Genomic DNA, 55,413 nt, shown 5'->3' on the forward strand with positions numbered 1-55,413 from the left:
GTGCGGAATCAGGGACAGAAGGTCAAAGACCCTGTTACTAATGAAGTGCTACAGATGCCGGATAGTCGGGCAGGGATGTTGATGGTGTTTAAGACCTTCGACCGCACCAGTTACGCCTTGGTGCTGAAGGCAGAAAAAACCATTCGGGTTGGGGATAAGGTCGTCGTACCCCAGTCTTAACCTTGGCAGGCCATTACCTACTCAGGAGGTTGTCGGCAAGTAATGGCCTGTTATTGCAGCCAGTGAATCAGGACGGTTTATGGATGCACTTTCCCCGGTGGCGACGGCCACCTATCAGGCCTTGCTACTCTGGCAGGCCCTGCCTGGCTGTGGGCCGAAGCGCTGGCAGCAGGCTGCCCAACGTTGGCCTGATTGGCCGACTCCGTTACTGACCTCTCAACCTGCCTGCTTGCAATGGTTGCCCGCCACTGCGCGGGAGCGATGGTCCAGTATCCAGCAACAAACCGAGCAGCAGTGGCAGCGGCTGCAGGACTGGTTGGCGGCTTCCCCTTTACATAGTGTGTTGAGTCAGGATGACCCGCTCTACCCACCCTTGCTGGCAGAGGTGGAGGGGGCTCCGCTGTTACTCTATGTCAAAGGTCGGGCAGCGGCTTTGGCCTTACCCCAGGTGGCCTTGGTGGGTAGCCGTCATGCCAGTGTGCAGGGATTGCATACTGCGCATAGCTTTGCCCGTGAACTGACTCGGCAGGGATTAAGTGTGACCAGTGGTCTAGCCCTGGGGATTGATACCGCTGCGCACCAGGGCGCTTTAAAAGGGAGTAGCAATCAAGACGCCACCACTATTGCAGTGCTTGGCACCGGCATTGATCGACTCTATCCGGCCCGCAATCAAGCCCTGGCAGAGCAAATACTGGCAGCCGGGGGCGCGCTGGTGTCGGAGTTGCCTCTGGGCACAGGGCCATTGGCCGGTAACTTTCCCAAACGTAACCGCCTGATCAGTGGTTTGAGTGCCGCTGTGATTGTGGTGGAGGCGGCACTGAAGAGTGGCTCTTTATCCACTGCCAGCCATGCGCTGGGACAGAATCGCCCGCTCTTTGCTGTACCTGGTTCTATCCATCAACCACAAAGCCGGGGTTGCCATGCGCTGATTCGTCAGGGGGCGATTTTGCTGGAGGAGATTGAACAGGTTTTGCAGGAATTAGCCCCCTTACTGGGTCACCAGCGCCAGGTGTTGCAACAGCGCCTGCAGCAGCACGGCGCGGATGCCCAGACAGAGGAGGCGGCCACCCAGCCGCTGTGGCGAGTGCTAGATGAGTTACCACGCAGCCCCGATGAGTTGGCGGCCTTGAGTGGCCAACCCTTGCAGGAAATCTTAAGCCAGTTATTGGAGTGGGAGTTGCTGGGGCGAGTGGTGCAGGCACCGGGAGGCTATGTGCGCGACCCTGCTTATGGCGCTGGCAGGGCAAGCTGAGTGGCTAATTGCAGGGCCTGCTGTCTGAGGTGCTGTAAGGCCTGCTTGGCACTGCTCCAGCCATACTCCTGTTGCAATTGAGGCAGCGACCAGCGATAGAGAGCTGCCCGCAGGATGGCATCGTAGTCTGACTGAGCCGGTGCCAATTGAGGCAGTGCCAGTTGGCAGAGGTGATGAAGTGCCAGCTGGCTCTGCGCTAAGCCTGCCTGGCCGTGGCAAAAAATGGCCAGCTCCTGACTGTCCTCGGTTTGCCAGGCACGTTGTGCCAAGGGTGCGGTACGGGCCAGCGCTTTTAGTACCTCCGGCTCCAGGTCGTAGAGGGGGCCGGGCAGCCAGTCCAGGAGTTTGGCCCAAAAGCGCTTAGTCAGGCGTTGGCAAAGTGCCTGGCCGGCGGGGCTAAGCGGCAATCCTACCAGCAGGTTGTATTCGGCACTGCTGGCATCCCGCTCCAACCCCATCCGTAGGGGTAAGTAGCCCTGACTGAGCCAGAAGCTGACCAGCTCGGCACTGGCACCAAAGCTGCTACCCAGTATATCGATCTGCTGTTGTTGGCTGAGGTGGGCCAGTTGCTGCAGCATCGCCCTGCCCCCACCCTGACGCCGTCGCTGGGGCGGCACCGCAATCCGCATAATCCGCCGGTAACGCAGTTGCCCGGCTTCTTTGGCGCCGCCGTGAAAACTCAGGCTCTGTGGCAGTAACTGCCCCGGTGGGCGGCGTTGACCTAACCAGATTGCCTCTTGCAGGTCGGCCGCGAGTGGCCCTTCTTCGAGGGTAACCAGTGCTCCCTGCCCTGTTCCCAGCTGATAACTTTGCAGGCCCGGCTGGCTGAGCAGTTGTTGTAAGTCGGAAGGACGGGTGCGGTAGTGGGCCTGGACCAGCAAACCATAGAACTGCTGTAGCGAGGCTTCATCCTTAGCCAGGGCGCTGGCAGTTAAGGGGTGTAAGTCTGCTGGGGTGGGGGCTGTAGAGGCCGCTGCGACGCTAGCCGCGTTGGTGTCGGCCAACAGCAACCATTGATTGAGCAGCGGCTCCAGTGGGTCCTGACTGGCCCAACGTACCGGCTGTTGCAAGTGCAGTTGTTTACCCTGGGGATAGTGCTGACGTAAAAACTGGCTAAAGCGCAGGGCAAAGCTGCGCCCTGTACCCTCATAGCCTTGCAAGGTGGTGGCAAACAGCAGCTTAGGATAGTGTCGGGTCAGACGCTTCAGCACCGGCAAAGCCAGGCTGGCGGCTTCGTCCACCAGTAACACATCAGCATGAGGCCAGTGCTGCTGCAGTTCACTAAAGCTGAGCAGTTGCAGACTGCCTCCCAGAGGGGCCCGCCAATGCTGTGCAGTAAGGGCTTCCAAGCCGCTACAGGCTGGTTGGAGTAGGCTGGTGGCACTGGCCAGTTGCGGCACCGCCACCACCAGGTGGAGTGGATGGGCGGCTAATAGTTGCTGGCACGCCAGGCCCAGCGCGGTGGATTTACCCCGGCCACGGTCAGCGGTTAACACCAATGGCCGCCGTGGACGTCCTAGCGCATGACGACAGAGTTCGCTAACCGCCTGTGCCTGTTCTTGGCTGGCATAGGGGGGCTGGGCAGGCGCGAGGGTGGCAGAGGGGCTGGGCCAGCTTGGGGCTATCAGCTCCTGAGGGCTCCAGCGAATCAGCCCTGGTTGTTGATAACTGGCCTGTATCAAGCGGGCTAAACGCTGTTGCCAGGGGTTACCCTGCTGCCAGTGGTGCAGTGGCGGAGTGATCAGAATCAGTAAGCCACCTCCTACCAGGGTGCCTGCCAAGGCGGCCAGAGCGTCTGCATCCAGGTGTTCGGTGGCATCCACTACTAGCAACTGGGCTTCCTGTCCCAGGTATTGTTGGGCCTGGCGTAGGTCGTTGACCGGTGTCAGTGGCCACTCCTTGGCGCCGTGCAGGCTGAAGTGTAACCCCTTAAGTTGGGCAAGCAGAGGCGCTAACTGGTTGAGGCAGGCAGAGGCACTGCCTTGCCAGTGAACCAGTAGGCGGATGCCGCGCTCGGCGGCTTGGCGTTGCCAATCAAGTAGTGCAGAGATGGGATTCATGGCGGCGATCATGCCCCACTCGCCTATCCTCGTCTAGCCTCTCTCGACAGTCGGCGAGCAGCCTCTTAACATGAGCGCCCCGCCGTCAGGCTGAGTCGTTTTTGCTACGCGGCGGTGTATGCTTAGGCAGGTTATTTTAACCGTGTACTCTGGGTTGCACGGTTGCTTTGTCAGCACAGGAGAGTAGAACCTTGGCAGCCATTCATGTACGCCTAGCCTGCCATACCTTGCGTGAAGGGGGGGTGATTGCCTATCCCACGGAAGCGGTATGGGGCTTGGGTTGTGATCCCTGGAATCCTCAGGCGTTTCAACGCCTCTTAGCGCTGAAACAGCGCCCTCCCGAAAAAGGGGTGATTTTGGTCGCGGCCTCCATGGCGCAAATTGAGCCACTGTGGCAAGACCTGAGCGCCAGTCAGCAGCAGGCATTAGCGGCCGATTGGCCCGGCCCCTTTACCTGGATTTTGCCGGATCAACAGGACTGGGTTCCCAGCTGGATCAAAGGTAAACACACTAAGGTAGCGGTACGGGTGAGCGCACATCCGCTGGTGCAGGAGCTGTGTCAGGCATTTGGTGGGCCCTTGGTATCCACCTCTGCTAATCCCAGCGGTCGTCCTCCGGCCCGCTCCGCATTACGGGTGCGTCAATACTTTGGCGCTGACCTCGATGGCTTGGTTCCAGGACAACTGGGCGGTCTGGCTCGGCCGACACAGATCCGTGATCTGACGAGCGGCGCCACACTGCGGGCATAAGCTACAGTCTTGCTGGTGTTGATGGGTTACAATGGCGGCTCTCTCAGCTATGGAGCCGCCCATGACTGCCCTGGATACCTCAGCCGTTAAAACCTATCTGCTCGATTTGCAGGATCGTATTTGCCAACAGTTGCAGCACCTGGATGGTCAGGCAAGCTTTAGCGAAGACAGTTGGCAGCGTCAGGAAGGGGGTGGTGGTCGCACCCGGGTGATTAGTCAGGGTGGGGTATTTGAAAAAGGTGGAGTGAACTTTTCCCATGTGATGGGAGCGAGCTTGCCGCCTTCCGCCAGTGCTCATCGTCCTGAGCTGGCAGGACGCAGTTTTGAGGCGATGGGGGTCTCGCTGGTGATGCATCCGCATAACCCCTATGTGCCAACTTCCCACGCTAATGTGCGTTTTTTTATTGCCTCCAAGCCCGGTTGTGATCCGGTGTGGTGGTTTGGCGGTGGCTTTGACCTCACTCCCTACTATGGTTTTGTCGAAGACTGCCAACACTGGCACCGGGTAGCGGCGGAGGCCTGCGCACCCTTTGGTGAGGATCTGTACCCCCGTTTTAAAAAGTGGTGTGACCAGTACTTTTACCTCAAGCACCGGCAAGAAGCCCGAGGAGTCGGGGGGCTGTTTTTTGACGACTTCAATGAGTTGGGGTTCGAGCAAAGCTTTGCCTTTATGCGGGCGGTAGGTGATGCCTATTTAGCGGCCTACAGCCCTATTGTGCAGCGTCGTCAGGGTACGCCCTATGGGGAGCGGGAGAAAACCTTCCAGAAGTTCCGGCGCGGACGTTACGTGGAGTTTAACCTGGTATATGACCGTGGCACCCTGTTCGGTTTGCAGTCCGGTGGCCGCACGGAGTCGATCCTGATGTCCTTACCGCCTGAAGTGAACTGGGGCTATGACTGGCAGCCTGAGCCTGGCTCAGTCGAAGCCAAGCTTTATAGTGATTTCCTACCCGAACGTGACTGGTTGGAGTTGCAACATGACTGAGCCGCTATTAGAGCGCTACGCTGTGGTCGGCAATCCGATTGGCCATAGTAAATCACCTCGTATTCACAGCCAGTTTGCCCAGCAAACCGGACAATTACTGAGTTATGAAACGCTGCTGGCGCCATTAGACAGTTTTGCCGAAGCCATGCAGTTTTTCTTTGCTCAGGGCGGCAAAGGGCTGAATGTCACTCTACCCTTTAAGGAACAGGCTTTTGCACTGTGCCATCGCCTCAGTGAGGGTGCGCGGCGGGCGGGGGCGGTTAACACTCTGTGGCAGCAGGAAGGTGAGCTTTGGGGTGATAACACCGATGGGGTCGGGCTAGTGCGCGACCTTAGCCATAACTTGGGTTGGCAGTTGGATAACCAGCGCATTCTGTTGCTCGGTGCCGGCGGTGCAGTGCGGGGCGTGTTAATGCCATTACTGGCCAGTCAGCCCGCTACCCTGGTGATTGCCAACCGAACCGCCAGTAAGGCACAGGCCCTGGCGGCAGACTTTGATGACATGGGCCCGGTGGTAGGCTGTGGCTTCGCCGACCTGGAAGGCCACTGTTTTGACATCGTGATTAACGGCACCTCTGCCAGTTTGCAGGGCGAGCTGCCGCCCCTGCCCGCCGGTATTTTGGCTCAGGGAGCGAGGGTGTATGACATGATGTATGGCGCCGAACCGACGGTATTTATGCGTTGGGCCCAGGCCCAGGGTGCTGCCCAGGCTCAGGATGGCTTGGGCATGCTGGTGGAACAGGCGGCTCAATCCTTCTTTATTTGGCGCGGGGTACGTCCCCAGACCGCCAAGGTGATTAGCTCTATACGTGAGTCTTTACTTACTTGAATAACTCCATGAATAAACGAAAAAAGACAGATACCAAACAGGAAGATGGCTCGGAAGAGATCACTCTTCCCCCCCAGGCAGAGGAATCGGCGCTGGCAGCTGAGCAAGCTGAAGCGGAAAGTGCTGAGCAGCAGGAAGACGGGGAGCTGCGTGATCTGGCGGATATCAGTAGCTTCGACGAGTTAGGCCTGGAGCCAGCCCTGCTGATGGCGCTGGAGCAACAAGGTTTGCTGGTGCCTACCGAGGTGCAGCGCATTGCGATTCCCCATGGTTTGGATGGCGAAGATGTGCTGATTTGTGCCCACACCGGCACCGGTAAAACCCTGGCCTACCTGCTCCCGCTATTGCAGCAGCTAATGGACAAAGCGCCAGCGCAGCGTGATGAAGAGGGATTGCGCGGCTTGATTCTGGTTCCTACCCGGGAGTTGGCGGCCCAGGTGTTTCGCATTGCCCGGGTATTGGCCGAAGCAGCCGGCATGCATGCCGGGCTGGTACAGGGGGGGGTGTCCTATACAGAACAGATCGAGCGTCTACAGCTGTTACCACAGGTGCTGGTTGCGACCCCTGGACGTTTGCTGGATCTGGTACTGGATGGTCATCTCTCGCTGCACCAACTCCAGGCGCTGGTACTCGATGAGGCCGACCGGATGGTGGAGATGGGCTTTACCCATCAACTCTATGAGCTGATTGAGCGTTTGGGCCCGCGTCCGCAGACCTGGCTATGCTCCGCCACCTTGGATAACCGGGAGTTGGAGGATTTCTGTGAACAGACCCTGCAACAACCGGTTGAGGTGATTCTTAGTCGCAGTGATGCAGCGGCCAGCGTACAACAATGGGCGATTCAGGCGGATAACGAACAGCATAAACTCGACCTGCTGTTAGCGTTACTCAAACGGCCAGAGGTAAAGCAGGCACTGATTTTTGTCAGTACCCGTAAGCAGGTGGAAAGCTTGGCGGCCCATGTGCGCCGTCTGGGTGACCAATGTGAAGGCTTGCATGGTGAAATGTCACAGAAGGGGCGCAGCTTTATTCTTGGCCGTTTCCGCCGTGGTAAAACCCGTTTTCTGGTGGCCACCGATGTAGCCAGCCGGGGCCTGGATATTGGCCGGGTAAGTCATGTACTTAATTACAATCTCCCCTTCGCGGCGGATGATTACGTGCATCGTATTGGTCGTACCGGACGTGCCGGGGAAACGGGCACCGCCTGGAGTTTGATCGATACCAATGACTTCCCCCTGTTGGGGCGCATGGAGCGTTATCAGGATATTGAAATTCCCTGGATGAAGGTTGCAGGCCTTGAGCCCAAGAAGAAGCTCAAACTGAAACCGCGTAAAACCAAGGTAAAAGACAAAAAAGGCAGCAAGGCAGTGGCGAAAAAGAAACCCAAGCCGAGCAAGTTAAAGGCCCGTAAAACCGGTAAAGCCTAAGCCTTAGTGCCAGCACCCAACAACAAGTTAGTAGACAAGGAGTGGTTATGCCCCTAATGGATTGGGCATTGTTGATGCTGGCCAATACTGCCTGGGCCTTTAATTCGGTGGTAGGCAAGTGGGGAGTCAGTCATTTTGATCCCCTGCTCTTCACTGCCTTACGTTTTGCCGCGGTACTCTTGTTGCTGTTCCCCTGGTTACGCTTAGCCCCTGGGCAGTTGCTGCCGGTGCTGCGTATCGCCCTGGTATTGGGGGTGATTCATTTCTCCCTGGTCTTTATTGGTTTGGATAAGGCAGGCGGAGTAGGTGCAGTCGCTGTCATCAGCCAGCTCTATGTCCCCTTCACCACACTGCTGGCCTGGTGGTGGCTGCGAGAGCCCTTGAGCTGGCAGCGCGGCCTGGGCACCCTGCTGGCTTTTCTTGGGGTGATGCTGATTGGCCTGGATCCAGAGGTATTAAGCTATTGGCAGGCGTTGATTTACGTCACCCTGGCGGCATTAGCGATGGCGGTGGCCACCATCATGATGAAGCAACTCCAGGGAGTGGGGGTGATGACCCTGCAAGCCTGGATTGGCCTGGTGGCGACCCCTTGTCTGTTGCTGCTGTCCTGGCTGTTGGAGCAGGATCAATGGCTCAAGCTGAGCAGTGCCAGTTGGCAGCAATGGTTGTTACCCCTCTACTCTGCCCTGGGGGCCAGCTTGGCTGGCCATGCGGTGGTGTATTACTTGCTGCAACGCCATCCCGTAAATTTGGTTACTCCACTGTTGTTGTTATCGCCTTTGCTGGCGGTGCCGATGGGAGTATGGCTATTGGAGGAAAGCTTTGGCTGGCGCTTTATGCTCGGGGCAGCCTGTACCCTGCTGGGTGTGGGGTTAGTGCATGTCCGCCTGGAGTGGATCAGGCGGCGCTTACAGTTTTAGCCTTCCGTTTTAACCTTAGCTGGGCAGTAATTTGAGTCCCACCAGGCTGACCAGCAGCATGAGCAAGCAGAGCCCCCGCAGTAAGCCAAGACTTTCCCCCAGCACTAGGGTGCCAATCAGGACGGTGCCCACAATGCCCAGACCCGTCCAAACCGCATAGGCGGTACTCAGAGGAATCGTACGGATGGCCATCGACAACAACCAGAAGCTGAGGCCACCAAAGGCGATAAAGCCCAGTGTTGGCAGTATCCGGCTCATACCGTCAGAGAGTTTCAGCATGTAGGTGAAGCCGACTTCGGCCAAGCCAGCCATGACTAATAACCACCAGGCGTTCATAGGTTTCACTCCATTTAGCTTGCCAGGAAGGTAAATTCTCAGATTTATTTATCTTTCTGGCAAGCTATATGGCAAAATTTTTTGCATTCTGCGATTGCCTAGTTGTTGAGGTAGAGGTGTTTGACCATGCAAGAACATATCAGCGTTGATGAGCTTTTCGCCCAGATGAAGGCCCATTGGCCGCAGGCCTATGCTGGCTCCCACGCGGCGTTGCTATCGCTGTATCGGGTGCATGATGCTCTTTACCGCCATCATGAGCGTATCTTGGCGCAGGTGGGGCTGCAGGTCGCGGACTTTGAGGCCCTGACTGCCTTACGTAGTCAGGGAGCCCCCTATCGGTTAACCCCGACTGAACTAAGGCGCTATCTGATTATGACCTCGGGGGGCTTAACCAAGGTACTGAAGCGTTTGCAACAGCAAGCCTGGGTGGAGCGCCCCGCCAATCCTGAGGATGGCCGTAGCCAATTGGTGGAGCTAACCGCGGCCGGGCTGGCGATTATTGAGCAGGCCATGCAGGCGGTGATTGAGCAGGAGCATTCGCTGGCGGATTGTTGGAGCAGCAGTGAGAGCGCCCAACTGCAGCAGTGGCTGGAAGCTTTACATGGGCGCCTGTTAGCTGCTGCAGTCGTTGAGCGCGGGGATTAATCAGACAGGTAATATTCCACCGTTGAGACAACCCTTACCTTTTTAATGTGCGGATTATTGCTGTCACGGTCTTCAATACTGAACTGCCCCTGGGAGGCCGTTTTGATTTTACCCAGGCGGCTGGCAGAGTCGGCGGCAAACTTCTCTGCTACTTCACGGGCATTACGGGTGGCAGCTTCGACCATGGCGGGTTTGATGTCATTGAGCTGATTAAATAAAAACTCAGGTCGTGCATCGTAATCTGCCCCATTGATGGCAATCCCGAGTTTGGCCAACTCCAGCATTTTGGCTTGGCTGGCGCGTACGTGCTCAATGCGCTCGCTATAGACGGTTAACGTTGAGCTGGCGGAAAAACGATAATTGGTGGCATTAGGGTCGCCATAATCCTGGGCCTGACGATCACGGATAGCGGGTGTACTTAAAGAGATTTCGGCTTGGTTGAAGCCCTGCTGTAACAGGAATTCCTCCACCTGCTGGTTCTTTTCCTGTAACGAGCGATATAGCTGGTTGAGATCATTATCCACCAGAGTGAACTTGATCGGCCAAATTGCCAGGGTGGCGGTGACTTCCTGCTCTGCCAGTCCTTTCACGGTGACGGTGCGCTCCAACGCCTTGACCGCCAGGAGTGCTTGCGCCCCCTGATAGCCTAAGCCTAACAAGCCGATACTGAGAATCAGGCTGGCACCCAGCCAGCTGAGGGGGGAAATACGTTGCATGCTGGACTCCTTGTCACAGGCGGGGTGAAGGCTTTAGCTTAGAGGAGAGCAATGCCCGTCGCTATAGCAGAGTTGTGCTTTACCCGATTCTTTAGCGTGATACATCGCTTGATCAGCCTGATTAATCAGGGCATCCAAGTGCACCATATCCTTCACTTTGACCGCTCCTACGCTCGCACCAAGTGCAATGCCCGGCGCAAGTTCATCAGCTTGTTGTAGAAATGCCTGGTACCAGTCGCGTAATTGTTGCTCAAAGTCAGCCTGGGCGGGAATAGCGAGTAAAAATTCATCACCGCCATAGCGGCCAATAATAGCTTCGGGAAAGTGCTGTTTGAGTAGTTTGCCGACGCAGGTTAGCAGAGTATCTCCCGCCGCATGACCTGCCTGATCATTAAAGGCTTTGAAGCCGTCTAAATCGAGAAATAATAAGGTGAAGGGGCGCACATTCAGCCACGCTGACTCGACCCAATGTTCAATCCGCCGCATGACTTCGGCACGGTTGAGTAAGCGGGTTAAAGGATCATGCTCGGCGGCCCAGTGCAGTTCTTGCTCGATGCGAAATTTCTCAATGGCGACACTGGCGACACTGGCGGCGGTATCAAGAATTTCCAGCTCAAGCTGACTGGGCATGGCAGGCTGATGGCTATAGATGGCAAAGGTGCCCAGGGTCAGGCCGGTCGAGCTGAGGATAGGCACAGACCAGCAGGCACGAAAGCCTACTTGATCGACTAATTGACGATAGGCTTTCCAGTTGGGGTGCTGATGGACATCATCCGCGATCACCGGTCGTTGCCAGTAGGCGGCGGCGCCACAGCTGCCAACATCTGGGCCAATGGTCAGAGACTCTACTGCCTGATTGTAAAAGTCAGGCAGGCCGGGTGCATGGGCGACTTGCAGATGTAGGCCATCGGCACTGAGCAGTAAGAGGGAAGCGGTACGGCCAGGGAACAGGGTTTCTACCGTGTCGATCAAGCTGACGAAAATAGCCTGAGCATCGCGGCTGAGGGCCAGATCACGCAGAATGCGATTAAATGAGCGGTGAGCCTGGAGCAACAGGTCGGCGCCAGGCGTTAACAGGGTGACAGACTGAGGTGGTGTACTTGAGTGCGCCACGGCCACCTCCTACCTCGACTAGATGAGCGAATAAATCTTTAGCGATTGGCTAAAAAATGTTCAGATCATTGTAAAGAGAGGCCAAGCCGCTTGTACAGGCTCGTTGGCGCCAAACTCAGTCACTATAGAACCGTTGCTGAAATTGCAGCTCGTGGGCACTGGCGTTGACGTCCGGCTGAATCGATAGCTTGAATGTCAGCAGTTCGTCATTGGTGAAGCCAAACTCACTGAGGTAGTAGATGGCGTCCTGCTCGCGCACTTCCTTAAAGCTCAGCTCACGGATCTGACCGATTAAGTTGGTTACCTGGCCGCTGACCAAGGCGGTGCTGGGCTTGCCCTGGTGTTGTACAGCGATATTCAGCAGCCCTCGACTGTTGGAACGGATGATGCCATAGGCCTGGGCAACCTCTGGGGTGAGGAAGGAAGTATTCAGGGCGCTGTAGTGTACGCTGTAGTCGGCAAAGTCTTGTTTCTGCTCAGCCTGGGCCCAGCCTGCCAAGAGGCAGCTGGCCAGGGTCAGGCTGCGAGCCAGAGCGGGAAAGCGTGAAATTAACATGATGCACTCCTTGAACGTGGTTGCCACTCCTGGCGTAGCAAGCCATACAGGGCATGATCGACATAGTGACCGTGCAGGCACTCGGCCCGGCGAATGGTCCCTTCGAGTTGAAAACCTAAGCGTTCGGCCAGGCGGCGGCTGGCAATATTTTCACAAGCAGCGCGAATTTCAAGTTTGGCCAGTTGCCAGTGACTAAAGGCGTAGTCAATCAGAAATGTCAGCGCCTGCCCCATCAGGCCGTGACCACGGTAAGGTGGAGCCAGCCAGTAGCCTAGATAGCCACTTTGCAGGCGCCAGTCTACCCAGTTAATCGAAACGACACCTGCCAGCTGCCCTTGCCAGAGTAGCGCCAGGGCTAAGCCTTCTCGATCAGGTAGTTTATGCAGCTGCTCACGAATGTAGGCAAGGCTGTCCTCGACCCTCTGTACCTGAGGGGGCCAGGGCAACCAGATGGCGAGGTCCTGCCGATGTTGGTCCACTAACTCAAACAGAGCGGGCGCAAATTCGGGCATCAATAGTGCCAGTTGCAGATCATCGTTCAGACGCTGGCTAAACATTTAGCTACCCTTGGCGACGGAGCGCACCAGGAAGCGTTCGACAAAGGGCTCCGGACGCCGCTGTGCCCAGCGGGTCAGCCAGGCCAGTATAGCCAGGGAAAAGGCCAGACGGGTCCAGAGAATAGCGGATAGGTCTGCCCCCAGTGCCAGCATCAACAGGGTATCTTCAATTAGGCTGTGGCACAGGCCGAGCAAACAGATAGCGGCAAATACATCCTGCTTGTTGACCTGTCCTTGTTCTGCCTCACGAATCAATAAACCGCCGCCATAGGCCAGGCCAAGGGTCATACCGATAATGGTCATGCTGGTGGCCTGGGGGCGAATACCCAGCAAGCGGAGTAAGGGCTGCAGCAGCCAGGACATCAGGGCCTCCACTTTCAGCCAGCGCAGTAGCCGTAGCAGGCTGATTAGGGCGGCGATGACCAGGAAGATATACCAGAGGTTGAGTAGCTGCTCCTGCAGCCAGCCCAGCCAACTGCTGTCTTGCGGATGATCTGGTTGCCAGGCCAACACATTGGGTTGTTGTAACCAACCGCCGCTTTGATAGGCCCAGTTCAGTAAGGCTCCTAGCACGAGTGCGCCACCGATGCGCAGACCGAGGGTGAAGCCGAGGTTCACACCAGCGCGTTGGGCAATCCGTCCTTCAATCACCAGGTTGTGGGCCAGTAGCATCATGGTGGCGAGTACGCTCACCTGGGCGACGGTCCAGCCTTCACTGGGGGCTTGGGTAAAGAAGATCACCATGCCGGCATAGAGGTTGGTCAGCATGGTGGTGGCCCAAATCAGGGCGGCGGACTCAGGTAGCCCCACGGCACTCATCACCGGACTGAGTAGCCAGCTGATCCACACGACTACGCCGAGTTCTTCCAGGATTTTAATTACGATCAGGGTGGGAATGAGGATACGGAACAGGGTCAGACTGACCTGCACAATGTCCCTGGCCCAGTGGTAGATCGCCTTGGCCATCACACTCTCCTTATGTTTAACGGGTGACGCGGTAGATGGCGATTTCCCCAAGTAAATTGGGGAAATAACGCATGGCCCAGGTATCCCGGTGTTCCGAGTCCACTACGGTGCGTTCGCAGATTTGAATCTGGCGTTCATGGCAGAGCTGTTCGAAGTCACGAAAGGTGCAGAAGTGGATGTTGGGGGTGTCATACCACTCATAGGGCAAAAATTTGGATACCGGCATCCGCCCCTTGCTGATCAGGTGCATACGGTTACGCCAGTGACCAAAGTTGGGGAAGGTAATAATGCATTGCCGCCCTACCCGTAGCATTTCTTCCAGCACTTTGTCGGGACGATGCATGGTTTGCAGGGCCTGAGTCATGATGACAAAGTCGAAGCTGTTATCGCGGAAGTGCCCCAGCCCTTTATCGAGGTTGTGCTCCAACACGCAGACACCACGGGCAACGCAGGCCCGTACTTTGTCGGGATCGATCTCCAGGCCATAGCCACTGACTCCCTTGTGTTGGCGCAGGTGTGCCAGCAGGGAGCCATCACCACAGGCTAAGTCCAGCACGCGACTGGAAGGAGCGATCCAGTTTTGAATGATGTCCAAATCCGCTCTCAGCATGCCGGGCTCTCCTGTGCAATTTCAGTGGCAACGCGATCAAGGTAGGCGCGCATCAGTTCCATGTAGCGAGGGATGGGAATCAGGAAAGCATCGTGCCCTTGGGGAGCGTCGATTTCGGCATAGCTGACGGATTTACCAGCCTCCACCAGTGCCTCGACAATCTCCCGCGAGCGTTCCGGCGAGAAGCGCCAGTCAGTGGTAAAGGACATCAGCATAAACTCACACTGGGCGCGGCTAAGGGCCTGGGCTAGGTTGTCCTGGTAGTCGCGGGAAGGGTCGAAGTAATCCAGCGCCTTGGTCATTAGCAGGTAAGAGTTGGCATCGAAGGAGGTGGAGAACTGCTCACCCTGATAGTGCAGGTAACTCTCAACCTGGAAATCCACATCGAAGTCGAAGGAAAGTTTGCCCTTTTTTAGCTCCCGGCCGAACTTGGCCCGCATCGCCTCATCGGAGAGATAGGTAATGTGGCCGACCATCCGTGCCAGCATCAGCCCCACTTTGGGGTAGGTGTCAGCATCATAATAGCGTCCCTGCATAAACTGCGGATCTTTACTGATGGCCTGGCGAGCCACTTCGTTAAAGGCAATATTTTGTGCCGAGAGTTTGGGGGCAGAGGCAATGACCATGGCATGGCGCAGGCGTTCAGGGAAATCGATACTCCACTGCAGTGCCTGCATGCCGCCGAGGCTGCCGCCGATAATCACGGCCCACTGTTGAATCCCCAGACGATCCGCGAGTCGCGCCTGGGCCTGTACCCAGTCCTGTACGGTGACGATCGGAAAATCCGGGCCATAGGGTTTGCCGGTGGCGGGGTTAATGCTGGTGGGGCCACTGCTGCCATGGCAGCCCCCCAGGTTATTGAGGCCGACGACAAAGAATTTGTTGGTATCGATGGGTTTGCCAGGGCCAACGGCACTATCCCACCAGCCAGGTTTGCGATCGTCCGGGCTATGGTAACCGGCAACATGGTGGTGACCGGACAAAGCATGGCAAATCAGGATGGCGTTGCTGGCGTTGGCATTCAGCTCGCCATAGGTTTCCACCATCAGCTCATAGCTATCCAGGGTACGGCCACAGCTGAGCTGCAGGGGTTGGTCGAACACTAGGCGCTGGGGGCTGACTAGGCCGACACTGTCGGCGGGGAACTCCGTGTGCATCTGTCTTCACATCCTCTCTATTACGGGCGCCTGAGCGGCACCCGAGCCGACAGGCGCGAGTGTTCAGGCATGCATCATGGCGTCCAGCAGCGCAGGTATGCGGGCTGGCGCCTGAATCCGAATCCGTTTATGGCGGCTGAGCTCACCCTGTTCGATGAGGACAGCCTGTTGTTTGACGCCGAAGGCTTTGGCCAAAAAACGGCACAGATGGGCATTGGCTCTGCCCTCCAACGGCGGTGCGGTGATGCGGATTTTTAGCGCATCACCCTGCAAGCCGACGATTTCATCCTTGCTCGCCTTGGCTTGCAAATGGCAACTGAGGATCAGTGCCTGTTGGTCCCAGCTGAAAAAGCTCATCCCTTTGCTCTCGTTAGAAAGCAAAGGGTTGTAACTGGCCCTGAATGAGCTGAATGGCCAGGAAAATCAAAATGGGCGACAGATCCAATCCACCAATCGGCGGCAATACCTTGCGAGCCAGATTGCAAACCGGTTCGCTGATTTGCCAGATCAACTGGGCCCCCGGATGGCTGGAGTTCGGTGCGACCCAGCTGAGAATCACCATGATCAAGATTGACCAGAAGTAGATATCAAGCAGGGAATAGAGCACCCCCACGCTGGAGAAAATCAGCAGGGAGAGGACATCCGGAATGCCACCATGGCGGTAAAACACCACAAAGACCACCACCAGCTTGACCAGCAGTGCCAGCATGATGGAGGCCAGGTCCATCCCCTTCCAGCCCGGTATGACCCGGCGTAGCGGGATCAGCGCGGGATTGGTGAATTTCACCACCGCCTGGGAAATAGGGTTATAAAAATCGGCTCGCGTTAGCTGGAGCAGAAAGCGCAACAACACGATAAAGACAAACAGACTGCCCAGGGTGCGGACGATCAGAATAATAGGGTCATTTCCCATGCTCTTCCTCACTGGTCGGGATATGGCTGAGCTCGGCGGCCAAGGTTTTGGCGCGGGTGGCGCAGGCGCGCATGGCCTCCAAGGTTAGTTGACGAAGGCCCTGTTGTTCAAATGTTAAGATCGCTTGTTCGGTGGTGCCCTTGGGGGAGGTGACCCGGCGGCGTAATTCGGCGGGGGGTAAACCGCTTTCTTGCACCATGCGGGCGGCGCCCAGGGCGGTTTGGCCAGCCAGATCCAGTGCCTGCTGCTGTGTCAGGCCTAACTTTACCCCCGCTTCCACCATGGCTTCCATAAACAGGAAGAAATAGGCGGGGCCTGAGCCGGAAACGGCAATCACCGCATCAATCAGCTCTTCCTTATCGACCCAGAGGGTGGTGCCCACCGCCTGCATAATGCGTTCTGCCAGGGTTTTTTGCACGGCACTGGCGTGCGGATTGGCATACAGGCCACAGGCCCCGACGCCTAACTGGGAGGGCGTGTTGGGCATGGCCCGGACGATGGGTAAGTCCTCACCCAGCCAATGGTTGAGGGCCTCCAGGCTAATCCCGGCGGCCACTGAGATAATCAGGGGTTTGTGGCTCAGCGCGGCACGCAGGGAGGAGGCAACTTCACGCATGATCTGAGGTTTGACCGACAGCACCACCACCTGAGCTTCACGTGCGGCGCTGAGGTTATCGCTGCCGGTACGGATGCCATACTGCTCCTTTAGCGCATGCAGCTTACCCGGAGTGCGATTGGTGGCAAGAATGAACTCAGCTGGATAATCATTATTGACCAGCCCGGCAATGATGGCCGAGGCCATATTGCCAGCGCCGATAAAAGCAAGAGTAGCTTGACTCACAATCCACCGTCCTATCGTTGTACTTGTTACGGCGACCTTAGGGTCGTCCACTGCCATTCCTGCCAGCTAATGGGCTGGCGGGGTAATCCTTAGGGGCTGGGGTAGGCTCTGGCACCAAAGATGGCCGTGCCGATCCGTACCCAGGTGGCGCCAGCACTGATGGCGGCATCCAGATCCTCACTCATTCCCATCGAGAGGGTATCCAGCCCCGCAGCGGGATGAGCCTGCTGTAACTGCTGCAGCGCTTGCGCCAGTTGCAGAAAAGGCTGGCGCTGCAGCTGCGGATCCTGACAGGGGGCCGGAATACACATCAAACCGCGTAGCTGTAAGCCAGGCAGGTCGAGTACGCGGCTGGCCAGCTCCGGCAGTGCTGCCAGGCTCACCCCCGCCTTGGAGTTTTCACCACTGATATTAACCTGTAAGCAGACTTGTAGAGGTGGAAGGTGCGCGGGCCGCTGGGCGCTTAAACGCTCGGCAATTTTAATGCGTTCAATGCTGTGCACCCAGTCGAAGTGCTCAGCCACCACCCGGGTCTTATTGGACTGCAGGGGGCCGATGAAATGCCAGTGGCATTCACTCAGATCCTGACTGGCCTGAATCTTGTCGACCCCTTCCTGGACGTAGTTTTCACCAAAATGGCGTTGCCCGGCGGCATAGGCCTGATGAATGGCAGCCAAGGGTTTGGTTTTACTTACCGCCAGGAGTTGCACCTCGGCTGGATTACGCCCACAGTTAATAGCGGCGGTCTGAATCTGTTGGCGAACCTTCGCTATATTTTCCGCAATACACATAAGCAGTTGGATCAACCAGGTTGCTGGCGAAGCGGTATTATTGCCTGTGCAACCCCTGAATTAAAGTGATGGTTATGGATATTACCGAACTTCTGTCTTTTGGCGTCAACCAGAAGGCCTCCGATTTGCACTTGTCGGCTGGACAACCACCGCTAATCCGAGTCGATGGGGATGTGCGTCGGATCAAGATGGATCCGTTGGATAACAAGCAGGTATTGGAGCTGGTGTATTCGATCATGAATGATCGCCAGCGTAATACGTTTGAACAGGAACTGGAGGTGGATTTCTCCTTTGAAGTGCCCAACCTGGCCCGCTTCAGGGTCAACGTGTTTAATCAAAATCGTGGCTGTGCGGCCGCCTTTCGTACTATTCCCAGTCAGATTCTGGGGTTTGAAGCGCTTGGATTAGGTGGAATCTTTAAGGACTTGTCCTGTAAGCCCCGTGGCTTGGTACTGGTCACCGGCCCCACCGGTTCGGGTAAGAGTACAACTCTGGCGGCCATGGTGGATTACATCAATGAACATTCCCATCACCATATTCTCACCATTGAGGATCCGGTGGAGTTTGTCCATGAGCCGAAAAAGAGCCTGATTAACCAGCGGGAGCTAGGGCGGGATACCCATAGTTTTGCCAATGCCCTGCGCTCTGCCCTGCGGGAAGACCCGGATGTGATTCTGGTGGGGGAAATGCGGGATCTGGAAACCATTCGTCTGGCGTTGACGGCGGCGGAGACAGGCCACCTGGTATTTGGCACCCTGCATACTAACTCTGCCTCCAAGACCATCGACCGTATTATCGATGTGTTCCCCGCCCAGGAGAAAGCCATTGTCCGCTCCATGCTGTCGGAGTCGTTGGAAGGGGTGATCAGTCAGACCCTGTTAAAGCGCAAGAATGGTGGCCGGGTAGCGGCCCATGAGATTCTGGTGGGCACGGCAGCGGTACGTAACCTGATCCGTGAAGATAAGATTGCCCAGATGTACTCGGTGATCCAGGCCGGTGCCAGCCATGGCATGAAGACCATGGATCAGAGCCTGTTGGAGCTGGTGGAGAAAGGTGTGATCGCCCGTGAAGTGGCAAAAACCAAGGCGAAGGCACCGACGTTGTTTGACCTGCCGGAGTAACCCTAGGGTATCTGTGGCTCAGTGGGGGTGCTGAGCCAGCGTTGTAATTGCAGTACCCCCATGCGGCGAATGCCCTGGGCATCCAGCTTAGGCAGCTCCTGCTCCAGTACCCTAAGGGTGCTGGAGTAAGGGTGGCCAATGACAATCGCATAGCCTTGGCGCTTGGCCAGATCAATTGCCAGCTGTAATTGCTGGCGAATATGCCTTTCATCTTCTTCATTATCGAGAAAAACATCACGGCGTAACCAGGGCAGGCCCTGGCGCTCGGCACTGGCCGCCGCCACGGTGGCTGCCGTCGTGCGGCTATCGAGAAATAACAGCCGTCGCTCCGCCAGCACTTCCATCACCCACTGCATCGGTTGAGGCTGCGCAGTGAGTAAACTGCCCATGTGATTATTGACGCCATCCACGGCCGGCAAACTATCCAACGCACGGCGTAAACGCTGCTGCAGTTCAGCCTTTGACAGTTCTGGGGTCAAGGCGCCTGGACCCAGGGGATAAGCATGTTGATTGGCCATCGGGGCATGCAGGAGTACCCCATGCCCCTGTTGTCGAGCTTGTTGCGCCAAGCGGGGGGCATGGGGAGTGTGGGGTAAAAAAGCCAGGGTGATGGGAGGGCTAAGCGCCAGGGCCCGCTCACCGGCACGGCCATCATAGCCCACATCATCCAGCACGATAGCCAGAACGGGCTGGGGTTCTTCCTCTAAGGGTACGGCCAGTGGCCAGGATTCGGCCAGGCTGGTGTGGCTGAGTAACAGCCCCCACACCAGCAGTAGTCGCGCCCACACTGGTGGCATTAGTTGCCTTTGACCAGGGAGAGCGCTTTAAGCAGGTTGAAGGCTTCAAACAGCTGGTAATCGCTTTCCATCAGCGTCTGGATAGACTCTCCCGCTTTATGGGTATTGCCACCGCCGTTGCCCAGGTGGCCGCGGAGATCGGCTTCACGGATACTGGGCCCGCTGTTTTCCAGACGGGTGACACTGGCATTGGCAACGGGAATGTCCGGTTCAATGCCTTCGGCCTGAATAGAGCGGCCATTGGGGGTGAAGTAGAGCGCGGTAGTGATCTTCAAGGCCCCTTCGGCCCCCAGCGGCATAATGCTCTGTACCGAGCCCTTGCCGAAGCTGGGTTCACCCAGCAGTACTGCTCGTTTACGATCCTGCAGGGCGCCTGCGACGATCTCCGAAGCAGAGGCGGAGCCACCATTAATCAGCACCACTAGCGGCAGGTTGTTGCTTAGATCTGCCTGGGTAGCTTCAAAATCGATACGATCCTGTTTATCCCGACCCTGGGTGTAGACCACCAAACCAGGGGGTAGGAAGGCATCGGCCACATCCACCGCCGCCTGGAGGACGCCACCGGGGTTATTACGCAGATCCAGCACCACCCCTTTTAAGCGCTGCTCTTTCTGCATTTTGCTCAGGGCACGCTGTACTTCGGTGCCAGTATCATCCTGGAACTGGGTGATGCGCAGGTAGGCGTACTCCTGTTCATAGACCTTGGGCTTGACGCTTTTGACCTGAATGATGGCGCGTTCCAGGGTCAGTTCCAGGGGTTTGGGCTGACCCTCGCGCATCAGGGTCAGGGTCACTTTGCTGCCGGGCTTGCCGCGCATCATATTGATCGCTTCATCAAGGCCCAGGCTACTGACAGAGTTACCGTCAATCTTGATGATATGGTCGCCACTCTGGATGCCGGCCCGCTGGGCGGGGGTGTCATCAATGGGGGCGACTACGCGGATAAAGCCATCCTGCTGATCGACCTCAATACCCAGGCCACCAAATTCACCACTGGTGCTTTCTTGGAGTTCACGGAACTCGCGGGGAGGCAGGTAGCTGGAGTGGGGGTCAAGGTTGGCCACCATGCCTTGAATAGCGTACTCCAGCAGCTGCTCGTCACTGACTTCATTGACGTAGTTTTGCTTGATCCGCTCCAGCGCTTCGGCAAACAGGCGCAGTGACTCCAACGGCAGCGGCTGGTTGTCAGCGGCAGGAGGCTGAGCCAGGCTCAGGCTGCTACCAAGACTGAACAGCCCAAGCAGGGCTAAGCGAGAGAAATATCGGGTAACGTCCTTAGCCTTGTTTGAGCCAGGGGCGGGGATCGGTCGGTTTACCATGGTAACGGATCGCAAAGTAAAGGCTGGATGTGGATTGACCTCCGCTACGGCCCAGGGTCGCCAGGGCTTCACCAGCCTGTACCCAGTCGCCTGTATCCTTGAGCAGAGTCTCATTGTGTCCATAGAGGGTCATATAGCCCTGTCCGTGATCAAGAATCAAGAGCAGACCGAAACCTCGTAACCAATCGGCAAAAACAACACGGCCTCCATGAACGGCTTTGACTAGGTCGCCAGCTTGGCCGGCGATGATTAAACCATCGTTGCGCACGGAGTCTTGCTGGCTGCCATAACTGGCCAAAATACGGCCATTCAGTGGTAATGGCAGGCGCCCTTTGTATTGCGGGAAGTTACCCTGTTGCTCGGCCAGCTTGGCGGCTGCCAAGGCTTTTTGAATTTCACTGAGAACCGTTTGTAGCCGTTGCTCATCGGCCTTTAGACCTGCCAGGCGTTGCTGTTCTTTACCCATGCGCTTTTGCAGGGCGGCCAGGGTTTGATTACGGCTTTCGCGGGTTTGCGCCAACTGTTGCTGACGCTGTTGCAGCTCTTGCAGCTGTTGCTGGCGCTGGTGGCGTCCCTGCTGCAGTTCTGCTTCGACCAATTCCAGTTCGCTCTGCAACTGACGATAGCGCTGCAGTTGGCTGAGGTGGGCATCGTGCAGGTAATTTTGGTATTGCCAGAGCCGGGCGATTTCGCTCGGGTCTTGCTGGCTGAGCAGCATCTTTAGGCGGTCATGGCCCTGGCCATTAATGTAAGCGGCCCGCAGTTGGCGGGCCAGGGTATCTTTTTGCTGGAGCTTACTCTGTTCCAGTTGCCGTTGCTTACCTTCCAGGGCTTTGATTTGTTGATCCAGTTGTTTGAGCTGTTGCTCCTGTTCACGGATCAGCTTTTGCAGTTTGCCCATGTCGGTTTCGGAGCGACGCAACTGCTCCAGCAGGGTATCACGTTCACTCTGGGCATCTTGCAGCCAGTTCTGCAGGCGCTTGATATCCTGCTTCAGCTGCTTGATTTGCGCCTCAGTGGCGGCTTTATCCTGCTCGCCTGCGGCCTGCACAGTGGTGGGGATACCCCACCACAGGCAGCACAGTAAAGGCCAAAACCAGCGTAGGCCTGTCATCTTAATGCAGATCAACCAGGGGTTTGCCGGTCATTTGTTCAGGCTGGGGCAGGCCCATCAGTTTAAGGATGGTGGGGGCGAGGTCCGCCAGCACGCCATTGCGCAGCTGTACTTGTTGCTGACGGCCACCGGCATACACCAGACCAACCGGGAAGCTGGTATGGGAGGTATGGGGTTGGCCTGACTCGGGATCACGCATCATTTCGACGTTGCCATGATCGGCGGTGATCAGCATGTCGCCCCCCACCTCTTCAATAGCGGCCTGCACCTTGGCTAAACAGGCATCCACTGCCTCAATGGCTTTGACGGCAGCGTCATAGTCACCGGTGTGGCCGACCATGTCGCCATTGGCGAAGTTACAGGCGATAAAGTCGAATTCGCCTGAGCGAATGGCGGCGCAGAGCTTGTCGGTGACTTCCGGCGCGCTCATTTCCGGCTGCAGGTCATAGGTCGCGACCTGGGGTGAAGGCACCAGGATGCGGGTTTCGCCCGGATAGGGTTCTTCCCGACCACCACTGAAGAAGAAGGTAACGTGGGCGTACTTCTCGGTTTCGGCAATACGCAGCTGGGTTTTGCCCAGGTTAGCCAGGTACTCGCCCAGGGTGTTGCTAAGGGATTCCGGTGGATAGGCGCAGGGGGTGGCGATATCGGCCGCGTATTCGGTCATCATCACATAGTGCACCGGGACATAACGGGCACGGTTGAAGCCGTCAAAGTCCGCCTCGACCAGGGCACGGGTGATTTCCCGCGCGCGGTCGGGACGGAAGTTAACGTTGATCAGGCTGTCGCCGGCGGCAATGGCACCCAGCGCCTGTCCCTGCTCATCCACCAGGATGGTGGGTTTGACGAATTCGTCCGTTTCACCGCGTTCGTAGGCTGCCTGCAGGGCTTCCAGCGCAGTGCTGGCGGTATATTCGGCTTGGTGGCCAGTCATCGCATCATAGGCTTTCTGCACGCGATCCCAGCGATTGTCACGATCCATGGCGAAGTAGCGGCCACAGAGGCTGGCAATTTTACCTTTGCCCAATTTGGCCAGCTCAGCTTCCAGATAGCGGATAGAGGCTTCGGCACTCTGGGGGGGAGTATCGCGACCATCCAGGAAGGCATGGACATAAATCTGTTGGGCTCCGCGCTCAGCAGCCAGCTTGCAGGTCGCAGCCAGATGTTCTTCGTGGCTATGCACCCCGCCGGGGGAAAGCAGCCCCAGCACATGGACGGCTTTATTAGCCGCTACAGCCCGCTCAACCGCTTCGACCAACACGGGGTTGGTGAAAAAATCGCCATCCACGATCGCCTTAGAGATGCGGGTAAAGTTTTGATACACCACCCGGCCAGCGCCGATGTTCATGTGCCCTACTTCGGAGTTACCCATTTGCCCCTCAGGCAGGCCGACATCCATTCCCGAAGTGCCAATGAAGGCATGTGGATGTTCGCCCCAAAGGCGATCCCAGGTGGGAGCCTTGGCTTTAATAAAGGCACTGGATTCGGTGTGTTGCACGCCCCAACCATCAAGAATGATCAAGGCCACAGGCTTACGTGCAGTACTCATAATGCTGTCTTCACCCTCACTCACTTAGTGGGCTCAGTGGCGCTGGGCCACACTGAGCCTGAATAGAGAGCAGCTAGGCTCTCTGCCACCCGGCCGGCTTTCGGGATGCGGCTTTGGTGTTCATCTGTTGGCCATTGTACCCCCAGCCTTTGTCTTTCACCAAGGCGGGATCGCGGGTGTGCAGGCGTAGGTGGCAGTGTATACTGTCGCCCCGCGCGTCCGTGTTGACTGAAGGTGTAATGCGAGAATGGAAAGGTTTATTGAATTTACCATCAACCATTGGGAACTGACCTCCGCGTTTATTCTGACCCTGGCGGTCTGGTTATGGAGCGAGAAGAAAAAAGGTGGGGCTTCGGTCAACACCTCCCAGGCGACTCGTCTGATTAACCGTGAAGATGCCGTGATTCTGGATATTCGTGCCCGTAAGGATTACAGCGCCGGTCATATTGCCAATAGTTTGAACATTGCAGCGGCTGAGGTGTCGAACAAGCTTACTGAGCTGGAGAAGCACAAGGACAAACCCATTATTGTGGTCTGCAATCTGGGACAAACCGCAGGTGCAACCGCCGCTCAGCTGAAAAAAGCCGGCTTTACTCAGGTTTACCGTCTGTCTGGTGGCATCACTGAATGGAAGGCAGCCAACCTGCCGGTGGTACGCTCTTAAGGTTGATGAGGCTTGTTATGAAAGCAGTGGAGATCTACACCACCCAATACTGCCCTTACTGCATCCGTGCTAAGCAGCTGTTGCAGGCTAAAGGGGTGGACTACCAGGAAATTGATGTCGGTCGTGAGCCGGGGCTGCGTCAGGCGATGATGCAGCGTGCCCAGGGGCGTCATACGGTGCCGCAAATTTTCATAGGTACAACTCATGTGGGCGGCTGTGATGATCTCTATGCATTGGAGCGGGCTGGAAAACTCGATCCGCTGCTGGCAGACTGACGCAGGTTCATTTTCATAGTGTTAAGGATTTTCCATGGCAGACGAACAGCAAAAACAACAACCCCAGTTCGCTCTTCAGCGTCTGTATCTGAAGGATGTTTCCTATGAGGCACCTGGTGTACCCCTGGTATTCACCAAGCCTTGGGAGCCTAAAGTACAGCTGGATCTGAACGCGGGCGCTAACCACATTGCTGAGGGTCTGTACGAAGTGGTGGTGCAGGTGACCGTCACGGTTAAGAACGGTGATGACACGGCATTTCTGGTAGAAGTACAGCAGGCAGGCTTGTTCATTGCCCGTGGCATTGAAGGCGATGCACTGGATCATACCCTGAATGCTTTCTGCCCCAATATCCTCTTCCCCTATGCGCGTGAAGCGGTGGATAACCTGGTGACCAAAGGCGGCTTCCCGCCACTGATGCTGGCACCGGTTAACTTTGACGCGCTCTACGCCGAGCAAAAAGCAGCCAAACAACAAGCGCAGTAAGTACTCGCCTGTTCTGCTTCTCACATCACCCCGCCACGGCGGGGTGATGTGTTTCTGCTTCCCCGTCAAGAAATACCTCTTTAGTTGGGTTATTTGCGTATATAAAAGATGGTATAAATGCAAACCATTATCGTTTGATTTGGTGTGCATGGAATGACCGCTAGCCAGGGGCTCACACTCTCCCGCGCGAATGCCCTCGTAATCAGCCTGTTGGTCGCCCTGGTACTGGCGGTATTAAGCTGGTGGGGTTATCAGAATCTGAAAGCTCAGGAACAGCGGGAGTACCAGGCCGATCTGGCGACCCGCAGTGAAAATCACTTACGGGTGGTGGAGTCCACCTTCGGTAACCTGAGTCAGTTTTTGACCTCCCTGGCGGCCTACATTGGCCAGACTCCGACCCTGAGCCGCGCTCAGTTTGCCAGCTTTATCAGCGCCCATGCCTTAGCGGACTATGGTATTGCCCAGTTTGAGTGGATTCCGCGGGTTGCCCCCAGTGAGCGCCAGGCGGTGACGGCTCTGGCCAAATCGCAGGGGTTATTTGACTTCGCCTTACGCCACCCCCCTGCACCGGACTTTGCTGCCTATTACCCTGTGCTATACAGCTATACCACGGATTTTATGGGCTCCCCCACAGGGATGGATTTGGCCACCAAACCGGCATTTCGTCAGGCTTTAGCCCAGGCGCTGGCGCAAAAGCAGCTGGTGCTCCATCGCATTGCTGCCAATGGCTCGGAGGCGGAGGAGTATCGTCTGTTGTTAGCGGTGAAGAGCCCCTCGGGGCAGGTGTTGGGGCTGGTGAGTAGTCACTTTTTGCCGGCAGCAGTGATTGATGTGCTGATCGGTGGCAAGGTTAAACAGTCTTCCCTGTGCTTACGTATTACCACCCCTGGCGGTCAGACACTTTACCAAAGCCGCTATAACCAATTGCAGCAACCCTGTGTCTATCAAGGCGAGATGGGACAGCGCTGGAGCCGAACCCTCAAACTTGGCCAGCAACCGTTGCGGTTTAGCTTTTATGAGCAACAGCGTCAGGGCAGTGGCTGGTGGTCACGTGCCAATATCGCCCTCAGTGCGGCCTTACTGGTGGCGGGATTGCTGGGTATGTTGCTGTACTCTTCATTGCGCTATACCCAGCGAATTCGTCATCTGGTGCAACTGCGCACCCGTAGTCTGATCAGTGCTGAGAACGAATACCACAATCTCTTTATGCAAGCGGTGGATGGTATTTATCGCGCTGACTTGCAGGGACGCCTGTTACGTTACAACCCGGCCTTTGCCCTGACGTTTGGTTTCAGCGATATGGAGACGCTGGCCGAGCAGGTGCAACATCTGGGCGCCCAACTGCATCGGGATCCGACCCGCTACGCCAACTTTCTGCTGTCGTTACGGCAGCAGGGAAAAGTCAGTCAGTTTGAGTGGCAAGCCCATACCCATGATGGGCGCAGTATTTGGTTGTTGGAAAATGCCTACCTCTGTCAGAACGCCGAGGGGCAGAGCTATTACGAAGGCTCGATTAGTGTGATTACCGAGCGCAAGCAAACAGAGCTCCTGCTCAAACATCAGGCGGAGCATGATGCCCTGACCGGACTGATTAATCGTGCCACCTTTATTCAGCAGCTGGAGGGTTATCTGTCCTCTGCCCATCTGACGGGCAAACTGGGGGCGGTGCTGTTCATGGATTTGGACCGCTTTAAGCTGGTGAATGACACCCTCGGTCATCCGGTGGGGGATGAATTATTGACCCTGTTTGCCGGTCGTTTACGTGCCTGTCTGCGGGAGCAGGATCTGGTGGCGCGTTTTGGCGGCGATGAGTTTGCGGTGCTGTTGCAGCAGCAGGATTCGAGTGAGCGGGTACAGCAGCTGGCCAGGCGTATTGTGCAGGCAGCGGAGCAGCCATTCCGTTTTAGCAGTGGTCAGTTATTTAAGGCTAGTGTCAGCATTGGTATTGATCTCATCAGCCAAAAGGGGCAGAGCGCCAATCAGATTCTGAGCAATGCCGATGCGGCTCTATATGAAGTAAAGCGGAAAGGACGGGGGCACTTTGTGCTGTTTAATCAGCATATGAGCCTGCAGTTGCAGCGCCGCAATCGCTTGGCATTGGCGTTGGATAGTGCCCTCGAACAGGACCAATTCGAGTTGCATTACCAACCCATTATGGATTTGGCGGGCTTGCAGTTGTTGGGCTTCGAGGCGCTGCTGCGCTGGCAGCACCCGCAATTAGGGATGGTTTCGCCGGCGGAGTTTGTCCCCATCTGTGAAGAAACCGGTTTAATAGAGCCGTTGGGACGCTGGGTGTTACGCCAGGCGATGGCGCAGGCAGTGCGTTTTATTGGCCTGAGTGCCAACCCGCGCTTGTTTATGAATATCAACCTTTCTCCTCAGCAGTTGCTGAACCCGCGCTTATCCGATGAACTGCAGCAAGGCTTGCGTGAACAGGGGCTATTGCCGCATCAACTGCACCTGGAAATCACCGAGAGCGCTATTCACCGGCACGAAGAGCAAGTCATTGCTCACCTGCAGCAGATCCGGGCTAAAGGGATCCGGATTTACATTGATGATTTTGGTACGGGGCATAGCTCCTTGGAGCGCTTGGTTACCTACCCGATACAGGGGTTGAAGATCGATCGTTCCTTTACCAACCGGATTGAGCATGACACCAGTAAGGCGGTAGTGGTGGAGGCAACGCTGTTAATGGCCAAGTTACTGGAGCTGGATGTCACAGCGGAGGGGATCGAAACCGCCAGTCAGCGTGAGTGCTTACTGGCGATGGGTTGCCAACAGGGACAGGGCTATTGGTTATCACGTCCCTTGACCCAGGCCGATGCGGAAGGTTTATGTCAGCCCAGTTTGCGCCAACTTACAGGGTGATGGGCAGCTGACTCAGTTGAAACTGCTGCTCTAACCACTGACCAACCACGTTATGGCCGCAGAGGTGATGGGCATAGTGGGTGTGCAGGCAGCGAATACGGCTCCAATCAGCAATCCCCCCTACCCCCAGCTTGTTGATCGCTTCCAGTTTATCTAAGGCCTGCAGTTGGGCCTTATCTTCTGCGTTCATATAGTGCAGGCGCTGGGCGGCATAATCGGCATGACTGTCCCACAGGGCTTGGCGAAAGGTGCTGTCATCTTCTACTCGGGCCTCCAGCTGCTTGATATAACCCTGGGCTTCAATGGTGGAAATGGCCTTGAACAGGTCGCGGCTGGTGAGCCAGTACAGAGTCGGAAAGGGTTTGCCTTCCATCAGTGGACGCATCCGTACCACCAGGGGAATACCACTGGCGCTGACGGCGCCCATGGCATCCAGGCTGCGTGGTGGACGGCCCAGTTGTTGTTCCAGAAGGCTGAGATGTTCGTGACTGATGGTGGCAATAGCGGTCATGGCGATGGATGCTGGTTAAAAGGCGGCCATTATAACAGCCGCCGGTGGGTCCTGCTGGCTTGTTAGGCCTGGGTATAGCGCTCGGCTTGGCCTAGCCAGCGGCGGATCAAGGGCTCGGCTCGCTCGGGGAAGCGCCGTAGCAGCTGATCGCCAGCCTCATGCACCCGTTCCAGCCAGTGTTGGTCGCGTTCCAGATTGGCGATGCGAAACTGAACCAGACCGGTCTGACGGGTGCCCAGAACTTCGCCTGGGCCACGTAATTCCAGGTCTTTCTCGGCAATGACAAAGCCATCGCTGCTGTCACGCATGACGGCCAAACGAGCCTTTCCTTGCTGGGATAAGGGGGAGTGATACATCAGTACGCAGAAGCTTTCCACTGCCCCGCGCCCTACTCGGCCCCGCAGCTGGTGCAGTTGAGCTAGCCCTAGGCGCTCTGGGTTTTCGATAATCATCACGCTGGCATTGGGCACATCCACCCCGACTTCGATGACGGTGGTGGCCACCAGTAAGTCCAGCTCGGCTGCTTTAAAGGCCGCCATTACGCTGGCTTTTTCCGCCGCTTTCAGGCGGCCATGTATCAAGCCAATGCGTAGCTCTGGCAGGGCCTCGGCCAATTGCGCAGCGGTGACTTCGGCGGCTTGGCACTCCAGGGCTTCTGACTCTTCAATCAGGGTACAGACCCAGTAGGCCTGACGTCCCTGGCGGCAGGCGGCTCGGACGCGCTCAATCACTTCATCCCGACGTTGATCGGCAATGACCACCGTTTGCACCGGCGTGCGCCCTGGCGGTAACTCATCAATCACTGAGCAATCCAGGTCGGCATAGGCCACCATCGCCAGGGTACGGGGAATGGGGGTGGCGGTCATGATCAATTGATGGGGGGCTCGGCCTTGATGCAGGCCCTTTTCCCGCAGAGACAAACGTTGATGCACACCAAAGCGGTGTTGTTCATCAATAATCACCAAGCCGAGTTTGGCGAAGCTGACCTCTTCCTGGAACAGGGCATGGGTACCCACCACCATGGCGGCCTCGCCGCTGTGGATCTGTTCCAGTGCTTGCTTACGGGCTTTGCCCTTCAGTTTACCCGCGAGCCAGGCGACCTGCAGGCCAAGGGGTTCCAGCCAGCGGCTGAAGTTGTGGTAATGCTGCTCCGCCAGGATTTCCGTTGGAGCCATCAGCGCAGCCTGAAAACCAGCTTCAATTGCCTGTAATGCCGCCATGGCGGCGACCAGGGTTTTGCCAGAGCCGACGTCGCCCTGCACTAAGCGTAGCATGGGCTGTTCTTGCTCAATGTCGGCGGCAATTTCACGGCCCACCCGTTGTTGAGCCTGGGTAAGATGAAAGCCGAGGGAGTCCAACAGGGGCTGGCGTAGGCTGCCATCCCCTTTAAGGATGGGGGCGGCAATCTGTTGGGCCTGCTGGCGTACGCGGATCAGGCTGAGGTGATGAGCCAGCAGTTCCTCGAAGACCAGACGCTGGCGATGGGGCTCGTGTTCACTCAGCAATTGGCTTTGTGGTATGCCAGGTGGTGGGCGATGCAGGAATAACAGTGCCTCCTGTAACGAGCCCAGGCCATAGCGGTGCAGAATTTCGTCAGGCAGCCAATCGGTGAGTGCCCCCTCACGGCGTTGCAGCATGCTGAGGGCCTGTTCGCTAAGCTGACGCAAGCGAGGTTGGGTCAGGCCTTCGGTAGTGGGGTAAATCGCTGTGAGGGATTGCTCCAGTTTAGGCGGCTCGCTGTTGTCATGCAGGATGCGGTATTCCGGGTGCACCATCTCCAAACCACTGGGGCCGACGCGGACCTCGCCGAAGCAGCGTAGCGTCAAACCCGCTAACAGCTGGTTTTTTTGCGCCTGGCTAAAATGGAAAAAGCGCAGGGTCAGGCTACCGGTTAAATCCTGGACTTTCACCAGCAGGCTGCGGCGTCGACCTTTGACCACATCAGCCAGGCGGATATTTGCTTCAATCAGGACTTCATCCCCTGGACGGAGGCTGCCCAAAGGGGTGACGCGGGTGCGATCTTGGTAGCGCAGTGGCAGGTGGAAGAGGATATCTTGCACACTGCTTAAGCCCAGATGCTGGCAGCGCTCTACTACGGCAGGGCCGGCGCCACGCAAGGCGCTGATAGGGATGTCGGCCAGGCTGGCAGGGGTACTCATGACAGACGAATGTTGCACTGCTTAATGGTGTCACGCAGTACATCGATGGCTTTAGGACGGGGAAAGCTGGCACGCCAGGCCAGGGCGACGGTACGCATCGGCTGCGGAGAGCTAAAGGGCCGGGTGCAGAGTAAGCCGGGGGCATATAAGCCTTCCCCTGCGGCGGACTGTGGCAGTATCGTCACGCCAAAGCCGGAGGCAACCATGTGCCTCAGGGTTTCCAGCGAGCTGCCCTCGGTGATAGCCTGCTGTGGATCGCTGGCCTGCTTTAAACTGGGACAGGCCTGTAAGACCTGATCACGGAAACAGTGTCCTTCTCCCAGCAATAGCATGTCGGAACATTTGAGTTGGTCGGCTTTGACTTCCTGCTCCTGCGCTAATGGATGCTTGCTTGGTAGCAGCATCACAAAGACTTCGTCGTAGAGGGGTAAGGTCACCACATCCGGCTCGGTGAAGGGTAAGGCAACGATGATGGCATCCAGCTCACCATTACGCAGCTTACGCCGTAGTACGGCGGTGTAGTTTTCTTCTATATAAAGCGGCATCTGGGGAGCCGCCTGTTGTAGCTGGGGTACCAGATGGGGAAAGAGGTAGGGGCCAATGGTGTAGATGGCACCCACCCGTAGGGGGCTACGCAGTTGATCCTTGCCGGCACTGGCCAGCTCACGGATGCGTTCGCTCTCTTCCAATACGCGTTGGGCCTGGCGCACGATTTGTTCACCCATATCCGTTACCCGTACCGCGTTTTTGCTCCGCTCAAACAGCAGCACCCCCAGCTCATCCTCAAGCTTTTTGACGGCCACACTGAGGGTAGGTTGGCTGACGTAGCAGCGATCTGCGGCACGGCCAAAATGTTGTTCCTGGGCCAGGGTAACGATGTATTTAAGCTCGGTCAGGGTCATGGCAGAGTCCTTGGCAGTTGGCCTTGCTTGTTGCACTGGGGCCGAGCTGCCATTATAGCCAAGGGCTATTGTCGGATCTCATTCAAAATGAAATGGCGTCTCATATGCTTGCAATGACGTCTCATTAAGAATGAAATGAAAGAGGCAGCCCTTCGTGGCTGCTTTTTTGTCATATCACAACATTGTGCAGAGCCTTTGCTTTTTAAGTATTGGTAGTTGCACGATGCTTTTAGCCGATCAGCGCTTCACGATTGCCCCTCTATGACTCGAAGTCTGTTTGTGGAGAGCGCTACCGAATAGTTTAATCCGTGTGGCGTGGCCGATTTTCTGTCAATTCTTCCAAAGCAGTTACCAAGCTTTCTATCGCTCGTGCGCTAGCAGATGATGAGGCAATGACACGTTCCACTCGGTCTAGAAGCGGAACATCCCGATCCTTGTCGAGTGTATATGGATCGATTTGCAAAAATGTGCAAATTTTTACTATGTTCTTACTTACTCTCGCGACTTTCCCTCGTTCAATACGGGATAGTTGTGAATGGTGGACATCGCAGGCAGACCCTAAATCAACAAGCGTAAGGCCGCATTCCAATCGCTTTTCATGGATGAGTTTGGCTAGTTTTTGGACAGAGTTCTTGTTGAGTTCTTGGGTCATAATATGCATAATAATTGCACATTGTGCACGAGGAATCTAGCCATGGCAGTCTACGTAGATTCAGAAGAAATCCACTCAAAGGGACGTGTTTGGTGCCATTTGGTAGCAGATTCTCTTGATGAGCTTCATAGCTTCGCTGCGCGACTAGGCCTGGAACGCAGGTGGTTTCAAAGTGAAAGCTTTTACCCCCATTATGATGTGACACTTTCCGTTCGATACCGAGCAGTTCAGCTTGGCGCTATTAATGCTGATCGCAGAAAAATTATTGGATGCTGCAAGCAGATGCGTGAACAGATGCAAGCGCAGAGGATGCTTCAGCAATCGCTGTTTGATTAAGGAGGACTAAATGGCGGGTATTGCTAAACAGCAAATAACACCTCTGTCTCTTCCGGAGTACGAGCTCAAGGCTAGAGAATCCTCACAGTTCAAGGACAGCCCGAGAGCGCTACAGAGTCTGCGTTTCGGTTTTTTTGGAGAAGTTGGTGGTCTTCTATCTTCAGTAAAAAAAGCTGAGCGTGATCGTTTGGAGGACACCCAGAGTGCTGCGGCAGCTGAGGAGTTGGGAGATTCCCTGTGGTATCTGTTTACTGTCGCTAGCTTATTGGAAATCACGCCGGACGATTTGGGCTTTTTCTGCTTAGATGCACTAAGGAAAAAGTTCAACGAGAATGAACAGCAGTACAGAACACCGGTAACGTTTCGTCAGATAGATTCTTTAATCAATGCCTGCACCGATGGAACAATCGATAGGCCCAAGCAGATGGGTGCTCTAGCCCATGCCGCTGGCGTTTTTTGCAACATTCCTGAAGCACAACTCAAGGCTGGCCCCACCCCTTCAATACTTGAACATTTTGGCAACCTATTGATGGAGTTGGCACTATGTTGCTCGAGCTTTAACCTGCACCTTGAAGATGTGGCTCGGAGTAACTTAGAAAAGATCAAAAGCCGCTGGCCAGGAGAACATCCTGATTACACTTCATTTTTTGATTCCGAGTACCCAGATTATGAACAGTTGCCTCGAAATCTGACGATGGACTTTGTGGAGTTGTCTCGCCCCAATGGTACCTGCGTTGTCCAACAGTTGAACGGAGTATTTATCGGCGACCCTTTGACGGATAACAGCAACGAGCCAGATGATTACCGTTTTCACGATGTCTTCCATCTAGCCTACATGGCTTATTTGGGATGGTCGCCAGTTCTGCGCGGCTTGCTCAGAAGAAAACGTAAATCCCAGCCCTCCATTGACGAAAATGAAGATGGTGCGAGAGCCATGATCATTGAGGAAGGAATCGCCACATGGATTTTCAACCATGCGAAGCGCCGGAATTTCTATGAAGGAATAGAAGAAGGTGCACTGGAGTACGGTGTGCTCAAGCAAATTCACTCTATGGTAGAAGGATATGAAGTTCACCGGTGTCCATTGTGGCAATGGGAACGTGCCATCTTGAAAGGATTTGAGGTGTTTCGGCAACTACGTAAAGAGCGGTCAGGTTCTGTTGTAGTTAATATGAAGGATCATCATCTAACTTTCGAACCTATACTTGAGAAAAAACCTTCTAAATGACACCGACCTCATTTGTAAAAGAACTTGCTAGTCTATCTCTGGACAATGTTTTCAACCCCTACAGTGATACTTGTCCCGTGTACGATCGCAAAGATGCCCCTAGGATTCGTCGTACAAACCTTCGTACCTACCTGGAAGCGTCCTTAAATATAGGGGTCGACACTATCTGGATGGGACGAGACTTAGGATATCGGGGGGGGCGCCGTACTGGCTTGGCACTCACAGACGAATTCCACTTATCAGAGATGGGGAGCCTGTACGATGGTTGTTCTCCTAAGCAAGCTACGAAAGGCCCTGTTTATTCTGAGCGTACAGCTGCGGAAATTTGGGGTGTCCTAAAAATCATCGATACTCCCCCTTTGCTATGGAATGTTTTTCCATTCCATCCATATGAAGCCAAAGACCCGTTAACAAATAGACGATTTACAGCGAGAGAACTCGCAATGGTGAAGGAGCTTAACAGCACGTTGATTGAGTGGCTAAGAGTACGTCGCATCATAGCGATAGGCCAAGATGCCGCTAAGTACGCAGAAGAATTTGGAGTCGAAATTTTGACTGTTCGTCATCCAAGCTATGGTGGTGTAAAAGATTTCAGAGCTGGTATGCAAAGGATCTACAACATTCACGAAAGCAAACTAGGCGTGAGAGCATTCAAGCAGAGAGCTCTTTTGTAAGGGATTCGTCGATCGGCAAAGAGTCTAGTAACTCACGAGCTGCTCGAATACCGCCAAAGCCTTCGTCTAGCTTTGCATAGGTGGAAATACACGTCATCACGCCTGGTTCGAAGCCAGACTCCTTTGCAACATAGTCCTGAAGTTGGGATAACCCGATCAGGTTACCTAATGCCCTTTCAGCATAGTAATGGGACCTATATATAGCCGTAAGGTCTATTTTTCCATCTATCAGCTTAAAGGTTACATGACTTAGGCAAGGAGATCCCATGTAACTATTACGATCAAGGCGAGGATCATATGTAGGTAGTTCAAAACCTTCTCCGTTGAATGAGTGATCGATATCTTCAGAGGGATCACATATCCCCAATTCATATGCCGATTTAAAGAAACTTTTATCTCTTTCTCGCATAGCAGCGAGCTTTTCAATAATTTTATCCAGTGGATTGAACGACGAGTCACCATCTCCCTTGCGTTCAATCATACGCATAGCATAGGTACCCCATGTACCGGGCACCTTGCCCCTTCCTATGATTTCTTTATATTTTTTATACCATTCGGGTCGGCCATAGCGCTGATAAATCCGATGCGGAAAGATAGTGCCTGCTGCAGTCATCACACTACGAGTGGATTTTTTTTTCTGTAGAGCGCAATTCACATCGTTGATGGCGGCACGATCCTCAGCAGTAATCAGCTGAGGCGTGTTTATCTCAAGAATTATATTGCGTGCATCTAGGTTTTTTTGTTCTGACAGGTAACGCGCTCCGGCCAGCCAGGCTTGTACTACTCGAGATCGTTGAAAAACTTCGGCCATCAGTTAACTCCGTAGATACAAGAGGCGTGATATTGAAGATAGGAGTCTGGTATCCATGCATGGCCGTTGACTCCCCATGATGAGCCCCAACTATTACAGATAAGGTAGTGCTCGTTTCCTGTCTGATCATTGCCGTAGCCAACGATCACAACTGCATGACGACCTGGGTAAACCGGTTTTTCGAAGGCGACCAGACCGTCAATCGGAGCCATGAATGATTGTGTCAGAGTTATCACAGTGCCTACCGGTCGCCCTTCGGCTAACCAGATTTTTACTTGCGCTAAATCCGGTGGCATCAATGTCACATCCGGACCAAATAGGGGTAATTCGGCAGGTAATGCAGGTAAAGGCCTTTCAGGTTCATTATGTTGATAAGGAAAGAGGTGGTCTTCCGGTAACCCTGACGATGTCGACTCTATCGCAATCTGAACACTAAGACCCTGATTTGGTTGCCAACTTGGGCTCCGAAGAGCAGTTGCAAGATAGGCATACTCTGGACTCAATATGTAATTTGTCATGCAGCCCTTAATTCCTGCTATCGCGAATGCGACACATGATCCACGCTGCCCTTGGTCACGCGCTTCCATCGAGATTGTAACGAGCGGTTGAATCACGCGCTTTCAGTTCCTTGAAGCAGAGCTTCCTTCGCCACAGGGGAAAGTCCATTCGTCAAATTTTCATAGCACGTCTCTGTACTATAACTATCGAGTGCTGGCTCTAGAGGGTTCCAGGCCTTCCGTTCACTTAGTCGAAGATGTGAGTGTCCTAATGAAGGTTTCGACACCAGATAATCTTGGTAATGAATTCCCCCAGCTATTAGTGCATCATCCGCAGATAGTTCAGAGGCGGATAGCATCAAGGGCTCGACGGAAAATCCTTCAGAAGCTGTCTCGTCCACAGTCCACACGTAACCAGTACCAGTATGACTTTTCAAACGCACTAGCATTTGGTCGTCAACGCGAGGTTCCAAAATAAAATCCTGATCTGACTCATCTAACAGCCAAACATCTCGTTGAGAGTTTTCGAGTGGTCTGCCCAACAACGAGCTTTTAATTTTTGCTGGCTGTGTACGTAATAGCTTTTCAACAATAGGTTTTTCAATCAATTCCAAGCGATTGAGGGACCAAGCGGTGGCTTGATAACTAATACCTAGTCTGAGCGAAAGTTGATACAGCACAAAGGGATGCGACAGGTCAGCGATGCTCCATCTCTTTTTCCGCATGATATTCGCAATCGCCCAGCGCGGAGCAACTAGGCTGTAGGCGAACCAATCAGCTTCTAACTCGGTTTGATTCGCTCGATAGCCGTAATCAAGCTGATCGTCTGTCGTCGTTTCATGCCCTAAAAAGAAGTGTCCGAGTTCATGTGCGCAGGTCATTTGAATGAGCCCGGCGGGGCGTTCAGAATTGACTAAAATACCGGGCTGTTTTTGACGCACAAAGGCACCAAACAATTTTTCTAATGGGCGCAGCATTACAATTACGCCGGCAGATTGTGCGATGCGGAATGGATCGACTCGAGTGTATCCCTCTTGGACGCGCCGCTTAGCGCCGGAATCACTAATGACTTCTGCGGCGCGAGTGGCTACTGTCCGGATCTGACTTTTGGTGAGCATCCTAACTCCTAGCTGGCGTCTGAAGCCCTTAAGAACTCAGCAAACAGGGCAACTTCTTCCTTATCCTTAGTGCTTAATCCTTTAGTGGCTCGTGCCAAGAAAGAAAATTGTTCGGGACCAGAATAAGCTGGCTCAGACCCGGTTAAAAGGTATTCGGTTGAGCGTCTATATATCTTCGATAGAAGATTTAACTCCTTGGTCTCAATCTCCCGAGCCCCCGATTCAATATCGACAATGGCTGAGTTATCTAGCCCCGTCATTTGGCCGATCTCTGCTTGAGAAAAACCCATGTACTCCCGCGCAGCTCTGAGGCGCTCAGCTATTTGAATCAGCTTTGCTTCAGCATCACCCATCTTCATTCTTTAGGTACGTGAGTACCCCCTCGGTAACTTCCTGAATGAATTGATCGCGTGACTCATATCCACCATTTTTAATTACAACATCTACTGGCACAGTCCTGCCGACCAGTTCATCAATGGCAATCATAGCTTCACAAGCAGTAAGAGAATCCATCGATGCGCCGAGATCATTGATAGAGGTTGGATCTCTGGAGACAGATATCTCCCGCTCATCCCAGAAATCACCCAGTGTCTGCTCTATTTGCTCTTGAAGTGTAGGCATCATTACGTCCAAAGATCGAACTGGAATTGATGATAAATAAAGCCATAAGGGTTTAATGGTTGCAATAGGTGGCTCTACGGCGACAACAACTTAGGACTATCCATATGCTTAGACTGCAGAGGAGCTCGACGCTTTGCAACCAAGAAAGCAGGGATCAATATGTAGATGACATTACAATCGTAAACGATGAAGCATTAATCAAAATGGTATATTTTGATAATCAAAGTATATCCTTTTGATTTAAAAGGACTTTTTTATCCTTTATCGTTTGACCATTCTTCATTCTTTTCTATATCCTGGACGATAAATGCACAATTTTAGGCCGTGTGTTTATGACGCCCTTCGGCACCTATCTTGAACATCTCAGGCGGAGCCGCCGCATGCAGCAGAAGCAGCTCGCCGATCTAATGGGAATCAATCCTTGCTATGTCAGCACCCTGGAAAGGGGGCGTAAGGGACCACCGTCGACAGCTGTTGACCTTTCCCCGAGATTAGTATCAATCCCTTGATGAGATTTTCCAGCTTATGCTGCCTGCTTGGCATACTCAGCAGGCGGCATGTAGTTCAGTGAACTATGTGGGCGAACATGGTTGTAGTGTTCACGCCATAGCTCGATTTCGTATCTCGCTTCGTCCAAGGTTCTGAACCAGTGCTGGTTCAGGCACTCGTTCCGGAATTTGCCATTCAGGCTTTCCACATAGGCATTTTGCGTCGGCTTTCCTGGCTGAATAAAGCCCAGTGTGACGCCCACTTCCTTACTCCAGAAGAACATGGCCTTGCTGGTAAACTCTGTCCCGTTGTCGCAGGTGACTTTGCTTGGCTTGCCTCGTTCTTCCATCAACTGGTCCAGGAATCTTGCGACCTGCCTGCCACTGATGGCAACAGAGACTAATTGACCGACCATTTCCCGCGAATAATCATCCACTACATTCAGTACCCGAAAGCGGCGACCATTGCTGAGTTGGTCTGAAACAAAGTCCATCGACCAACGTTGATTGGGTGCAGTTGGCACCTCCATGGGTAGCCTTGGCCGGGTTAGCTTCTTGCGCTTCTTAGTCCTAACCTGCAAGCCTTCCTCTGTATAGAGCCGATAGGTTCGTTTGCGGTTTTTGACCCAGCCTTCGCCTCTGAGCAAACCATGCAGCATCAAATATCCATAGCGAGGATATTGCGTCGCCAGCGCTTTCAGCCGCTGTCTGAGCCCATTGTCAGCCTTTGTCCTGGGTTGATAGCGAAATGCCGTCCGGCTCAACCCAGCCAGCTTGCAGGCCACACGCTCACTGAGACTGAAACCTTCAATCAAGTGTCGAGCAACAGGATTTTTTGCCGCTGGCGTTACCACTTTTTTGACAGCACATCCTTCATGGCTTCGACTTCCAACATCTTGTCGGCCAGCATCTTTTTGAGCTTGTTGTTCTCGGACTCCAGTTCTCTCAGCCGCTTCGCTTCATTTACTTCCAGCCCCGCATACTTGCTGCGCCAGTTGTAGAATGTGCCCGTGGATATGCCCATCTCTCGGCAAATGTCATCGACCTTTGCCCCTGCCTCATGCTGTTTGATGGTCTTGATGATTTGTTCTTCGGTGTAACGTTTCTTCATGTTGAGATCTCCATTGGCTCCAGTGTATTGGAAATCTCATCAACGTCATGGTCTTAAATTTGGGGGATAGGTCAGGAACTCTTTTCGATAACTGAAGCCGCGAAGCGTATGAGGGTACATCAGGAGTTTGCTTACCAGCTCGCCAATGCTGATCTCCTTGAAACACACTCCAGCAACCATTCGTCGGGGCAGCTGGTCAGCCAGAACTCGATAGACAAGTTCTTTTCGGAGTATGTCTTGCTGCGTGATCTGGCCCGAGAAGCCGGTCGGAGTTCGGCCAGTGTGATGAACGACTTGGCTTCTCGGGGGATTCAGCCGGTTGACGCTGATTGGGATCAGCAGCTGCGGCAGAAGGTGTATTTAGCTGGCGGTCTTGGGTGATGCTGCCTTTGTTTTGGATTCCTGGTCGGAGCCGGTGGCGGGCTCTTTACGCAGCCGCGCCAAAAGTAGCTTGTTGAGTAGATAGGGCCTAGCACGATTGGCGTCCGCTCTGCGAATTGCCTCTTTGAAGGAGTGAAAAGCTAAAATCCAGGAGATAACTACGAAAATCCAGAAAAGCCTTTGGTCTGCAATGACCTCATTAATGTGACTGGTGCTCTTGGGATCGCCAAAAGAGTTGCAGATGATCTGGATATTTTTTGGCTGCAGCTTTACTTGCTTCGATATCTCGACAGGATCGAAGGTCGATTGACTGCATAGTTCTGGAGAGATCCTCCAATCGCTACTTTTGTCACGAAAGGGGTTGTAACTGAAGCTGGATGCCGTTATTTCGTATACCCACATCCATTGCTCTTCGTCTTTGAATTTGAGCAGCGCAGAGCTGGCTGATGCAAGCGGGATTAATGGGGAGCTCAGCAATACAGATAGGAGTGTACCAATCAATGGCAAAGCCAGTTTCAAGGTATTGAGCTTTTTGACTTTCCGCTTCTCGAAATCGAACCAACGCTGGATGCTTGTGAAAGTTCGGGGTCTAAGTCGTGCCTCTCTATCCAGAGCCTAAAGCGCTGAATATCTTTGAGAGACTTGGCTCTCGTATTGAACAGCGCGTTGAAACGCTCAACGTCTTTCCGTTCATTCCAGTATTCGGCGACACTGCTGTCATGGAACTCTTTGCCGCCGATTACGATGGCGTAGAGCCGATTTAGCAGACCATATGATGTTCCCGCTCTCAGCCGGAACCAGATAGCTGCGAGCGCAGTAAAAATAACTGGTGAAAGCCAGGGCAATATGTCGGCTACAATCTTGAGGGCTGCTGCATCCATGGCAAATATTCCTTGTGTGTTGTAATGGGTCGGATAGTCGTTAGCGTACCGCGGAGAAGTATTCGGCGGAATCTCTCGTAATAGAAGAGCCGGACTAGACGCTGGTACTTGGCACAATCATGAGTGCCCTAGTGCAGTATTGAACATCATCGACTCATTGTGCGCAGGAGTCTCGGAATCCCTCGCAGAAGACGGATTAGGGTAGAGGTCTATGGAGTACCATCGTCTAACACAAAAGGAGGTCGAAGATCTCCGTAATGAAATGAAGCAAGCGGGGCAATGGGCGAAAGAGGTGCTCAAGCGTCGGAGGCAGTGCAAATCCCTCAAGGCGCAGGAGGAAAACTCTTCAACGAATCAGCACCATCTGCAGAATAAGCCGTAGCCCCTAGTAATCCATGTGGTTTCTAGCTGTATCTGTAACTGCATGAAATTTAAAGCATTTCATTGGTTATGAGATTTCGTGAGATTCATTGCAACATTGATGAGGTTTTTCGTGCACGCGAAGGCTGCTAAGTGTCTGTTTTTATGGAGTAAGGATTCTCAGAGGTGATGAGATCCGACAGCTATGACATCTGAACATGCATTGAGAAGATCCTATGAATCCAAGTGTATTGCTGGTCGGCATGGGCAAGTTAGGCGGTAGCCTGGCGCAGCAGTTAAGCCTGCAGGGTTGGCAGGTGACTGGCCTGTGCCGCACTCCCCGTCTTCATTCGCCTTATCCCCTGCACTATGTCGACTTGTGCCAGCAGGTTCCAACGTTACCAGCCTATGACTATGTAGTGGTGATGTTGACACCGGCGAGCCGGGATGAGGCAGGCTACCGAGCGACCTTTGTTCATGGCCTACAGCATTTACTGCAGGGATTGTCCCAGCCTCCGCAACGTTTGCTTTTTGTTTCCAGCACCAGTGTCTATCACCAGAACGAAGGGGAATGGGTGGATGAACAATCCCCGACTCAGCCCAGTGGTTATGCGGGGCAGGTGCTGCTGCAAGCGGAAGCCTTAGTGCGGGCCCTCCCTTACCCGACCAGCGTGCTGCGGCTAAGCGGGATTTATGGTGCAGGGCGCAATCACTTGCTAGAGCAGGTGTTGGCGGGGGTGGGCCAGGCTGAGCAGCCAGCTTATATCAGTAACCGCATTCATCAGCAGGATGTGGTGGGTTTTATCTGTCACCTACTTAACCTGGCGCTGCAGCAGCAACCCTGGCGGCCATGCTACCTGGTAACGGACAGTGAGCCGGCACCCTTGGCGGAGGTATGTCAGTGGTTGGCCCAGCAGTTAGGAGTGCAGTTGCATACCTTAAAAGGTCTGCGCAGTCGTGGGGGGAGTAAATATTGCCGTAACCATGCTGTCATTGAGAGCGGTTATGTTTTGCACTATCCCGATTATCGACAGGGTTATCAGGCCACATTGGTAGAGTTGGGTTACATAAAGTAAAAAATAGGAAAAATTCTTATTTATTTTTTGTTAAAGAGTGGCAAAATAGGTTTCCAAGGATGACCAGCAGGATGCAGTAGGCAGGATGCCTCAGGGGAGTTTAGGACGATGACGGATAGCCCGCCAGGATGGCCGCTCAGGATAGAGCACACAGGGATCAAGTAAGGATTACAGGTCAGACAAGGATTGTCCCCTCCCCCTTTTTTCTCCTACCTTTTATACCCTTCTCTTGTTTAGCAGTGCTCTGACAGCATTACCGCAACCTAATAGCTATGCCCTACTCTGCTTATACAAGCAAATTTCTCGTCAAGAAAAGGGTTCAGCCCAGCCTTATTGGCAGTTATGAATACGTTGGATCTTAATGACAGTTTTCAGGTGGCGTAGACGGCGCAGGACGCGTGCCAAATGGACGCGATCACGCACCTGCAGATCCATTTCCACTTCCAACAGATTGCCTGCCTGTTCATGGGTATCGATCCGTAGCAGGTTTGCTTCTGCCTGACTGATGGACAGCGCCAGGGAAGAAATAATCCCTCGCTGGGACTGTACCTGGGCCTTAAGACGGGTAGGAAATTCGCGGTGACGATGGCTATCCCAGGTGAGATTCAGGCACTTATCCGCCTTGTTCATCCATTCTTGGGTATTGCGACAGTGCGCGTGATGTACCATCAAATGACCACTGCTGAAGTGGCCAAGAATAGGATCGCCTGGGATAGGGAAGCAGCAACGGGCAAACTTGACCAGCATGGACTCGGAGCCGCTAATGGTCAGTGCTTGCTGGCTGTTGGTGGTTTTACTGACAGCGGTGCTTGTACTTTGCTCTTCGTTGTCGCGGGGGCGCAGGCGGTGGGCCAGAATATGGGCGGTATGCTGGCCTAGGCCGACATTCTCCAGCAGGGTGTCCCAGTTGGGATAATTAAACTCCAGCAGGATTTCCGCTTCAGCCACCTCACTACGGCTATCGAGACTGTAGCCAAATTGATTGGCCGCCTGGGTTAGCAAGCGTCGCCCGAGTTCAATGGACTCGCTCCGCTCCAGGTTTTTTAAATAATGACGAATACTGGAGCGGGCTTTGCCGGTGACGACAAAGTTCAGCCAAGCCATGTTGGGATGAGAGTTTTCTTTGGTGATGATCTCTACCGTTTGACCGCTTTGTAATGGACTGGATAAAGCGGCCAAATGGCCATCCAGATAACAGCCTACACAGGTATTCCCTACCTGAGTATGCACGCCATAGGCAAAATCGACTGGGGTCGCACCTCGCGGTAGCTCCATGATTTTGCCTTTGGGGGTAAAGACATAGATCTCGTCGGGAAACAGGTCTTCCTTAACGTGTTCGATAAACTCTAGCGAAGAGGCGGCCCGCTCCCGCATTTCCAACAGGTTGGCGACCCAGCGCTGGGCTCGGCTATGGCTGCCCTGTAAGCGGTCGCTGCTCAACTGCTGGTGGCTTTTGCTGCTCCACTGGGTCGCAATACCCAGATTAGCCACCATTTCCATTTCTTCGGTACGAATCAAGACCTCAAGCTGGAAACCTTTACCGGTAAAAAGCGTGGTGTGCAGAGCTTGATAGGCGTTGGCCTTGGGAATGGCGATGTAATCGGAAAAGGTGCCAGGCACGGGCTTATACAGGCTATGTAATGCCCCAAGGATGCGATAACAGGTATCGACCTTATCCGTGACGATCGCTACGACCTGGGTTGCCATAATGCTGACCAGGCGTTTGCGCTCGTGGTACATCTTGTTGTAGATGCTGTTGAGATGGCGCTGGCGCCATACTACCCGAGCACTGAGTTTTTGCTCTTGCAGACGCTGATGAATGCTCTGCTGCACCTGCTCGATTTGCTCTTTGCGTGACTCACGGGTTTTGTTGACCGCCGCCAGTAAGTGCTTAGAGCGCATAGGAAAATGAGCGGCAAAAGCGAGGTCTTCCAGCTCTGTCCGCATGAGGTGCATGCCCAGACGCCCAGCAATCGGAGCGTAGATATCCAGGGTCTCGCGGGCAATGCGGCGCTGGGAGGCAGGCTGCATCGCTCCCAGAGTGCGCATATTGTGCAAGCGGTCAGCCAGCTTAACGACAATGACGCGGATGTCCGACGCCATGGCCAGAACCATCTTCTGGAAATTTTCCGCCTGGGCTTCAGCCTTGGTGGCAAACTCCATTTTGTTGAGTTTGCTGACTCCATCGACTAAATCGGCGACGATTTCGCCAAATTGTGCATGTAGCGCTTTCTTGGGAATGCCGGTGTCTTCGATGACATCGTGCAGCATGGCGGCCATCAGGGTCTGATAGTCGAGCTGCATGGAGGCGAGAATATCCGCAACGGCGAGCGGGTGAATAATATAGGGCTCGCCGCTTTTGCGGTATTGACCATCGTGCGCTTGCTCAGCGTAGAAGTAGGCACGACAAACCTGCTGGATTTGCTCCTGCGGTAAGTAGCTGCCTAAACGCTCAGCGAGCGCATCAATGGTGGACATGAGGGCTCCTTGTTAAAGGTCGTCCTCTTCCTCGTCCTGGGTTTTGGGAGTAACCAGACCTTGGGCGATTTCACGCAGAGCAACCACGGTGGCTTTGTCGTTTTCCCAAGCAACTTTGGGATCGCGACCACCGGTGGCGAGCTGACGTGCACGCTTAGAAGCGACCATTACTAATTGAAAACGGTTATCAACGTTTTCCAGACAATCTTCGACAGTGACTCGTGCCATGGTGTTGCTGTCTACCTAAATTTATCTAGGGTTGAACAAAAAGTGAACGATTTCACCGCTTGAGTACAAGAGGCGCAAGTTTACGTGAGGCTCAGGATGCTGGCAAGAGCCGTGCCAACAGCTGTTGCTGCCGTTGCTGCTGGCTATTTAAACGACAGCGCTGAGCCTGAAAAATTGCCGTAAGCTGTCCCAGTGCCTGATTAAAGTCATCGTTAATAATCAGGTAGTCATATTCACTATAGTGTGACATTTCCGCCACTGCCTGACTCATGCGTTTGGCAATCACCTCGGCACTATCCTGGCCACGTCCCTGCAAACGTTCCTGCAAGGCTTCTTGCGAGGGGGGCAGGATGAAAATGCTGACGGTATCGGGGCGTTGCAAACGAATTTGTTGGGCGCCTTGCCAATCGATATCCAGAATGATGTCCTGTCCGGCCGCTAAGGCCGTATCCACTGCTTGCTTGGAGGTGCCATAGTAGTTACCGAAGACCTCAGCATGTTCCAGGAAGGCGTCCGCTGCGATCAGACGCTCAAATTCAGCATGATCAACAAAGTGATAATGCACGCCGTTCTCCTCCCCTGGCCGCATGGCGCGGGTGGTGTGGGAAACAGAGAACTGCACCTGATGATCCTGTGCCATCAAAGCACGGGCCAGGCTGCTTTTACCGGCTCCTGACGGAGCGGAAAGGATATACAGGGTTCCGCGACCGTTACTCAATGTTCTGCACCTGTTCACGCATTTGTTCGATCAATACCTTGAGCTCCACCGCCTGCTGAGTGGTCTCTGCAACGATGGATTTAGAGGACAGGGTATTGGCTTCACGGTTGAGTTCTTGCATTAAGAAATCGAGCCGGCGGCCAATGGAACCATTTTGGCGCAGCACCCTGCGTACTTCGATAATATGGGTGTCCAAGCGATCCAGCTCTTCGGCGACATCGGCTTTCTGTGCCAGCATGACCATTTCTTGTTCGAGGCGCTGGGGATCAAGCTCCAGTTGCAAGTCGGCAAATTTATCCAGTAATTGCTGGCGTTGGCGCTCAAGAATGGTAGGGAGCAGATCCCGTACTTTCTCCACTATTTTGCTCATGGCATCCAGACGCTGCTGAATCAGTTGGGCTAGTTCCTGGCCTTCGCGGCTACGGCTGGCGATCAGCTCCTGTAAGGCGAGGTCAAAGGCATCCAGACCGTCTTCCAGCAGCTCACTCATATCTTGTTCGCTGCTTTGTAGAATGCCTGGCCATTGCAGTACTTCCAAAGGATTCAGCTTGGCGGTTTTGGGCAGCAGTTCCTGTACCTGGTCACAGACCAACAGCAGGTTTTCCAACAGGTCTTGGTTAATGCTGAGGCTGTCGGCACCACTGTTAAGCTGATAGCGCAGGCTGCACTCGACTTTACCGCGCGAGAGCTGTTGGCGCAGGCGTTCGCGCAGAGCGCTTTCCATTTCGCGCAGAGTATCGGGTAGGCGGAAATGGGGTTCCAGATAACGATGATTAACGCTGCGGATTTCCCAGACCAGGCTGCCCCAGTTGCGTTGCACTTCTTTACGGGCAAAGGCGGTCATGCTTTGAGTCATGATGGTGCTAACCTCAGGCACTGCGTAAATGTGGATGATCTGGTATTCTACCCATCCCTGATTTCTTAAGCACCCATTTGGACAACCAAGGTAATTTGTGCATGAGTTCATCTTTGTCTGATCAGCTGAAGCAACTGGGTATCGATGCCATGCGTCCCAGTGGCCGCAGCCCGGATCAGATGCGCCCAGTGCGCATCACACGTCATTACACCAAACATGCGGAAGGCTCTGTGCTAGTGGAGTTTGGTGAAACCAAGGTGATCTGCACAGCCAGCGCCATTAAAGGGGTGCCTCGCTTCCTCAAAGGCCAGGGCCAGGGCTGGATCACGGCTGAGTATGGCATGCTGCCGCGTGCAACTAGTTCTCGCAATGATCGTGAAGCGGCCCGTGGTAAGCAGGGTGGTCGTACCCTGGAAATTCAGCGTCTGATTGGCCGTTCACTGCGTGCAGCGGTGGATCTGCGCAAACTGGGTGAAAATACCCTGACTATTGACTGTGACGTGATCCAGGCTGATGGCGGTACGCGTACCGCGTCTATTACAGGTGCCTGTGTGGCCATGGTCGATGCGCTGCGGGTGATGCAAGGTGATAAGAGCTTTGGCATCAAAAAGGACCCGCTGAATTTTATGTTGGCGGCTGTATCGGTGGGGATCTACAAGGGTAAGCCAGTGTTGGATCTGGATTACTTGGAAGACTCTGCGGCAGAAACGGATATGAATGTAGTGATGACCTCTGAAGGCGGCTTTGTCGAAGTGCAGGGTACAGCCGAGGGTGTGACCTTTACTAAAGCTGAAATGGACGCGATGTTGGCGTTGGCGGATAAAGGTATTGCTGAGCTGATTAGTTTGCAACGTCAGGCATTGGCTGAGTAAGTGCATTTGTTGCAGCAATAAATGCTATTAATGCAGAGGGAGCCGAATGGCTCCCTCTTAGTTTCTGTCGTCAGTGTTGGGTGACAGGGCTAGAGTTTAAACACGGCAATCTGTTGTTGTAGTTGCTGTGATAGTTCATTCAGTTGACGGCTGGCTTGAGCGGAGTCATTGGCGCCACGGTAAACCTCGGCCGCCATATCGCGAATGGCGATGATGCTGCGGTTAATTTCATCGGTGACGCTGCTTTGTTCTTCCGCGGCAGTGGCGACTTGGGCATTAATGGCGGACATATCCTGTACTGAGCGTTTGATGGTGTCCAGCGCATTGCTGGCCCGGTCGGCTTGCTCAGCGCCTGAGCGAGCTCGCTCGTGGCTTTCGGACATGACTTTAACTGCGTGTTGGGCACGATCGCGCAGGGTCTGGATAACGCCCTGAATCTCCTGGGTCGATTCTTGGGTGCGTTGAGCCAGGGTGCGGACCTCATCCGCGACCACCGCAAAGCCACGGCCTTGCTCACCGGCACGGGCGGCCTCAATGGCGGCGTTGAGTGCCAGTAGATTGGTTTGCTCGGCAATACTCTTAATTACTTCCAATACTTTGCCAATGCTTTCGCTATCAGATTGCAGGGTTTGGATCACGGAGTTGGCCTGTTCAACCGACTCGGTCAGTTCACGCATCTGGCTGACAGCGGTCATTACTACTTGATTGCCACGTTCGGTTTCGGTGCTGGCAGTGCGGGCGTTGTCTTCAGCATGGGCCGCATTATGAGAAATTTCGTTGACCGTGGCCGACATCTCATTCATGGCAGTGGCTACCTGATTGGTCTCCGCCTGTTGGCGCTCAGCATGACTGCGTGATTCGCTGGAGAGGGAGTTAATCTCGCTGGCCATTTGGCTGAGGCTGAGCACTGCCTGACTAACTTGGCCGACCAGCTGTTGTTGGCGATCCATCAGACCATCAAAGGCTTTGGCGGTTTTGCCAATTTCATCCTGGCCATCATAGTTAGCACGCAGACTGAGGTTGGAGTCAGCGGCAATGGTGCGCATGGTACGCTGGAGCAAATGGAGGGGCGGTACAATGGTGCGAAAGTTGAGCCAGCTAAAGAGTAGTACGAGGATAATGCCGAGCACCACCGCCAGCGTGAACCAGAAGCGTGCGCTGGCATAGAGGGATTCAATCAGCTCGCTTTCGTCTTTGGCGACATCCAGTTGCAGCTCGATCAGTTCGGTAATTTTGCTGCTGATAGGATCGATAGTGTCATACAGAGGACCATCATAATCCTGCATTTTGCCAGCGAGCTGGCCGGGGTTGGCACTAAGAAACTTTTCTACCTGATCAATGGAGCGGTTGGCATCAACGAACAGTTTTTCTGCTTCTTTTGCCAATTTGCTCTCGGTCGGGGTCAAGGTGGTTTGCATATAGGCGCGCCAGCGTTGATCAATCACGCTGCGGGCATCAACAATACCCTGACGGGCTTCAGCACCGCTCATGATACCGGCGTTAGCTTTATTGACGGCGTCAATCACATTGACTGCATAGAGGTCGGCAATCACCTTGAGATCACGTAGGGGAACAACCCTATCGTTATAAATGCTGGTCACGCCAGCATTGATACGGGCCATGATTAAGGTGGCGCTAATGGCAATGCCGATCACTAGGATCAGGGGAAGCAAGCCGGACAGGATGAGCTTGGTGCGCACAGTGATGTTTTGATAAAAGCGCATAAGCAGTTCCTTTCAACGAATAATTAGGGTGTAAAGGAACTATAGCGATTAGAGATATGAACAAAAGTCAGGAAGCGCTCTAGTGTTACTAGCGCGTTTTTTTGGCGGATTTGAGTGCGTAAGGAGAGAAAAGGCTGGAAGCTTAGGCTTCCAGCGCGTGATCGTAGTCGATAACCACGGCGGCGTGGTCGGAGAAACGTGGCTCTTTGAGGATACGGGCAGCTTTTACTTTACGGCCAAACTCCGAGGTGCAGACCTGGTAATCCAGGCGTGCCCCTTCGTTTAGTTCGAAGGCGCGATTGTAATGAGGCCACCAGGTAAATTGACGATCGGCCTGATTGACTTCACGGAAGGCATCGACAAAGCCCAGCTCATCGAACATCTCCCGCATAAAGGCACGTTCTTCCGGCAAGAAACCGGAGTTTTTCTGGTTGACGTACCAGTTACTGACATCACGAGGTTCGCGGGCAATATTCCAAGTACCGCAAAAGATAAACTGGCGGCGCTTACGCAGCGTCTTCTTCATGTGCGCCATCATATGCTCCAGGAACTCATCCTTGATGGCTTGCTTCTCCGGGTCATTTTCGCCGGAGGGCAGCAGTAAGGAGCCAATACTGACTTTTTCATAGTCAGCCTGGATGTAACGACCATGAAAATCGCACAGCTCGAAACCCAGGCCGGTCATCACTGCCTTAGGTTGGGCACGGCAATAAATAGCTACGCCGCTGTAGTTGTCTTCAGGCGCATCGAAGAAAAAGGCTTGGTAGCCCGGGGGGTGATATTTGGCATCGTCCAGCTGATATGCCTTGGCGCGCAGATCCTGCAGACAGACAACATCCGCATCCTGTTTGACTAGCCAGTCAAACAGCCCACGCTCGGTTGCTTGTTGGATACCTTGCACATTGAGAGTGATGACACGCATCAGTGACCTGATCCTATTACTTGGTCTGCCCCGGAAAGGGCGCTAATCATACCATAGTTGCTGGGCCCCGCCAGAACTGCTGACGGTGAGTGCGGCTAAGTTTACTTGCTTTGAATGTTGATAACTAGGTCAATAAGACTTTGGTTTAGCGTCAATTTGGCGTTATTGCTGCCTGAGCCAGGGGTTGGCGGCGTGGTGGGAGGCAGTACAATAGGCCCCTGTTCTGAACACAGCCGCAAGAGGTCCCCATGCAAGCCTATCAACGAGACTTTATTGAATTTGCCATCCGTCAGCAGGTGTTGCGTTTTGGGGAGTTTACCCTCAAGTCCGGGCGTAGCAGTCCCTACTTCTTTAATGCTGGCCTGTTTAACTCTGGTGCTGCCCTGGCCAAGCTGGGCCGTTACTATGCTGAGGCCATTGTTGATAGTGGTATTGAGTTTGATGTGATCCTTGGCCCTGCCTACAAGGGGATTCCCCTGGCGGCCGCCACGGTGGTGGCGCTGGCGGAGCATCATGGCCGCGACGTGCCCTATGTATTTAACCGTAAAGAAGCTAAAACCCATGGTGAGGGCGGTAATCTGGTAGGGGCTCCCCTGCAGGGGCGGGTATTAATCATTGATGATGTGATCACCGCCGGCACGGCGATCCGTGAGGTGATGACCTTGATTGAGCAAGCAGGCGCTACCCCTGCCGGGGTGGTGATTGCGCTGAACCGGCAGGAGCGCGGTAAGGCAGAGTTATCCGCCATCCAAGAGGTCGAGCGCGATTATGCGATGCCGGTGGCCAGCATTGTGAGCCTGGAGCACATTGTCGAATTCTTGCAGCAAAACGGAGCCGAGGCGACACAGCTTGCCGCCATTCAGGCTTATCGTGCCGAATATGGGGTGTAGGAGCAGGGGGTTAGCTTGTTGCTACAAAGGATGGTAGTTAACTAAGCAAAACTAACCCCAAAGAGCCGCTTGGGCCCTTTGGGGTTGATATCAATATCAGCAGAACTGCTTTAGCCCAGCAGTTTGTCGCACAGCGCCTGGGCTTCACGAACATCGAGCGTGCCTTCATAGATGGCGCGACCGGTAATGGCACCACAGATACCCTGGTGTGCGACCTTGGCCAGCGCCTCAATATCCGCCAGGTTGGTGACGCCGCCGGAGGCAATCACAGGTAATCCAGACTCCACCGCCAGTTGTACAGTGGCTTCAACATTTACCCCCTGCATCATGCCATCGCGACTGATGTCGGTGTAGACAATGGAGTCAACACCGTCATCACGGAAGCGCTTGCCCAGTTCAATGGCGCTGATATTCGACACCTCTGCCCAGCCATCGGTGGCGACCATGCCATCCTGGGCATCCAGGCCGACAATAATATGACCGGGGAATTCACGGCACATCTGGCTGACAAATTCAGGCTCTTTCACCGCCTTGGTACCGATGATGACGTACTGCACGCCAGCCTTCAGGTAGGTCTCAATAATGGCAGCGGAGCGAATGCCGCCACCAATCTGGATCGGTAGCTTAGGGAAGGCCTGGGCAATTGCCTTGACCACCTCGCCGTTGACAGGTTCCCCCGCAAAGGCGCCGTTGAGGTCAACCAGGTGCAGGCGGCGGGCACCAGCCTCTACCCAGCGGGCGGCCATATCGACCGGGTCGTTAGAGAAAACAGTGGAGTCATCCATCCGTCCCTGACGCAGGCGCACACACTGGCCATCTTTTAAATCAATCGCAGGAATTACAAGCATGCTCATACCTTTAGCTTGGGCAGGTGGCTGCCCTTAAACATCAAAATTTAGGGCTGGCCATCCCAGTGTAAAAAGTTACGCAGCAGTTGGAGGCCGGCGTCATGGCTTTTTTCTGGGTGGAACTGTACCGCGAAGACGTTGTTGTGACTGAGTGCCACATCGAAGTCGAGGCCATAGTGGCAACGGCCCACGACCATCTCAGGCTGGCTGGCATGGATATAATAGCTATGTACGAAGTAGAAGCGGCTGTTATCGCTAATACCCTGCCACAGGGGATGGGCGCGGCTTTGGCTGACCTGGTTCCAACCCATATGGGGCACTTTGAGCTTATTACCTTGCTGATCTTGCAGCGTATTGCCAAAAAAGTGGGCTTTGCCAGGCAGTACACCAAGACAGGGATAACCGCCATTCTCCTCACTGAAGTCGGTGAGTAGTTGAATGCCGACACAGATACCCAGCAAGGGTTTACCAGAAGCCACAACCTCGGCCACCAGTTTATCGAAGCCCAGGCGACGGATTTCGCCCATACAATCACGGATGGCACCTACGCCGGGCAAAATGACCCGGTCAGCAGCAAGAATGCGCTCAGGATCGTTAGTCACCCACACCTGTTCACCGGGCTTAACGTGCTCCAGGGCTTTGGCCACAGAATGCAGGTTGCCCATGCCATAGTCGATTACGGCAACGCTAGCCATGGCAGTCGCTCCTTACAAACAACCTTTGGTGGAGGGGGTAATGCCCTGCATGCGAGCATCTGCTGTTAGCGCCATCCGCAATGCTCGGCCAAAGGCCTTGAATACGGTTTCGGCCTGGTGATGGCTGTTATGACCCTTGAGGTTGTCGATATGCAGTGTCACCAGGGCATGGTTGACGAAGCCCTGAAAGAATTCGAAAAAGAGTTCGGTATCCAGACCGCCAACACTGGCACGGGTAAAGGGCACCGCAAAGTGCAGGCCAGGACGGCCGGAGAAGTCTATTACCACCCGTGACAGTGCCTCATCCAGAGGCACATAAGCATGGCCATAACGGCTGATGCCCTTTTTATCGCCAATCGCTTGGGTAAAGGCTTGGCCAAGGGTGATGCCCAGATCTTCAACGGTATGGTGCGCATCAATATGCAGATCGCCCTGGGCATGGATGTCCAGGTCAATCAGGCCGTGACGGGCAACCTGCTCCAGCATATGGTCGAGGAAGGGAACCCCGGTCACGCACTTGAACTGGCCGGTGCCATCGAGGTTCAGGCTGACGCTGATCTGGGTTTCCAGGGTGTTTCGGGTAACGCTGGCGGTACGCTCGGCCATGCGGCTCTCCACTGCTGTGATCTGGACGGAAAAAGGTCAATTTGGAGGCGAAAGTATAAAGGTTTGCGCTTTCAGTGAGAACGGTTAAGGCGCGATTGGGCTACAATCGCTGCTGGATCTTAGCAGTAGAGGGACATCATCATGGCCAAGATTGCGAAATTAATAGGCTGGTTGCTGGCAGTGGCCCTTGGCCTGTTAGCGTTGTTATTGGTTTATCTGTTCACCGCCTTTGACCCCAATGACTACCGGCAGCAGCTGCGCGAGGAGCTGCAACGGCAAACGGGGCTAGAAATCAGCTTAGATCAACCCTTGGGCTGGTCGATTTTTCCTACCCTGGCACTGGAGCTGCATGAAGTACAGGGCCGTTATCCGCAACAAGCCAATCTGTTGTTTTTACAGCGAGCCCGTATCGGGGTCGATTTGCCCGCCTTGCTGAATGGCCAGCTCAATTTGCAAGCTCTGCAGGTAGAAGGTTTGGAGCTCAGTCTGGTGCGTGATGCCCAGGGTAAGGCGAACTGGCAAGCCCCGCAGACGGCATCTGGCGACAGCGCTAGCGCAGGAAAGGCGGAGGAAGGTGCCAGCACCACCGACGCACAGCCCCTGGCGCTAGCTATCGAATCGCTGCAATTGCGTGAGGTACGGGTCAGTTTGGATGATCAGCAGCAGGGCCAGCGTCTGCAGTTAGGGCCGTTAGCCTTAACGGCGGAGCAAATTCGTCTGGGGCAGGCCTTTCCGGCTCAGTTAAATTTGCCGCTGAGTCGGGCGCAAGCAGGGGAGGTACAGCAGTTGCAGTCCGAGTGGCAGGCGCAGGTGCTGCTTGATCCGGAGCGTCAGCTGTATCAACTGCAAGATCTCCGTATGCAAGGCAAGGTGGAAGGCGTCCTGACCCAGCCTGTGCCCCTATCGTTGGCAACCCAGCTGCAGTTTGATGCCAAACTACAGCGATTAACCTTGCATGATGGCCGTCTCGAAGTTGATCAGCTGCCGTTGCAATGGCAGTTGGAATGGTTATTGGACCAGGGTGAAGGTAAGGGGCAACTGGAGCTGCCCAGCACTGATTTGGCGGCATGGTTACAGCGCCAGGGATTCGTGCAGGATTTGCCTGAGGGAGCCCTCAAACAAGTCGCACTGCGTAGCCCCTGGACCTGGCAGCAAGGGCGTTTGAGCCTGACGGACATGCGCTTGCAGTTGGATGCCAGTCAAGGGCAAGGACTGTTTAGTCAGGATAGTCAGAGCGGCATGAGCCAGCTTAAGTTAAAGCTGGATCAGCTCAATCTAGACCGCTATCAGGCATCTGCGGCGAACAAGGCCTCTGCACCAGCAGCCACCCCTGCAGCTAATGACAGCCAGGCCACGGCGGGGACGGAGGCTGAGGCTGAAATTCTGCCACAGCAGTGGTTGGCTAAGGCGCAATGGATGCTCGATCTGGAGGTGGCGAAGCTACAGACCCAGGGTGTTGAGATGCAAGGCGTGAAGCTGGTGGCCAAGGCTAACCAGGGTAAACTTGATGTCAGTCAGTTGGCGCTGCAGGTAGCGGGCGGCAGCATTCATGCTAAAGCGCAGGTACAGGCAGCGGTGCAGCCGATGCAAAGTCATTTACAGTTGCAGGCGGAGCAGGTGGCGATCGAGCAGGTGCTTAGCCTGTTGGGGCAACAGCCCCTGTTCGAGGGACGGGCTCAGTTAAGGGCCGCTTTGAATGTACAGGGTAATAGCCAAGCTGCCTGGACCCGCAGTCTGGCTGGTGAAGCCAAGGCCAGTGTGGCAGAGGGATGGTTGCGACAAGTAAACCTCACCCAGCAGCTGTGTGAGGGCATCGCGACCCTTAATCAGGAGCCCCTGACTGCACCTCCCAGTGCGGATACGCGCTTTCTTGGTGCGCAACTGAGCAGTCAAATTCAGCAAGGTCAGGTACAGATCACCCAGTTGCAGGCCCGCCTGCAGGGAGCCAGTGCTGAGGGGCAAGGCTTGGTACAGCTACCGCAGCGGCAATTGGATATGGGTGTTGCGGTCACGGTAGAGGGGGACACCAGTCAGCAGGCCTGTACGATTAACCCTAAGTTTCAGGGTTTAGCCTGGCCTCTGCGTTGTCAGGGCAGCTTAGATGCGCAACCGGATAGTTGGTGTAAGGCCGATGCAGCTGGCTTTAGCCAGGTGCTGGGGCAGTTAGCGGCCCGTGAGGCTCAGCGTAAGGCGGCAAAAGAGGTCAACCGGGCCTTGGAAAAGCAAGCCGATAAACTGAGTGAGCAACTTGGCGGCGAAGGTGGTGAGGCGGTGAAGGGGTTACTGAAAGGGTTGTTCGGCCAGTAACCCTTTATAAGGGCTGCCGTTGGCAGCCCAGCCCAGCCTATAATGCGGGCACATTAGACAAGATCTTAACTATTACCGTGACACCTGAAGCTTTCTCCCAGGCGGTGCTGAGCTGGTTTGATCAGCATGGTCGCCATCAATTGCCGTGGCAGTTCAATAAAACACCTTATCGGGTGTGGATCTCGGAAATCATGCTGCAACAAACCCAGGTCGCTACCGTGATCCCGTTCTATCAACGCTTTATCCAGCGTTTTGCGGATGTGCAGCAGCTAGCTGCGGCGAGTGAAGATGAGGTGTTGCACTATTGGACCGGGCTGGGCTATTACAGCCGGGCGCGGAATCTGCATAAGGCGGCCAAGATTCTGCTGCAGAACTATGGCGGCGAGTTTCCAGCTACACTGCAGGAAGTGCAGAGCTTACCGGGTATTGGACGTTCAACCGCCGGGGCGATTTTATCGATCAGTCGTGGGGTTTGGGCGCCGATTCTCGATGGTAATGTGAAGCGGGTGCTGTGCCGTTTCCACGCCCTGGCCGGTTGGCCTGGGGATAAAAAAGTTGAGCAGCAACTGTGGCATTACGCCGAGCGTTATACCCCTCAGCAACGGGTGGGCGACTACAGTCAGGCGATGATGGATTTGGGGGCAACCCTGTGCACTCGTAGCAAGCCCA

Annotated in this window: 58 protein-coding genes and 1 pseudogene (2 of these 59 cut by a window edge); 22 read left to right on the forward strand and 37 right to left on the reverse strand. The window is 54.6% G+C overall.

Translation table 11 applies throughout. From position 1 onward, the window contains the following. A protein-coding gene (locus Q334_RS0101275) for a LysM peptidoglycan-binding domain-containing protein (RefSeq protein ID WP_027311626.1) crosses the window boundary here: on the forward strand, positions 1–180 show its 3' end. The gene continues 861 nt to the left of window position 1, outside the view; 180 of the gene's 1,041 nt are visible here — the last part of the coding sequence; the start codon falls outside the window, past its left edge; it ends in the stop codon at positions 178–180. A 79-nt stretch (positions 181–259) separates the two neighbouring features. Beyond that, the gene (dprA, locus tag Q334_RS17555) at positions 260–1,432 is read left to right on the forward strand and encodes a DNA-processing protein DprA (RefSeq protein ID WP_051527430.1); all 1,173 of its coding nucleotides are present in this window, start codon (positions 260–262) and stop codon (positions 1,430–1,432) included. Here dprA and Q334_RS17560 read toward each other — a convergent pair. Next, entirely contained in the window at positions 1,408–3,492 is a 2,085-nt protein-coding gene (locus Q334_RS17560) for a GNAT family N-acetyltransferase (protein WP_162157409.1), read from the reverse strand. The genes dprA and Q334_RS17560 overlap by 25 nt on opposite strands. Before the next feature lie 191 nt (positions 3,493–3,683). On the opposite strand from Q334_RS17560, the gene Q334_RS0101290 reads away from it, so the two are divergent. The 5 genes from Q334_RS0101290 to Q334_RS0101310 all read left to right on the forward strand — a co-directional run bounded on the left by Q334_RS0101290 (position 3,684) and on the right by Q334_RS0101310 (position 8,402). Then, positions 3,684–4,241 (forward strand): L-threonylcarbamoyladenylate synthase, encoded by a 558-nt coding sequence (locus Q334_RS0101290; protein ID WP_051527432.1) that lies wholly within the window; start codon positions 3,684–3,686, stop codon positions 4,239–4,241. A 61-nt stretch (positions 4,242–4,302) separates the two neighbouring features. Beyond that, complete coding sequence (gene hemF, locus Q334_RS0101295) at positions 4,303–5,226, forward strand: oxygen-dependent coproporphyrinogen oxidase (RefSeq protein WP_027311628.1); 924 nt, start codon at positions 4,303–4,305, stop codon at positions 5,224–5,226. Next, positions 5,219–6,055: a shikimate dehydrogenase gene (gene aroE, locus Q334_RS0101300; protein WP_027311629.1), complete on the forward strand. Its 837-nt coding sequence runs from the start codon at positions 5,219–5,221 to the stop codon at positions 6,053–6,055. The genes hemF and aroE overlap by 8 nt, the downstream gene beginning before the upstream one ends. A gap of 8 nt (positions 6,056–6,063) precedes the next feature. Further along, positions 6,064–7,482, forward strand: coding sequence for a DEAD/DEAH box helicase (locus tag Q334_RS0101305; RefSeq protein WP_051527433.1), 1,419 nt, complete (start codon positions 6,064–6,066; stop codon positions 7,480–7,482). Between the two features lie 47 nt (positions 7,483–7,529). Next, positions 7,530–8,402 carry a DMT family transporter gene (locus Q334_RS0101310; RefSeq protein ID WP_027311631.1) on the forward strand — a complete coding sequence of 291 codons (873 nt, stop codon included), beginning with the start codon at positions 7,530–7,532 and terminating at the stop codon, positions 8,400–8,402. Positions 8,403–8,417: 15 nt separating this feature from the next. On the opposite strand, the gene Q334_RS0101315 is transcribed toward Q334_RS0101310, so the two are convergent. Continuing rightward, positions 8,418–8,738 (reverse strand): DMT family transporter, encoded by a 321-nt coding sequence (locus tag Q334_RS0101315; protein ID WP_027311632.1) that lies wholly within the window; start codon positions 8,736–8,738, stop codon positions 8,418–8,420. A gap of 126 nt (positions 8,739–8,864) precedes the next feature. Here Q334_RS0101315 and Q334_RS17565 point away from each other — a divergent pair, with 126 nt between their 5' ends. After that, complete coding sequence (locus tag Q334_RS17565; protein ID WP_035460482.1) at positions 8,865–9,383, forward strand: MarR family winged helix-turn-helix transcriptional regulator; 519 nt, start codon at positions 8,865–8,867, stop codon at positions 9,381–9,383. Here the strand turns inward: Q334_RS17565 and Q334_RS0101325 are convergent. From Q334_RS0101325 to Q334_RS0101375, 11 genes are all read right to left on the reverse strand, one after another. Next, positions 9,380–10,099: an SIMPL domain-containing protein gene (locus tag Q334_RS0101325; protein WP_035460484.1), complete on the reverse strand. Its 720-nt coding sequence runs from the start codon at positions 10,097–10,099 to the stop codon at positions 9,380–9,382. The two genes, Q334_RS17565 and Q334_RS0101325, sit on opposite strands and share 4 nt — an antisense overlap. A gap of 33 nt (positions 10,100–10,132) precedes the next feature. Further along, positions 10,133–11,212 (reverse strand): GGDEF domain-containing protein, encoded by a 1,080-nt coding sequence (locus tag Q334_RS17570; protein WP_051527434.1) that lies wholly within the window; start codon positions 11,210–11,212, stop codon positions 10,133–10,135. Between the two features lie 115 nt (positions 11,213–11,327). After that, entirely contained in the window at positions 11,328–11,768 is a 441-nt protein-coding gene (locus Q334_RS0101335) for a DUF4426 domain-containing protein (protein ID WP_027311634.1), read from the reverse strand. After that, entirely contained in the window at positions 11,762–12,325 is a 564-nt protein-coding gene (locus Q334_RS0101340) for a GNAT family N-acetyltransferase (RefSeq protein WP_027311635.1), read from the reverse strand. Before Q334_RS0101340 ends, Q334_RS0101335 begins: the two co-directional genes overlap by 7 nt. After that, positions 12,326–13,291, reverse strand: a complete 966-nt coding sequence (locus Q334_RS0101345) for a membrane protein (protein WP_035460486.1) — start codon at positions 13,289–13,291, stop codon at positions 12,326–12,328. It abuts the gene before it with no gap. 16 nt (positions 13,292–13,307) lie between these two features. Beyond that, positions 13,308–13,898: a methionine biosynthesis protein MetW gene (gene metW / locus Q334_RS0101350; protein ID WP_027311637.1), complete on the reverse strand. Its 591-nt coding sequence runs from the start codon at positions 13,896–13,898 to the stop codon at positions 13,308–13,310. Beyond that, a complete protein-coding gene (metX, locus tag Q334_RS0101355) occupies positions 13,895–15,058 on the reverse strand; it encodes a homoserine O-succinyltransferase MetX (RefSeq protein ID WP_027311638.1) in 1,164 nt (387 codons plus the stop codon). The genes metW and metX overlap by 4 nt, the downstream gene beginning before the upstream one ends. Before the next feature lie 63 nt (positions 15,059–15,121). Further along, the gene (locus Q334_RS0101360; RefSeq protein WP_027311639.1) at positions 15,122–15,415 is read right to left on the reverse strand and encodes a DUF167 family protein; all 294 of its coding nucleotides are present in this window, start codon (positions 15,413–15,415) and stop codon (positions 15,122–15,124) included. A gap of 13 nt (positions 15,416–15,428) precedes the next feature. Next, complete coding sequence (locus Q334_RS17575; protein WP_035460487.1) at positions 15,429–15,971, reverse strand: YggT family protein; 543 nt, start codon at positions 15,969–15,971, stop codon at positions 15,429–15,431. Next, complete coding sequence (gene proC, locus Q334_RS17580) at positions 15,961–16,812, reverse strand: pyrroline-5-carboxylate reductase (protein ID WP_342667423.1); 852 nt, start codon at positions 16,810–16,812, stop codon at positions 15,961–15,963. Before proC ends, Q334_RS17575 begins: the two co-directional genes overlap by 11 nt. Positions 16,813–16,901: 89 nt before the next feature. Then, positions 16,902–17,603, reverse strand: coding sequence for a YggS family pyridoxal phosphate-dependent enzyme (locus Q334_RS0101375; RefSeq protein ID WP_035460489.1), 702 nt, complete (start codon positions 17,601–17,603; stop codon positions 16,902–16,904). Between the two features lie 74 nt (positions 17,604–17,677). On the opposite strand from Q334_RS0101375, the gene Q334_RS0101380 reads away from it, so the two are divergent. After that, entirely contained in the window at positions 17,678–18,724 is a 1,047-nt protein-coding gene (locus tag Q334_RS0101380; protein WP_027311641.1) for a type IV pilus twitching motility protein PilT, read from the forward strand. A 2-nt stretch (positions 18,725–18,726) separates the two neighbouring features. On the opposite strand, the gene Q334_RS17585 is transcribed toward Q334_RS0101380, so the two are convergent. The 4 genes from Q334_RS17585 to gpmI are packed head-to-tail and all read right to left on the reverse strand — an operon-like array spanning position 18,727 to position 23,503. After that, entirely contained in the window at positions 18,727–19,521 is a 795-nt protein-coding gene (locus Q334_RS17585) for a divergent polysaccharide deacetylase family protein (RefSeq protein WP_051527435.1), read from the reverse strand. Beyond that, the gene (locus Q334_RS0101390; protein WP_081414289.1) at positions 19,521–20,840 is read right to left on the reverse strand and encodes a S41 family peptidase; all 1,320 of its coding nucleotides are present in this window, start codon (positions 20,838–20,840) and stop codon (positions 19,521–19,523) included. The genes Q334_RS17585 and Q334_RS0101390 overlap by 1 nt, the downstream gene beginning before the upstream one ends. Beyond that, a complete protein-coding gene (locus Q334_RS0101395) occupies positions 20,797–21,954 on the reverse strand; it encodes a murein hydrolase activator EnvC family protein (RefSeq protein WP_051527436.1) in 1,158 nt (385 codons plus the stop codon). The genes Q334_RS0101390 and Q334_RS0101395 overlap by 44 nt, the downstream gene beginning before the upstream one ends. A gap of 1 nt (position 21,955) precedes the next feature. After that, the gene (gpmI, locus tag Q334_RS0101400) at positions 21,956–23,503 is read right to left on the reverse strand and encodes a 2,3-bisphosphoglycerate-independent phosphoglycerate mutase (RefSeq protein ID WP_027311644.1); all 1,548 of its coding nucleotides are present in this window, start codon (positions 23,501–23,503) and stop codon (positions 21,956–21,958) included. 247 nt (positions 23,504–23,750) lie between these two features. On the opposite strand from gpmI, the gene Q334_RS0101405 reads away from it, so the two are divergent. The 4 genes from Q334_RS0101405 to Q334_RS19765 all read left to right on the forward strand — a co-directional run bounded on the left by Q334_RS0101405 (position 23,751) and on the right by Q334_RS19765 (position 27,794). After that, positions 23,751–24,167, forward strand: a complete 417-nt coding sequence (locus Q334_RS0101405; protein ID WP_027311645.1) for a rhodanese-like domain-containing protein — start codon at positions 23,751–23,753, stop codon at positions 24,165–24,167. Positions 24,168–24,184: 17 nt separating this feature from the next. Further along, on the forward strand, positions 24,185–24,442 hold the full coding sequence (gene grxC / locus Q334_RS0101410) for a glutaredoxin 3 (RefSeq protein WP_027311646.1): 258 nt from the start codon (positions 24,185–24,187) through the stop codon (positions 24,440–24,442). Between the two features lie 34 nt (positions 24,443–24,476). Further along, entirely contained in the window at positions 24,477–24,926 is a 450-nt protein-coding gene (secB, locus tag Q334_RS0101415; protein WP_027311647.1) for a protein-export chaperone SecB, read from the forward strand. Positions 24,927–25,079: 153 nt separating this feature from the next. Then, positions 25,080–27,794 (forward strand): bifunctional diguanylate cyclase/phosphodiesterase, encoded by a 2,715-nt coding sequence (locus Q334_RS19765; protein WP_051527437.1) that lies wholly within the window; start codon positions 25,080–25,082, stop codon positions 27,792–27,794. Here Q334_RS19765 and Q334_RS0101425 read toward each other — a convergent pair. The 4 genes from Q334_RS0101425 to Q334_RS20660 form a co-directional block, all read right to left on the reverse strand. Further along, positions 27,784–28,305 carry a DUF501 domain-containing protein gene (locus tag Q334_RS0101425; RefSeq protein WP_027311648.1) on the reverse strand — a complete coding sequence of 174 codons (522 nt, stop codon included), beginning with the start codon at positions 28,303–28,305 and terminating at the stop codon, positions 27,784–27,786. The genes Q334_RS19765 and Q334_RS0101425 overlap by 11 nt on opposite strands. Before the next feature lie 62 nt (positions 28,306–28,367). Continuing rightward, positions 28,368–30,464, reverse strand: coding sequence for an ATP-dependent DNA helicase RecG (gene recG, locus Q334_RS0101430; RefSeq protein ID WP_027311649.1), 2,097 nt, complete (start codon positions 30,462–30,464; stop codon positions 28,368–28,370). Further along, complete coding sequence (locus Q334_RS0101435) at positions 30,461–31,366, reverse strand: hydrogen peroxide-inducible genes activator (protein WP_027311650.1); 906 nt, start codon at positions 31,364–31,366, stop codon at positions 30,461–30,463. The genes recG and Q334_RS0101435 overlap by 4 nt, the downstream gene beginning before the upstream one ends. A gap of 301 nt (positions 31,367–31,667) precedes the next feature. Further along, positions 31,668–32,027 carry a helix-turn-helix domain-containing protein gene (locus Q334_RS20660; protein ID WP_081414290.1) on the reverse strand — a complete coding sequence of 120 codons (360 nt, stop codon included), beginning with the start codon at positions 32,025–32,027 and terminating at the stop codon, positions 31,668–31,670. 33 nt (positions 32,028–32,060) lie between these two features. Between Q334_RS20660 and Q334_RS0101440 the strand changes: the two genes are divergently transcribed. From Q334_RS0101440 to Q334_RS0101450, 3 genes are read left to right on the forward strand one after another with little or no spacing between them, the layout of a single operon-like run. Beyond that, positions 32,061–32,354 (forward strand): DUF4031 domain-containing protein, encoded by a 294-nt coding sequence (locus tag Q334_RS0101440; RefSeq protein WP_027311651.1) that lies wholly within the window; start codon positions 32,061–32,063, stop codon positions 32,352–32,354. A gap of 10 nt (positions 32,355–32,364) precedes the next feature. Beyond that, positions 32,365–33,582, forward strand: coding sequence for a nucleoside triphosphate pyrophosphohydrolase family protein (locus Q334_RS20475; protein WP_027311652.1), 1,218 nt, complete (start codon positions 32,365–32,367; stop codon positions 33,580–33,582). Continuing rightward, entirely contained in the window at positions 33,579–34,256 is a 678-nt protein-coding gene (locus Q334_RS0101450; RefSeq protein ID WP_027311653.1) for a uracil-DNA glycosylase, read from the forward strand. The genes Q334_RS20475 and Q334_RS0101450 overlap by 4 nt, the downstream gene beginning before the upstream one ends. Here Q334_RS0101450 and Q334_RS0101455 read toward each other — a convergent pair. The 5 genes from Q334_RS0101455 to Q334_RS0101470 are packed head-to-tail and all read right to left on the reverse strand — an operon-like array spanning position 34,234 to position 37,303. Then, complete coding sequence (locus Q334_RS0101455; protein ID WP_027311654.1) at positions 34,234–35,067, reverse strand: thymidylate synthase family protein; 834 nt, start codon at positions 35,065–35,067, stop codon at positions 34,234–34,236. The genes Q334_RS0101450 and Q334_RS0101455 overlap by 23 nt on opposite strands. Next, complete coding sequence (locus Q334_RS20665; protein WP_407059840.1) at positions 35,067–35,654, reverse strand: C1 family peptidase; 588 nt, start codon at positions 35,652–35,654, stop codon at positions 35,067–35,069. Before Q334_RS20665 ends, Q334_RS0101455 begins: the two co-directional genes overlap by 1 nt. Positions 35,655–35,677: 23 nt before the next feature. Further along, positions 35,678–36,682 (reverse strand): ImmA/IrrE family metallo-endopeptidase, encoded by a 1,005-nt coding sequence (locus Q334_RS0101460; RefSeq protein WP_027311655.1) that lies wholly within the window; start codon positions 36,680–36,682, stop codon positions 35,678–35,680. Positions 36,683–36,690: 8 nt separating this feature from the next. Continuing rightward, positions 36,691–37,035 carry a helix-turn-helix domain-containing protein gene (locus Q334_RS0101465; RefSeq protein ID WP_211249469.1) on the reverse strand — a complete coding sequence of 115 codons (345 nt, stop codon included), beginning with the start codon at positions 37,033–37,035 and terminating at the stop codon, positions 36,691–36,693. Next, positions 37,028–37,303 carry a hypothetical protein gene (locus Q334_RS0101470; protein ID WP_027311657.1) on the reverse strand — a complete coding sequence of 92 codons (276 nt, stop codon included), beginning with the start codon at positions 37,301–37,303 and terminating at the stop codon, positions 37,028–37,030. The genes Q334_RS0101465 and Q334_RS0101470 overlap by 8 nt, the downstream gene beginning before the upstream one ends. Positions 37,304–37,635: 332 nt before the next feature. Between Q334_RS0101470 and Q334_RS20215 the strand changes: the two genes are divergently transcribed. Next, positions 37,636–37,812 (forward strand): helix-turn-helix domain-containing protein, encoded by a 177-nt coding sequence (locus Q334_RS20215; protein ID WP_081414292.1) that lies wholly within the window; start codon positions 37,636–37,638, stop codon positions 37,810–37,812. Between the two features lie 14 nt (positions 37,813–37,826). On the opposite strand, the gene Q334_RS0101475 is transcribed toward Q334_RS20215, so the two are convergent. Continuing rightward, positions 37,827–38,902, reverse strand: a protein-coding gene (locus Q334_RS0101475) for an IS3 family transposase (RefSeq protein ID WP_155888939.1) whose coding sequence is annotated in 2 segments (ribosomal slippage) — positions 37,827–38,653 and positions 38,653–38,902 — 1,077 coding nt in all. Because the reading frame shifts where the segments join, the coding sequence is not laid out codon by codon here. A gap of 360 nt (positions 38,903–39,262) precedes the next feature. Continuing rightward, positions 39,263–40,164, reverse strand: a pseudogene (locus Q334_RS0101490) (DUF6216 family protein). A gap of 596 nt (positions 40,165–40,760) precedes the next feature. Between Q334_RS0101490 and Q334_RS0101505 the strand changes: the two are divergent. Beyond that, positions 40,761–41,600 carry an NAD-dependent epimerase/dehydratase family protein gene (locus tag Q334_RS0101505; RefSeq protein ID WP_027311663.1) on the forward strand — a complete coding sequence of 280 codons (840 nt, stop codon included), beginning with the start codon at positions 40,761–40,763 and terminating at the stop codon, positions 41,598–41,600. A 330-nt stretch (positions 41,601–41,930) separates the two neighbouring features. Here the strand turns inward: Q334_RS0101505 and Q334_RS0101510 are convergent, their stop codons facing one another. The 4 genes from Q334_RS0101510 to Q334_RS0101525 all read right to left on the reverse strand — a co-directional run bounded on the left by Q334_RS0101510 (position 41,931) and on the right by Q334_RS0101525 (position 45,880). Further along, entirely contained in the window at positions 41,931–44,078 is a 2,148-nt protein-coding gene (locus Q334_RS0101510; RefSeq protein WP_027311664.1) for a RelA/SpoT family protein, read from the reverse strand. 12 nt (positions 44,079–44,090) lie between these two features. Then, a complete protein-coding gene (gene rpoZ, locus Q334_RS17600; RefSeq protein WP_035460492.1) occupies positions 44,091–44,306 on the reverse strand; it encodes a DNA-directed RNA polymerase subunit omega in 216 nt (71 codons plus the stop codon). A 91-nt stretch (positions 44,307–44,397) separates the two neighbouring features. Beyond that, positions 44,398–45,024 (reverse strand): guanylate kinase, encoded by a 627-nt coding sequence (gmk, locus tag Q334_RS0101520; protein ID WP_035460493.1) that lies wholly within the window; start codon positions 45,022–45,024, stop codon positions 44,398–44,400. Beyond that, positions 45,017–45,880 carry a YicC/YloC family endoribonuclease gene (locus Q334_RS0101525; RefSeq protein WP_027311666.1) on the reverse strand — a complete coding sequence of 288 codons (864 nt, stop codon included), beginning with the start codon at positions 45,878–45,880 and terminating at the stop codon, positions 45,017–45,019. Before Q334_RS0101525 ends, gmk begins: the two co-directional genes overlap by 8 nt. Positions 45,881–46,029: 149 nt before the next feature. On the opposite strand from Q334_RS0101525, the gene rph reads away from it, so the two are divergent. Further along, complete coding sequence (gene rph, locus Q334_RS0101530; protein WP_035460636.1) at positions 46,030–46,752, forward strand: ribonuclease PH; 723 nt, start codon at positions 46,030–46,032, stop codon at positions 46,750–46,752. Positions 46,753–46,841: 89 nt separating this feature from the next. Here the strand turns inward: rph and Q334_RS0101535 are convergent, their stop codons facing one another. Together Q334_RS0101535 and Q334_RS0101540 are read right to left on the reverse strand one after the other, a co-directional pair. Further along, positions 46,842–48,476, reverse strand: coding sequence for a methyl-accepting chemotaxis protein (locus Q334_RS0101535; protein WP_027311668.1), 1,635 nt, complete (start codon positions 48,474–48,476; stop codon positions 46,842–46,844). 142 nt (positions 48,477–48,618) lie between these two features. Then, positions 48,619–49,398, reverse strand: coding sequence for an exodeoxyribonuclease III (locus Q334_RS0101540; protein WP_027311669.1), 780 nt, complete (start codon positions 49,396–49,398; stop codon positions 48,619–48,621). 248 nt (positions 49,399–49,646) lie between these two features. Here Q334_RS0101540 and pyrE point away from each other — a divergent pair, with 248 nt between their 5' ends. Beyond that, a complete protein-coding gene (pyrE, locus tag Q334_RS0101545; protein ID WP_027311670.1) occupies positions 49,647–50,288 on the forward strand; it encodes an orotate phosphoribosyltransferase in 642 nt (213 codons plus the stop codon). Between the two features lie 110 nt (positions 50,289–50,398). Here pyrE and hisA read toward each other — a convergent pair whose 3' ends face one another. From hisA to hisB, 3 genes are read right to left on the reverse strand one after another with little or no spacing between them, the layout of a single operon-like run. Next, positions 50,399–51,136: a 1-(5-phosphoribosyl)-5-[(5-phosphoribosylamino)methylideneamino]imidazole-4-carboxamide isomerase gene (hisA, locus tag Q334_RS0101550; RefSeq protein ID WP_027311671.1), complete on the reverse strand. Its 738-nt coding sequence runs from the start codon at positions 51,134–51,136 to the stop codon at positions 50,399–50,401. A gap of 47 nt (positions 51,137–51,183) precedes the next feature. Further along, on the reverse strand, positions 51,184–51,831 hold the full coding sequence (hisH, locus tag Q334_RS0101555; RefSeq protein WP_027311672.1) for an imidazole glycerol phosphate synthase subunit HisH: 648 nt from the start codon (positions 51,829–51,831) through the stop codon (positions 51,184–51,186). A gap of 12 nt (positions 51,832–51,843) precedes the next feature. Further along, positions 51,844–52,437: an imidazoleglycerol-phosphate dehydratase HisB gene (gene hisB / locus Q334_RS0101560; protein ID WP_027311673.1), complete on the reverse strand. Its 594-nt coding sequence runs from the start codon at positions 52,435–52,437 to the stop codon at positions 51,844–51,846. Between the two features lie 141 nt (positions 52,438–52,578). On the opposite strand from hisB, the gene Q334_RS0101565 reads away from it, so the two are divergent. Together Q334_RS0101565 and mutY are read left to right on the forward strand one after the other, a co-directional pair. Continuing rightward, positions 52,579–54,744, forward strand: a complete 2,166-nt coding sequence (locus Q334_RS0101565; RefSeq protein WP_027311674.1) for an AsmA family protein — start codon at positions 52,579–52,581, stop codon at positions 54,742–54,744. Between the two features lie 77 nt (positions 54,745–54,821). Further along, positions 54,822–55,413, forward strand: partial view of an A/G-specific adenine glycosylase gene (gene mutY, locus Q334_RS0101570; RefSeq protein WP_027311675.1) — the 5' portion only. 455 nt of this gene lie beyond the right edge of the window; the window shows 592 of its 1,047 coding nt (coding positions 1–592); it begins with the start codon at positions 54,822–54,824; the stop codon falls past the right edge of the window.

The organism is Balneatrix alpica DSM 16621 (genome assembly GCF_000619885.1).
GTDB classification, from domain to species: Bacteria; Pseudomonadota; Gammaproteobacteria; order Pseudomonadales; family Balneatricaceae; genus Balneatrix; species Balneatrix alpica.

Excerpts from the sequence above, each read along its gene's own strand:
- dprA (WP_051527430.1), top strand. The coding sequence starts at position 260 with ATGGATGCACTTTCCCCGGTGGCGACGGCCACCTATCAGGCCTTGCTA.
- Q334_RS17560 (WP_162157409.1), bottom strand. The coding sequence starts at position 3,492 with ATGAATCCCATCTCTGCACTACTTGATTGGCAACGCCAAGCCGCCGAG.
- hemF (WP_027311628.1), top strand. The coding sequence starts at position 4,303 with ATGACTGCCCTGGATACCTCAGCCGTTAAAACCTATCTGCTCGATTTG.
- aroE (WP_027311629.1), top strand. The coding sequence starts at position 5,219 with ATGACTGAGCCGCTATTAGAGCGCTACGCTGTGGTCGGCAATCCGATT.
- Q334_RS0101305 (WP_051527433.1), top strand. The coding sequence starts at position 6,064 with ATGAATAAACGAAAAAAGACAGATACCAAACAGGAAGATGGCTCGGAA.
- Q334_RS0101310 (WP_027311631.1), top strand. The coding sequence starts at position 7,530 with ATGCCCCTAATGGATTGGGCATTGTTGATGCTGGCCAATACTGCCTGG.
- Q334_RS0101315 (WP_027311632.1), bottom strand. The coding sequence starts at position 8,738 with ATGAACGCCTGGTGGTTATTAGTCATGGCTGGCTTGGCCGAAGTCGGC.
- Q334_RS17565 (WP_035460482.1), top strand. The coding sequence starts at position 8,865 with ATGCAAGAACATATCAGCGTTGATGAGCTTTTCGCCCAGATGAAGGCC.
- Q334_RS0101325 (WP_035460484.1), bottom strand. The coding sequence starts at position 10,099 with ATGCAACGTATTTCCCCCCTCAGCTGGCTGGGTGCCAGCCTGATTCTC.
- Q334_RS0101335 (WP_027311634.1), bottom strand. The coding sequence starts at position 11,768 with ATGTTAATTTCACGCTTTCCCGCTCTGGCTCGCAGCCTGACCCTGGCC.
- Q334_RS0101340 (WP_027311635.1), bottom strand. The coding sequence starts at position 12,325 with ATGTTTAGCCAGCGTCTGAACGATGATCTGCAACTGGCACTATTGATG.
- Q334_RS0101345 (WP_035460486.1), bottom strand. The coding sequence starts at position 13,291 with ATGGCCAAGGCGATCTACCACTGGGCCAGGGACATTGTGCAGGTCAGT.
- metX (WP_027311638.1), bottom strand. The coding sequence starts at position 15,058 with ATGCACACGGAGTTCCCCGCCGACAGTGTCGGCCTAGTCAGCCCCCAG.
- Q334_RS0101360 (WP_027311639.1), bottom strand. The coding sequence starts at position 15,415 with ATGAGCTTTTTCAGCTGGGACCAACAGGCACTGATCCTCAGTTGCCAT.
- Q334_RS17575 (WP_035460487.1), bottom strand. The coding sequence starts at position 15,971 with ATGGGAAATGACCCTATTATTCTGATCGTCCGCACCCTGGGCAGTCTG.
- Q334_RS0101375 (WP_035460489.1), bottom strand. The coding sequence starts at position 17,603 with ATGTGTATTGCGGAAAATATAGCGAAGGTTCGCCAACAGATTCAGACC.
- Q334_RS0101380 (WP_027311641.1), top strand. The coding sequence starts at position 17,678 with ATGGATATTACCGAACTTCTGTCTTTTGGCGTCAACCAGAAGGCCTCC.
- Q334_RS17585 (WP_051527435.1), bottom strand. The coding sequence starts at position 19,521 with ATGCCACCAGTGTGGGCGCGACTACTGCTGGTGTGGGGGCTGTTACTC.
- Q334_RS0101390 (WP_081414289.1), bottom strand. The coding sequence starts at position 20,840 with ATGGTAAACCGACCGATCCCCGCCCCTGGCTCAAACAAGGCTAAGGAC.
- Q334_RS0101395 (WP_051527436.1), bottom strand. The coding sequence starts at position 21,954 with ATGACAGGCCTACGCTGGTTTTGGCCTTTACTGTGCTGCCTGTGGTGG.
- gpmI (WP_027311644.1), bottom strand. The coding sequence starts at position 23,503 with ATGAGTACTGCACGTAAGCCTGTGGCCTTGATCATTCTTGATGGTTGG.
- Q334_RS0101405 (WP_027311645.1), top strand. The coding sequence starts at position 23,751 with ATGGAAAGGTTTATTGAATTTACCATCAACCATTGGGAACTGACCTCC.
- grxC (WP_027311646.1), top strand. The coding sequence starts at position 24,185 with ATGAAAGCAGTGGAGATCTACACCACCCAATACTGCCCTTACTGCATC.
- secB (WP_027311647.1), top strand. The coding sequence starts at position 24,477 with ATGGCAGACGAACAGCAAAAACAACAACCCCAGTTCGCTCTTCAGCGT.
- Q334_RS19765 (WP_051527437.1), top strand. The coding sequence starts at position 25,080 with ATGACCGCTAGCCAGGGGCTCACACTCTCCCGCGCGAATGCCCTCGTA.
- Q334_RS0101425 (WP_027311648.1), bottom strand. The coding sequence starts at position 28,305 with ATGACCGCTATTGCCACCATCAGTCACGAACATCTCAGCCTTCTGGAA.
- recG (WP_027311649.1), bottom strand. The coding sequence starts at position 30,464 with ATGAGTACCCCTGCCAGCCTGGCCGACATCCCTATCAGCGCCTTGCGT.
- Q334_RS0101435 (WP_027311650.1), bottom strand. The coding sequence starts at position 31,366 with ATGACCCTGACCGAGCTTAAATACATCGTTACCCTGGCCCAGGAACAA.
- Q334_RS20660 (WP_081414290.1), bottom strand. The coding sequence starts at position 32,027 with ATGCATATTATGACCCAAGAACTCAACAAGAACTCTGTCCAAAAACTA.
- Q334_RS0101440 (WP_027311651.1), top strand. The coding sequence starts at position 32,061 with ATGGCAGTCTACGTAGATTCAGAAGAAATCCACTCAAAGGGACGTGTT.
- Q334_RS20475 (WP_027311652.1), top strand. The coding sequence starts at position 32,365 with ATGGCGGGTATTGCTAAACAGCAAATAACACCTCTGTCTCTTCCGGAG.
- Q334_RS0101450 (WP_027311653.1), top strand. The coding sequence starts at position 33,579 with ATGACACCGACCTCATTTGTAAAAGAACTTGCTAGTCTATCTCTGGAC.
- Q334_RS0101455 (WP_027311654.1), bottom strand. The coding sequence starts at position 35,067 with ATGGCCGAAGTTTTTCAACGATCTCGAGTAGTACAAGCCTGGCTGGCC.
- Q334_RS20665 (WP_407059840.1), bottom strand. The coding sequence starts at position 35,654 with ATGGAAGCGCGTGACCAAGGGCAGCGTGGATCATGTGTCGCATTCGCG.
- Q334_RS0101460 (WP_027311655.1), bottom strand. The coding sequence starts at position 36,682 with ATGCTCACCAAAAGTCAGATCCGGACAGTAGCCACTCGCGCCGCAGAA.
- Q334_RS0101465 (WP_211249469.1), bottom strand. The coding sequence starts at position 37,035 with ATGGGTGATGCTGAAGCAAAGCTGATTCAAATAGCTGAGCGCCTCAGA.
- Q334_RS0101470 (WP_027311657.1), bottom strand. The coding sequence starts at position 37,303 with ATGCCTACACTTCAAGAGCAAATAGAGCAGACACTGGGTGATTTCTGG.
- Q334_RS20215 (WP_081414292.1), top strand. The coding sequence starts at position 37,636 with ATGACGCCCTTCGGCACCTATCTTGAACATCTCAGGCGGAGCCGCCGC.
- Q334_RS0101505 (WP_027311663.1), top strand. The coding sequence starts at position 40,761 with ATGAATCCAAGTGTATTGCTGGTCGGCATGGGCAAGTTAGGCGGTAGC.
- Q334_RS0101510 (WP_027311664.1), bottom strand. The coding sequence starts at position 44,078 with ATGTCCACCATTGATGCGCTCGCTGAGCGTTTAGGCAGCTACTTACCG.
- rpoZ (WP_035460492.1), bottom strand. The coding sequence starts at position 44,306 with ATGGCACGAGTCACTGTCGAAGATTGTCTGGAAAACGTTGATAACCGT.
- Q334_RS0101525 (WP_027311666.1), bottom strand. The coding sequence starts at position 45,880 with ATGACTCAAAGCATGACCGCCTTTGCCCGTAAAGAAGTGCAACGCAAC.
- rph (WP_035460636.1), top strand. The coding sequence starts at position 46,030 with ATGCGTCCCAGTGGCCGCAGCCCGGATCAGATGCGCCCAGTGCGCATC.
- Q334_RS0101535 (WP_027311668.1), bottom strand. The coding sequence starts at position 48,476 with ATGCGCTTTTATCAAAACATCACTGTGCGCACCAAGCTCATCCTGTCC.
- Q334_RS0101540 (WP_027311669.1), bottom strand. The coding sequence starts at position 49,398 with ATGCGTGTCATCACTCTCAATGTGCAAGGTATCCAACAAGCAACCGAG.
- pyrE (WP_027311670.1), top strand. The coding sequence starts at position 49,647 with ATGCAAGCCTATCAACGAGACTTTATTGAATTTGCCATCCGTCAGCAG.
- hisA (WP_027311671.1), bottom strand. The coding sequence starts at position 51,136 with ATGCTTGTAATTCCTGCGATTGATTTAAAAGATGGCCAGTGTGTGCGC.
- hisH (WP_027311672.1), bottom strand. The coding sequence starts at position 51,831 with ATGGCTAGCGTTGCCGTAATCGACTATGGCATGGGCAACCTGCATTCT.
- hisB (WP_027311673.1), bottom strand. The coding sequence starts at position 52,437 with ATGGCCGAGCGTACCGCCAGCGTTACCCGAAACACCCTGGAAACCCAG.
- Q334_RS0101565 (WP_027311674.1), top strand. The coding sequence starts at position 52,579 with ATGGCCAAGATTGCGAAATTAATAGGCTGGTTGCTGGCAGTGGCCCTT.